General features: G+C 42.3%; 32 protein-coding genes. 14 read left to right on the top strand and 18 right to left on the bottom strand.

Annotation, left to right across the window (positions count from 1 at the left end; genetic code table 11):
• From H6G32_RS21585 to H6G32_RS21555, 7 genes are all read right to left on the bottom strand, one after another.
• The coding region (locus tag H6G32_RS21585; protein ID WP_190461981.1) for a MerR family transcriptional regulator at nt 1–181 on the bottom strand (181 nt) is incomplete at its 3' end.
• Between the two features lie 95 nt (nt 182–276).
• Entirely contained in the window at nt 277–678 is a 402-nt protein-coding gene (locus tag H6G32_RS21580; protein WP_190461979.1) for a response regulator transcription factor, read from the bottom strand.
• A gap of 152 nt (nt 679–830) precedes the next feature.
• Nucleotides 831–3,041 carry a polyphosphate kinase 1 gene (gene ppk1 / locus H6G32_RS21575; protein WP_190461977.1) on the bottom strand — a complete coding sequence of 737 codons (2,211 nt, stop codon included), beginning with the start codon at nt 3,039–3,041 and terminating at the stop codon, nt 831–833.
• A gap of 78 nt (nt 3,042–3,119) precedes the next feature.
• On the bottom strand, nt 3,120–5,957 hold the full coding sequence (locus tag H6G32_RS21570; protein WP_190461975.1) for a carboxypeptidase regulatory-like domain-containing protein: 2,838 nt from the start codon (nt 5,955–5,957) through the stop codon (nt 3,120–3,122).
• Nucleotides 5,958–6,206: 249 nt separating this feature from the next.
• On the bottom strand, nt 6,207–7,064 hold the full coding sequence (locus tag H6G32_RS21565) for a fimbrial biogenesis chaperone (RefSeq protein WP_190461985.1): 858 nt from the start codon (nt 7,062–7,064) through the stop codon (nt 6,207–6,209).
• A gap of 83 nt (nt 7,065–7,147) precedes the next feature.
• Nucleotides 7,148–7,822: a hypothetical protein gene (locus H6G32_RS21560; protein ID WP_242046677.1), complete on the bottom strand. Its 675-nt coding sequence runs from the start codon at nt 7,820–7,822 to the stop codon at nt 7,148–7,150.
• Nucleotides 7,823–8,097: 275 nt separating this feature from the next.
• Nucleotides 8,098–8,748 (bottom strand): hypothetical protein, encoded by a 651-nt coding sequence (locus H6G32_RS21555; protein ID WP_190461973.1) that lies wholly within the window; start codon nt 8,746–8,748, stop codon nt 8,098–8,100.
• A gap of 1,430 nt (nt 8,749–10,178) precedes the next feature.
• Between H6G32_RS21555 and H6G32_RS21550 the strand changes: the two genes are divergently transcribed.
• From H6G32_RS21550 to H6G32_RS21540, 3 genes are all read left to right on the top strand, one after another.
• Nucleotides 10,179–11,663 carry a sensor histidine kinase gene (locus tag H6G32_RS21550; RefSeq protein ID WP_190461971.1) on the top strand — a complete coding sequence of 495 codons (1,485 nt, stop codon included), beginning with the start codon at nt 10,179–10,181 and terminating at the stop codon, nt 11,661–11,663.
• Nucleotides 11,664–11,959: 296 nt separating this feature from the next.
• Nucleotides 11,960–12,811: a DUF2267 domain-containing protein gene (locus H6G32_RS21545; protein ID WP_190461969.1), complete on the top strand. Its 852-nt coding sequence runs from the start codon at nt 11,960–11,962 to the stop codon at nt 12,809–12,811.
• 675 nt (nt 12,812–13,486) lie between these two features.
• On the top strand, nt 13,487–14,281 hold the full coding sequence (locus H6G32_RS21540) for a hypothetical protein (RefSeq protein ID WP_190461967.1): 795 nt from the start codon (nt 13,487–13,489) through the stop codon (nt 14,279–14,281).
• A gap of 125 nt (nt 14,282–14,406) precedes the next feature.
• Here H6G32_RS21540 and H6G32_RS21535 read toward each other — a convergent pair whose 3' ends face one another.
• Complete coding sequence (locus H6G32_RS21535; RefSeq protein WP_190461965.1) at nt 14,407–15,507, bottom strand: tetratricopeptide repeat protein; 1,101 nt, start codon at nt 15,505–15,507, stop codon at nt 14,407–14,409.
• Between the two features lie 96 nt (nt 15,508–15,603).
• A complete protein-coding gene (locus tag H6G32_RS21530) occupies nt 15,604–16,233 on the bottom strand; it encodes a sigma-70 family RNA polymerase sigma factor (protein ID WP_190461962.1) in 630 nt (209 codons plus the stop codon).
• Between the two features lie 196 nt (nt 16,234–16,429).
• Between H6G32_RS21530 and H6G32_RS21525 the strand changes: the two genes are divergently transcribed.
• A complete protein-coding gene (locus H6G32_RS21525; RefSeq protein ID WP_190461960.1) occupies nt 16,430–17,026 on the top strand; it encodes a glyoxalase-like domain protein in 597 nt (198 codons plus the stop codon).
• 369 nt (nt 17,027–17,395) lie between these two features.
• Here the strand turns inward: H6G32_RS21525 and H6G32_RS21520 are convergent, their stop codons facing one another.
• The 4 genes from H6G32_RS21520 to H6G32_RS21505 form a co-directional block, all read right to left on the bottom strand.
• Entirely contained in the window at nt 17,396–20,614 is a 3,219-nt protein-coding gene (locus H6G32_RS21520) for a CHAT domain-containing protein (RefSeq protein WP_190461958.1), read from the bottom strand.
• Nucleotides 20,615–20,641: 27 nt separating this feature from the next.
• Entirely contained in the window at nt 20,642–21,106 is a 465-nt protein-coding gene (locus H6G32_RS21515) for a hypothetical protein (protein ID WP_190461956.1), read from the bottom strand.
• Between the two features lie 60 nt (nt 21,107–21,166).
• On the bottom strand, nt 21,167–21,862 hold the full coding sequence (locus H6G32_RS21510) for a hypothetical protein (protein ID WP_190461954.1): 696 nt from the start codon (nt 21,860–21,862) through the stop codon (nt 21,167–21,169).
• Nucleotides 21,863–22,125: 263 nt separating this feature from the next.
• Nucleotides 22,126–22,533, bottom strand: coding sequence for a hypothetical protein (locus H6G32_RS21505; protein ID WP_190461952.1), 408 nt, complete (start codon nt 22,531–22,533; stop codon nt 22,126–22,128).
• Between the two features lie 329 nt (nt 22,534–22,862).
• On the opposite strand from H6G32_RS21505, the gene H6G32_RS21500 reads away from it, so the two are divergent.
• Nucleotides 22,863–23,801 (top strand): AAA family ATPase, encoded by a 939-nt coding sequence (locus H6G32_RS21500; protein ID WP_190461950.1) that lies wholly within the window; start codon nt 22,863–22,865, stop codon nt 23,799–23,801.
• Between the two features lie 245 nt (nt 23,802–24,046).
• Here the strand turns inward: H6G32_RS21500 and H6G32_RS21495 are convergent, their stop codons facing one another.
• Nucleotides 24,047–25,009: a M48 family metallopeptidase gene (locus H6G32_RS21495; protein WP_190461948.1), complete on the bottom strand. Its 963-nt coding sequence runs from the start codon at nt 25,007–25,009 to the stop codon at nt 24,047–24,049.
• Between the two features lie 245 nt (nt 25,010–25,254).
• Between H6G32_RS21495 and H6G32_RS21490 the strand changes: the two genes are divergently transcribed.
• The 4 genes from H6G32_RS21490 (at nt 25,255) to H6G32_RS21475 (ending at nt 29,539) form a co-directional block, all read left to right on the top strand.
• On the top strand, nt 25,255–26,829 hold the full coding sequence (locus tag H6G32_RS21490; protein WP_190461946.1) for a helicase C-terminal domain-containing protein: 1,575 nt from the start codon (nt 25,255–25,257) through the stop codon (nt 26,827–26,829).
• Between the two features lie 72 nt (nt 26,830–26,901).
• A complete protein-coding gene (locus tag H6G32_RS21485; protein WP_190461945.1) occupies nt 26,902–27,117 on the top strand; it encodes a DUF2839 domain-containing protein in 216 nt (71 codons plus the stop codon).
• A 993-nt stretch (nt 27,118–28,110) separates the two neighbouring features.
• Nucleotides 28,111–28,455 (top strand): DUF1815 family protein, encoded by a 345-nt coding sequence (locus H6G32_RS21480; RefSeq protein ID WP_190461943.1) that lies wholly within the window; start codon nt 28,111–28,113, stop codon nt 28,453–28,455.
• A gap of 586 nt (nt 28,456–29,041) precedes the next feature.
• Complete coding sequence (locus tag H6G32_RS21475) at nt 29,042–29,539, top strand: acyl-CoA thioesterase (RefSeq protein ID WP_190461941.1); 498 nt, start codon at nt 29,042–29,044, stop codon at nt 29,537–29,539.
• A 42-nt stretch (nt 29,540–29,581) separates the two neighbouring features.
• On the opposite strand, the gene H6G32_RS26880 is transcribed toward H6G32_RS21475, so the two are convergent.
• Entirely contained in the window at nt 29,582–29,779 is a 198-nt protein-coding gene (locus H6G32_RS26880; RefSeq protein ID WP_242046676.1) for a hypothetical protein, read from the bottom strand.
• Nucleotides 29,780–30,105: 326 nt separating this feature from the next.
• Nucleotides 30,106–31,302 (bottom strand): 1-deoxy-D-xylulose-5-phosphate reductoisomerase, encoded by a 1,197-nt coding sequence (locus H6G32_RS21470; RefSeq protein WP_190461938.1) that lies wholly within the window; start codon nt 31,300–31,302, stop codon nt 30,106–30,108.
• A 292-nt stretch (nt 31,303–31,594) separates the two neighbouring features.
• Here H6G32_RS21470 and H6G32_RS21465 point away from each other — a divergent pair, with 292 nt between their 5' ends.
• The 3 genes from H6G32_RS21465 to H6G32_RS27320 all read left to right on the top strand — a co-directional run bounded on the left by H6G32_RS21465 (nt 31,595) and on the right by H6G32_RS27320 (nt 34,036).
• Nucleotides 31,595–32,899, top strand: a complete 1,305-nt coding sequence (locus H6G32_RS21465) for a mannosyltransferase family protein (protein WP_190461936.1) — start codon at nt 31,595–31,597, stop codon at nt 32,897–32,899.
• A gap of 326 nt (nt 32,900–33,225) precedes the next feature.
• Entirely contained in the window at nt 33,226–33,744 is a 519-nt protein-coding gene (locus H6G32_RS27325) for a hypothetical protein (RefSeq protein WP_309232621.1), read from the top strand.
• Nucleotides 33,745–33,748: 4 nt separating this feature from the next.
• Nucleotides 33,749–34,036 carry a hypothetical protein gene (locus H6G32_RS27320; RefSeq protein WP_309232619.1) on the top strand — a complete coding sequence of 96 codons (288 nt, stop codon included), beginning with the start codon at nt 33,749–33,751 and terminating at the stop codon, nt 34,034–34,036.
• A gap of 133 nt (nt 34,037–34,169) precedes the next feature.
• Here the strand turns inward: H6G32_RS27320 and H6G32_RS21455 are convergent, their stop codons facing one another.
• The gene (locus tag H6G32_RS21455; RefSeq protein ID WP_190461934.1) at nt 34,170–35,720 is read right to left on the bottom strand and encodes an ArnT family glycosyltransferase; all 1,551 of its coding nucleotides are present in this window, start codon (nt 35,718–35,720) and stop codon (nt 34,170–34,172) included.
• 708 nt (nt 35,721–36,428) lie between these two features.
• Here H6G32_RS21455 and H6G32_RS21450 point away from each other — a divergent pair.
• On the top strand, nt 36,429–37,361 hold the full coding sequence (locus H6G32_RS21450) for a polysaccharide deacetylase family protein (protein WP_190461932.1): 933 nt from the start codon (nt 36,429–36,431) through the stop codon (nt 37,359–37,361).
• A 187-nt stretch (nt 37,362–37,548) separates the two neighbouring features.
• Here the strand turns inward: H6G32_RS21450 and H6G32_RS21445 are convergent, their stop codons facing one another.
• Nucleotides 37,549–42,303, bottom strand: coding sequence for a glutamate synthase-related protein (locus H6G32_RS21445; RefSeq protein WP_190461930.1), 4,755 nt, complete (start codon nt 42,301–42,303; stop codon nt 37,549–37,551).
• A gap of 949 nt (nt 42,304–43,252) precedes the next feature.
• Here H6G32_RS21445 and H6G32_RS21440 point away from each other — a divergent pair.
• Nucleotides 43,253–45,244, top strand: a complete 1,992-nt coding sequence (locus tag H6G32_RS21440) for a phosphodiester glycosidase family protein (RefSeq protein ID WP_190461928.1) — start codon at nt 43,253–43,255, stop codon at nt 45,242–45,244.
• Nucleotides 45,245–45,396 lie beyond the last annotated feature (152 nt).

Here is a 45,396-nt window from a genome sequence, read left to right as displayed (position 1 = left end):
AGCAAACAGTTCTAATTGTTCTGGGGATACCTGCGGCTTTTTCGACTTCTTCGAGGATAAACCTTCTTTGACCTCCAGGTGTGCGGATTGCTTTGAGCTTTCCTTCATTTTCCCATCTTCGCAAACTGGATACGTGGACACCAAGGCGTTTAGCCGCTTCCTTGGGCGTGATATGTTGCATCAAAACTGACTTAACTTGACTATGGCTAGTCTAGCGCGTGTTAAGTTGATTTGAGCGAAATAAGCAAAAATATTTTAACTAATTACTTGTCTAGTTCATACCCCTGCACGCTGGCCTAACTGCCTGACTAAAGCAATGAGTTGGGTTGTAGGGGCATCTTTTTTGCAAACATCATCAAAGCTAGACATTGCTTTAGTCTCGTGAATGTATGTGTCTTCCACTGAGGAGTAAGCAAGAATTTGAGTATTAGGAGAGATAGCTTTAATATGACCAGACGCACTCCAACCGTCCATAACTGGCATTTGCAAATCTAGAATAATCACGTCAGGGTGGCAACATTTAACCATTTCTATAGCTTCTTGGCCATTACTGGCTAAACCTACAACTTGAATATTCTCTTGGCAAGAAAAAGCTAATTTTAGGGTTAAACGAGTCAGTTCGTGATCATCAACCACTAGAACGCGCAAGGTAGAAGACTCACAGGACAACATTAACATTCCAAAAAAAGAAAGAACTACATGCAGTAATCTCTATAGTTTATGGGAACAAGTGCCAGTAATTACTCTATCCGATGGTTGAATAATTCATATAGACAGATAAAAACTGGAAAATTTAGCAATAAATTAAAATTAAAAAAAAATCAGTTGCGCTAGTTTTCAATATAGGAAGAACTCTTTTTTGCGTCAATCAGATTTGAGGCTATGCCAATGGAGCGTAAGACCATAGACATGAGAGTTTTTTGTGAATTAGCTTCTGGACAATCATCACAGGGACGCCGTTGGATATAACTGCCATCAGGTTGTAAGTCCCAAGCTTGTCGGTTATCTGCCAACATAATTCCGAGAATTTCTTGCAAATCTTTAGCAATATCTTGGTCTCTGATTGGGGTAATTACTTCCACCCGCCGATCTAGATTGCGCCGCATCCAGTCAGCACTACCAATATAAATTTCCTCTTGGCCATTGTTATAGAAGTAAAAAATGCGGGAGTGTTCTAAAAAGCGACCGATAATGCTGATGATGCGAATATTTTCACTGATGTTTTTGAGTCCTGGACGCAAACAGCAAACACCCCGGACAATCAGGTCTATTTGCACGCCGGCGCGGGAAGCTTCGTATAAAGTGGCGATAATTTGCGGATCGACTAAGGCATTCATTTTGCCAACAATCCGCCCAGAGAAACCATTTTCTACATTTTTGATTTCGCGGTGAATTAGTGCCAGAAAGCGATCGCGCATATTCACGGGTGCAACCAACACCTCTCGGTAAGACTTTTGCCGAGAATAACCGGTCAAGAAATTAAACAAATCCGTCAAATCGGCACCCAATTCTTCACGACAACTAAACAGTCCCAAATCTGTGTAAAGTCGTGCCGTTTTCGGGTTATAGTTTCCAGTCCCAATATGCACATAGCGACGCATCCGGTCTTTTTCTCGCCGCACTACCATCACAATTTTGCTATGGGTTTTCAGTCCCACCAAACCATAGACAACATGAACGCCGACTCTTTCCAGACGCCTTGCCCAGTAAATATTATTCTCTTCATCAAACCGCGCCTTTAATTCCACCAGCACTGACACTTGCTTGCCATTTTCAGCAGCAGCAATTAAGGCATTAACTATCGGCGAGTCGCCAGAAGTCCGGTAAAGGGTCATCTTGATTGCCAGCACATTCGGGTCATGGGCAGCATGAGTAATAAAGCGTACCACTGTAGCCGAAAATGATTGATAAGGATGGTGTACTAGCAAATCCTTTTCGCGAATCACGGAAAAAAAGTCTTTTCCTTCCTCAAGGTCTAGCCCATCTGAATTAACACTTGGTTCTCTGAGACGTTGGAGGCGTAGAGGGACTACAGACTGTCGTGGCGGTTCTTTGAGATCCGGTAATGGCAATGCCATAAAGTACATTAAATCCCGCAGTCCCAAAAGACCATCTACTTCGTAAATATCGCTTTCGGTTAAGTCCAAATCTTGTAATAACCGACAACGCACTGCTTCCGGAGTCTGGGATTGAATTTCTATCCGTACCGGTGTCCCACCCATGCGCCGTTTGTGGAGTTCCTGTTCAATTGCCAATAACAGGTCATCTGCTTCATCTTCTTCTAGTTCCAAATCGGCATCACGGGTAATCCGGAACGGGTGATATTCCTGAATATTCATTCCGGGAAATAGGGATTCCAAATTATGGGCGATCGCCTGTTCTAAAGGTACCCCTGTCCAGTGGGCAAGTTGTCCGTTGTGCTGAATTCCCAACTCTGAGGGTAAGGGCAAAAATCGCGGTAAGACTTTGGGGACTTTGACTCTAGCAAAAAATTCTTCCTCAGTGTCTGGGTTTTTTACCACAACTGCCAGATTGAGGCTGAGACTAGAAATGTAGGGAAAAGGATGGCTGGGGTCAACAGCAAGGGGAGTCAATACTGGAAAAACTTGTTCTTCAAAGTAGTTATCCAGATAAGTCCGCTGTTTCTGATTCAAATCTATGTAATCCAGAATATGGATGCCGTGATTTGCTAGCAGGGGCCTAAGTACTTGCTCAAAATGTTGATGCTGTTTCGTTATTTGGGGATTGAGGGTAGACCGAATATCATCTAGCTGTTGTTGCGGTGTGCGACCATCGGGAGTTAATAGGCTAACTTTTGCTTCTACCTGTTGTTTTAAGCCTGCAACCCGCACCATGAAGAACTCATCTAAGTTGGAGCTAAAAATTGCCAAAAACTTGAGACGTTCAAGGAGGGGCGTTCGCGGGTCGCAGGCTTCGTGCAGCACCCTACTATTAAACTCTAACCAACTTAATTCACGGTTGAGATAGTATTGTGGATCATTCAAATTGATGGAAGGGTTGCTCTTCTTGGATTTCGGCATGATCACTTAAGGGCAAGCAAATATAGCCCATTCAACAGCAGGATATTAAATATCTTAAGTTAAATAGTGCGATCGCTTCTATTTGAGATCCAGAGCCGGTTCTTTAGTTTCCTTAACTGCTGGGGCAATAGGTAATTGCAGATTTTGTTCATAGACGAAATCCTGATCAATACTTACGTCTCGTTTGGGCAAATTATCGCTGCTAGTCACACCATCTTGGGGAGGAATCTGCAATATGTACTTGCCCACGGGAACTGCATCCAGACGATAAAGACCAAATTGGTCAGTCACAGATGTAGAGACTCGTTTACCCTCAGCATTGATCAGTTCTACTTCCATTTCTGCAATTGGTTGACCTGCGGCATCTGTAACTCGTCCGGCTACACCATATTCTACTCTGACGGGAAAATCTAACTTAGTGATAGCAGAGCTAGCCACCTCAGCGACTATAGTAGTTTTCTTCAGGGAAAGTTCCACCGGTAGCCGCTCTGGATCAAATTCCACTAGATAAATATCTTCTAGCAAATTGCCAACAAAGAAGTTGCCTTGAGCATCGGTTCTAGCTTCGCCAACAGGCTGACCTTGCTTATTAAAAACTCGAATAGTAGATTCACTTAAATCAAAGCTTTGATTTGCTCTTTCAACCACAACTCTTCCAGATATTGCACCCTTATCTTTGCCAATAGAAGTATATTCAGAAGGAGATATCCTGCCACCAGCAAAAGATAAATCTGATACCAGCGACACAGACAGGCGATCGTCACCAAAGCCGCTGTAAATAGTTCTATTTCTGGAGGGAATACCTTGATACTCAACTCTAGCAAATAGTCCAGGCAGCACCCGCATACTAGCTCCCACAACTGCACCCACTTCTCCATCCCTATATCCTAGTCCTAGCCGCCAACTCAAACCAGAGAGATTAGGGGCATTACGATTGAGTGTCGCAGTGTAACGAGTAGCTAAATCACCGCCGGATTCAGTCCCCAAAGATACTAAATACTCTCTGCTGAGATTATGGCTCAAATTTGTTGTGTATGTATCACCGAAACTGTTGAAAGACAGTCTAGTATTTAATGATGCTTGATAAAAAGCCGTGAAAAAATAAATCCCTTCAAAATCCGGTCTACCGCTTAAAGACAAACCAGAAAAAGGACTCAAAGAGAAAGTCGGTAAAATGTAATTACCTGACTTATTATCATCTTGACGACTGCGAGCAATCAATCCTAAACTAAAATTTTCACCAACCTTATATTTAGCTTCCAGACTATGGTTAAAACGCTCGCGAGATTGAGTACTATATAAATACCTTGCTGGATATAATTCAGAATTACCAGTAATTTGCAAGCGATCTAACTGGATATCTAAATCTGCTGTATAACCAAACCCACCACGAGAAGTACCCACACTTGTCGCTAAAATTGCCGGATTTGCTAAACGCCAAACAAACCCAGCTTGTGCTTGGGTTGTATCAGGTAGCATTTGCACGGCCCCTTCAAATGTTAAATTCTGGAACAGACCTTGGCGTATCTGATAAAATCCCAGAAGACTGCCTGGATTTGCACTAGTGGAATCTGTAAATAAAGTATCGTTGATATAGTTTCCACTTACTCCCAAACCTGCTAGCTGAACATTTCCGCCAGATGGGAGCAACAAATCAGAAGCATTCAGTCTTAAAGAACGAATTTCTCTTGGTGCACTTAAATTGTTCCGGTCAAAAATCAAAAGTTCAATATCATTACTTTGACCAGTAGGCACATTCACATCCAGAAATTGGTATTCTCCATTCAGTCCTACTTGTTGTTGAGCAACAACAATGCCAGCCAACCTTAACTGGACAAAACTTGTCGGAGGAACTACACCCCGAAATGTTTGTACCGCTTGAGAACGTCTGGGCAAAAGTTCACTTGCACTATAATTTGTTTTAAATTTATTGGTTGGCAGATTAGTAGAACCTATCTGTACACCAGTAAAATTCATACCTGACAGTAAGGGATGCAACCCGATTTGTTGCCGACCTATCTGATAGAGGAATTTACCTGAGCGTTTAAAGAAAAAGTATTCAGTAATATCTGGCTGGTTAACAAAATTGTTCTCTAGACGTACACGCCAAGAACCACCAGCTAAACGCCCATTTAAAAGAGTAGAACTACTCAAGTTTGTATTGCCAGAACTACCGTAAACGTTTAACTCTTGTCTGATATTTGATAAGCCACTGCTAGGAGGTCTAACTTCTGGCTGGAGATCAGCTGTCTGTCCCCTAGATTCCCCTCTACCTCTTCGCCAAGGCAAGTCCACAATCAAAGCTAAATCTGAAAGTTTTAATTCAATATTTGTAGCTAACTTTTCTCGCAGTAAAGTATCACTTATATATGTGATTCCGTTGATTTTTCTTAGTTCTATCGCCGTGAGACTAACCTCTCCAGCAGGTGTCTTGAGTCGCGTTTTATCGTCAGTAGTTTCAACAGTGAATCCACCAATTTGTGCAAAATCAAACAGCGGGAGTAATAAAGTGTTTCCCTCTTGTACCACATCTAAACTACCAACTTCTCGTTCGTTGATTATTACCCCAAGTAATAAATTTTTGCTTTCCGTTACGATATTTTCAGCAGCATCATTTTTTTCTATCGGGGGGGCTGAATTTTTTGTAGGCTCACTGGTAGTAGAAACTGGTAAAGGGTCTGGAGCTTTTATTTGGGAAAATTTGTTTTCACTCTTTTCTGCTTGACTAGCAAGATACAGTGAGCCATCTGTAGAAAATTCAGATGGTAAAGTTTCTGGTGGGGAAGGAATAGCTATTGTCTGTGAACTTGTCCTGGCTAGTTTTCTGATACTAGTATCCTGTGGATTTTCCTGAGAGATACTCTCTGAAGGCAGAACAGTTAAGGTTTGTGGAGGTATAACAGCTTGAAAGAACATACTGATGTATTATGTTTGCCATCAGCAGCTTAAGAACCTTCTTCGCTACTCAATGGTTATGGATAAAGACGAAAATTAGCTGATAATCATGTCTGCTCACTAAACCACCATTTCTTAGTAGCTCAAACCCAATGAGCAATTTATTAGACATGATATTACTTTGGGAGTAAAAGCTTTTGAAGTAGAAAAAGCTATTTGTTGTATAGGTATTTCTAGAGATACTAGAAGTATCCTTCAGTGTAGAGACTATTATTTTTTAATTGCTGGAACTGTGAAGGGAATGCCTTTTTTAATAACTACACCACCCAAAGTACCGTTGATATCCAAGACATAGTTACCCGGTGGTAAAGTTTTGGTGATTGGTAACTGGAGTTTACGCTGATTGTTAGGTAGTATTGGTAGGGAGGGTAATAATCCAGCATCTAATACAGCTTCTGGAAGTTTTGCCTCTGGCTTGCCTAAATTCGCCACTCGTTTTGTAGCTTGTACTCCTGGATATTTAGCAGCAAGCCAGATGGCATATTGACCAATTAATCGCACATAGGCATTTCCTTGACTAGAAATATCAAATATTGCCTTTAGAGAATTTGGTTTAGTGTCTACAGTAACAGAATTAAGTACGCCAACTCGCTTAATATCTCCCACATAGCCGTAGATAGCAACTCCTAGTCGTCCTGATACTTTCACCCCCTTGGATTGTTGATTGTCAGGATTAACTTCTTCGAGATAAAGTAAAGCCCGATGTTCACCTAGTCTTGGCTTGACTTTTGGACGAATAGAAAAGCGGATAGTTTGAGCGCTACGTGCTGGAATTGTAAATTTAGAGGGGGTAAAAATAATCCACTGTGATAAAGATTGCTCGGTGGGAGCAACTAATTGCAATTTATTATCTTCATTTAATACCCAATCGCTAACAGAAACCTTAAGAACAACCGATTTGGATGAAAGGTTCAAAACACGAATAGCTTGTGAGCGTGTTTTGTTGGCATTAATTTCCATTTCAAATCGGGAGGGTGTGACACCAATGTCCATGGCTGTAGCTGGAGTTGTTCCTAGTGCTACTATCCCAATTAAACTTAAGGCTATATTTTTAGATTTGGCAAACATCTGGATTAAATTTTTCACTTTATCACACATTAAAAACTGTTTGTTCATGACACCAATAACTTAAAATTAGGGTTATTTACCTGTTATTGGTTTACTGTTATTGTCACATCGCCAGAATATTTACCTGCTTGCTTGGCAGTAGATAAATCAAGTTTTAATCTTACGCCTCCCTGCACTACAGATGTCTTACTAATCTCATCTTCAGATATCTTGTTGATGGGCAATGGTTCTAGAACAACTTTTACTTTAGATTCAGAACATTTATCGGTGCAAAACGCATCATTTTCAAGTTTATAGGTTACATGGAGAGAATCTACTTGATCTGAAGGAACCCGCATTTGCCAGAGTGTCGGCAATTCACGGATGATGACAGTATTAAAGGGGGGAGGAGCTAATAAATCTCCTTCATTGGTAACAAACTCGCTATTGGCACCGGGTAAAACTTCTGAGGCTGATAAGGGAAGGTTAGTAAGTTGGTTGCATGGGGATAATTGATTAATCTCTATTGGCGCCGGATTGTCACATGAAGATTGTGCTAGAGTACGGGACGGTGTCCATACCAAAAGTGCTAGTCCTATACCCAAGCTGCTGATCAAGTAGCGTTGGCAGATCATGATGTTAGTCCGTGATATATCCCTGAGTTGCTGATATGAAAGTCCTGTATCTTTGGTATCTTCCACTTCATTAGCGTGGTAACCGGAAGAAACTTTATTCTCTGGCGATAGAAAATTTCGAGAAGTGGCTTTAGTAGCACTCAAATCAGGTCTTCCTGCCTATGGCAACCACTATAAAAAGGATGTAAATTAGAAAAATAACCCCCCATCTGAAAAATGCTTGGGGGGAGTTTACAGAGCTAAATAAGCTAAACAAAAGACATTAAAAGTTTGGGGAAAGAGAATCTGCTCTCTGTTGTTGATGTAGAAGTGCAGATTTCTTTTCCCAATGCTGGAGAGGTAAAAACTAAAGGCTATTAAATCCTAATTGGCAAAAATTTACCAGATTTGTGCCAATACTTAAATAGCCTTAGTCTTTACTAAAGAGAAGCCGCAATGATATCAATAGCTGCTCCAGTGTATGTACCTGCTCCTTGATTAGCACTCTGATTCAATTGCACATTCAGCTGAATATCACCAAAGGCAGGAGTGACTAAGCCAGGGGTAACAGCTTTAATTACACTACTAAAATTGTTCTGACCACCAAAACTTGCTTGCACTCCATTTAGGGTTGCTGCGTTTGTAACAGTAGTTCCAGCGGCATTAGTCAGAGAAAGATTTGTTTGGTTAGCGGTAGGTTGAACTGTGATACTGATACCATTTCCAGAAGCATCAGCAGTTGAGTTGTTAGACCACACTGCAAAGACGTTTGGGATTACCTTATTGAAGTTGAAGTTTTGTGAGCCTTGTTGAACAAATGGTGATGTGAGATTAACACCATTACTGCCATCTGCTACACCATCTCGGTCAGTTCTGGAGCCAGTGCTCTGAAAACCTGTGATTTCAAAAATAGAAATTGGCGCACTAATGGTGTCCACAGTTCTCAAATAGAGTACTTCAGGCACAGTTACTGTAACACCGATGGCACCAGATGTAGCTTCAAGTCCACCAGCATGAGCGGGTGCGGAAAGAACAAAAGTACCCAAAGCAGCGGTGCTAGCAACAGCAATAGCTAAAAATCTAGTCTTCATCTGGGAAAATTTCTCCGTATTTTTGTGCTTGTGTGAATTCGTTGCAACTGTGGTGAAATCTCTTTATCTGCATTAGACAAATAAAGAAGATATTGACTTAGCCTGAAAGTTATGAAATTGGAACTGAAGCTACAACCAGTTAAATTTGGTTGATTTTTCCGAAAATCTTTTTTAAGCAATTACCTCCTGTTTAAATCACGCACAACTCTGCTCCGTTAGTCCCGTTAATAGCTGTGAAGAACAGCTTCTTACCAACGACAGTAAGCTTGGCAGGGTTAGTATTGCCTGTGATATTTAATGTTGCTGACCTTGCTCGTACCTAAAGCTGTGCCGTCACTGCCCAACAACTCCCTATTGTTGCGTTGCTATCATCAGAAGCCGCAAAATATAGGGTGCTAATATCATTGACGGGACTATTGGTAATACTGTACTACCCCAAATATTTTTCGCTAATACTGTTTTTCTAGGAAGCTCCAACACCCACTACTGACTGCACATTATTAGTTAGCTACGGAACACCAGTTAAGTCTTGCTAATCAACTACAGATTTCTGCTACTTCTGGCAAATTCTTGGCATATATCCTGAAGATTCAACTCCCTCAGAAGCACAATTTTTGCTGTAGTTACTCAAAGTACTGATGTGTTTTTTCGTAGATGCAGAGTAGATGCCGAATGTTCTCAGCTTTCGGTTTTAGCATGAGCTAAAAGTGTGTTGTAAAACAGTACCAGGTGGCAACAAAATGATTCAAATTTGTCGCACTGTTGTCGCACTGTTGTTGCACTGTGATTTCAAGAGTTAACTTTTAAGACTTGATCTGATGGGTCTATTGCAAAATGCACTGCTGAGTCCTAAAAGTTGCTTGTTGGTTGAACCGTAAATTTAGTTAAAGTTTTGGGAACTTTCGTTTACGGGTTGACTAGTTAATAGCGATGCAAAGCAGCTCAAACTTTCTATGGCATTTCAGTAATTTCATTAGAGCGCGATGAGAGCTTTGACTAATCTAAGTAAGGCGTTATCTGCTCTTTCTGTATTTTTCTGTATATCTCCTTTCAATTTGACCGCAAATAGAATCTAACTCCTATGCAAAACGGATAACTACAGTAATAATACTGGACTTTTTAAAGCTAATCTTGAGCAAAAACCGTATTATTGCGTAAATTACGGTCAACAAACAAAAGATAATACTTACGTAAAAGTACTAGCACCTTTATAAATAAATCTAAAACTTTATATTATCTTTACTATTAAATGAGTATAGTGAGCAGCTACAACCAAGAACAATTAAGGTTTAGTGGCAAAATGCGATCGCCATCAGCTATCAGACCATCTGCTGTCGATAGGTCTGGAGGAGGAAATAATAGGTGATACAATGCCGGTTCCGGTATTGCTGAATTTGGCTATTTTTCCGGGTGATTTTTGGAGTTGAAAAATGTTTCAAGCTACTCGTCGGCGTCTTGCCCTCTGGTACACTGCTGTAACAGCTGTATTATTGCTACTGTTTGCCAGTGGAGTGTATTTGTACGTCCGCAGCACGCTGATTGAGCGGATTGACGATACGTTGAATCATGTAGTGGAGGTAGTGAGGCGATCGCTAGTGATTGAGCCGGTTAACTCTGAAGCTGATCAATTCCGCGTTAATGTAGAAGCCAGTTTTCGCGACAATGCCGACACTGTAGAAGATGACCACATTGACCTAGAGTGGTTTAGTTCCCAGGGTGAATTACTCTGGTCAACTCTCTCCGAACCCCTAAATATTCCCATTCATGCTAATCGCACTGGTGAAACTGTGCGTGTAATTAAGGAAGAAAGGGAGAAACGGAGATGGGGCGATTGTGTTTCCCTCAGGCTTGGCGATGTCGGCGATTGTGCTTCGCGCAAATTTCTCACTCCCGACTCAGCACTCCTATTGCGACAAGTCACACAACGGGTGGAACAAGGACGGCAAGTATTAGGATATTTGCGTGTTAGCCATCCTTGGTTTGAAGTTACCAAACCCAGTCGCCAGTTGATTTTTGACTTAGCACTGGGTACTGGGTTGATGGTGCTTTCTGTAGGTGCAAGTGGCTGGTTTCTTTCTGGTAAAGCAATGGAACCAGTAGGCGAATCTTACCAACGCCTCAAACAGTTTACCGCTGATGCTTCTCACGAACTGAGGAGTCCGATTACTTTAATTCAAACTAATGTGCAAGTCGCTCTTGCTGACTTGGAGTTAGCTGAGGTAGAAGAAAAGAGTGCTTTAAACTATCGACAACAGTTAAAAGTGGTGGAACGGCTAACCCAGCGCTTGGGTAAGTTAGTCAATGACTTGCTCTTTTTGGCACGACAGGATAGTGGTATTAGTAAAGAAGTTTTTTCACCTTGTCCCTTGGACGCTTTGCTGATGGAAGTTGTAGAAGAACAACAACTCTTAGCTGCTGAAAAAGAAATCACCCTTTCTCTAAATTTAGTTGATCCTCCCGGTGGGGAAATCAGCCCAGAATTACTTGACAATTGGTTTACACTTGTGGGCAACTGGGATCAATTAGTGCGATTATTCACAAATTTGATTGGTAATGCCTTGCAGTACACCCCATCTAGTGGCGGGGTAAACGTTGAGTTGGCGCGGCTTGAGGGCATAAATCGAGTTACTGGACTACGTTACACTAGCGCCCAGTTACAAATTAAGGTGAGTGATAGCGGGATGGGAATTCTTCCAGAGGCGCTACCAAGATTGTTTGATCGCTTTTATCGGGTAGATCCGGCGCGTACCCATCTGACTCGGAAGACAGCTACAGAAAATACTACTGGTTCAGGATTGGGATTAGCGATCGCTCAAGCTATAGTTGAACATCATCAAGGTCAGATTCAAGTTGAAAGCACTATTGGTAAAGGCACTATCTTCACCGTCATTTTGCCAATAACTCTTGAGTCTTAATTGTCTACTCACAAATTGTTTCCTGTGGTAGATGAAGCGTAATAACTTTACCGACAAAATTTTTATTATAGCAGTAGATCAGGCGATTAGGACATTCTTAAAAGCTCAAACTCAGTCATGACAAGGGTTTTACTATTGCCTTCTGCTATATATAAACCCTTGTAGTATTCGGCTATCAACCGAATTGCTGTCAGTTGAATATTTCTCCTCTTGAGACCTCCTGGAGTAGTTTGATAAACTGCAAGTTTTAACTTGGCTAAAATCATTGTTCACAAACAAAATTTTTGGAGGATTAGATGCCGATCACTATCAGAGAAGATGTAGCTTACATTTTACTCAAAAAGATTAACGACACTGGGCAGGGAATGCACGAAGTTAATTTTACTAAATCTGACTTCCCAGGTCGAGAAATAACAATCGCTGATTTTTTGGGACATTTAGATTACTTAAATCAACAGCATTATATTAATGCTGAGTTTACAGGTAATGCTTACGCGAACCAAGAAGATGTTCCCGATTTGATTAATCCGGAAGAATTCGACCTGAGAATTGCCAATACTTATGGCGCACCAGACGGGCCGTTACCCCACTTAATTACCTTTAAAAAGGCAGAACTGAGGGAAAAAGGACGGGAAATGTTAAAGAGGTTGGAGTCAAATCCGCCGCCAGCTTTAGAGAAAAGTCCATCAGTGGCGATCGCCAGGAAAGATATGCCCTTTTTGCAAAAAGTCAAGCTACAAGGTGGTTTAGAAGATATCTTCGACGCTAGAGACGTGACTGAAGTAGTGTTTCGGACTATGCGGGACATGATGACCAACGAAGCAGCCGATCACGTCGCTGCGGAATTGCACAAACCAGCCGACGGGATAACTGATGATAAAGCACTGCAAAACGAAATTGCAGACCTTTGGAAAGATACCAATCCCATAGTTGCATTTTTAAGCCGGGTTCGACCACCTTTAATTATCAAGTCGGATACTTTTCTCTTCCGCATCTCTCAAGAAGCAAGTTTGAAAACAAGTTTAGATATCGAAATGGTAGTCAAAGCTGTATTTTCGGCAACTAAAGATGAATTATCTAAACAACGAATTCAGGAGATTTCTCAGTTCTTGCCAGATAAAATTCGCCAATTATGGGAAGAAGCTTAATCGTCTTAGTGAATAATTTTAACTAGGATTTTTGAGTTATGAGTTATCACTTGCAAATAATTCATAACTCCTCCCACCCAAACAAAATTTATTTAAACCTAAAACCTCTATATACAAGGGTATACTGAGCATCCGCTTTGTTACCGAGAATTTATACTTAATTTTTCCTACTGGAGAATGATAGTTTTTTCTAGATTTGGATGATTTTCAAGCCTATAGTTAGATACAAAAACTAGAAATAGTAGTTAAATTATAACTATTACAGGACTTACGCAACTGGCATGGCTTTGTAGGGTGCGTCAGACTCGATAATTCAGTATCTGACGCACTCTACAAGCTTACATTGAGTCTGACATGCAGCTTTAGTCCTAGATTAATTTAAGACTTACGCACTGTACAAATTTACCCTCTTTTCAAGCTTTTTCGATGGGTCTATTTACGCATCCTACACGTAGTGTGCGTTCCCTAACGCACAATTTATAGGAGTTTCAATGAATAAAATCGATGAACATATTCACCATTGTTTGTCAATGCGTAATTTCTATAATTAACTAACAGCTTAGTACAGAAAAATAAGCTGAAAATGCCCATTTTTAGCAACTTCCGTCTGGAATCTAAATTTGCAGATTTAGACATTTTAAAGCCAAGAAACTCGAACTTTAACTAGGAGTAAAAATGAATAAAAATTCTCAAAATGTTCGCAAGTGCGCTCAGTTAGTAGGGAGTATTTGTGGGGGATTACTGATTACCTTGCCAGCTATTCCTCAAGCAGCAGTAGCGCAGCAGACTACTAGCAAACTTAACCCTTGTCCCAGAATTTTCTACGAAGAACCACATAACAATCGAGTTTTAGTTCCCCAGGGGTGTCCGCCTAATGCTCTGACTCAAAGACTGGTAGCACAAGGACTTATTCCCATTAGCCCCGTTCCTAGTGTTCCATCACCATACCAGACAGGGTTGGGTGTTGGCGGCGAAGCACCTTCAGCAGTTAACCCCAATCCTAGTATTTTGAATCAACCACCCTATAATCGCTCTCAGGGCAGTTTACAGCCTGAAGGATCTATGCTGCCGACGCCAAGAGAACCAGGTGTCAGACCAGCACCTACTCGCCCCCCAAGTTCTGCGACTCAACCACCAGCACAGCCACAAGCCCCGATTACAATGATCGCACTGGCAAATGGGAGAGTCAATATCAGGTTGGTGAATGACACAGGAGCAAATGTGACTTACCAAGTCATTGGTGATACGCCAGAGCGATCGCTCCCAAGTAAGTCAAATGTGATGCTGCGAGGCTTAACCACACCAACAACAGTGACATTCCACCGGCAAGACGGTGGGCTGCTGAGGGTGACTCCTCAACCATCTTCCAAATCTGGAATGTTGTTAGTGACATTGCAGCAAACAACTGACGTAAATCAAGACAGAAGCGCCATGAGGATTCAAAACAATGGTTCAGTCTTCTTGAATTAGTCAACCCCCTTTTAAATTGCTCCCAAGCATGACTCCAATCCAAACCATTAATTCAGAATTTGGGTAATTTAAAATTATTTAACTATTTTTGAATTTTGAATTTTGAATTGGAGCGAAGCGACTGACTATGGTTTATGGATGTGCTTTGCTATGTTACCGAGTCTATTTAGCAACTGCGCTTCCTGTTTGTTATCCTCCAATTGTCGTGCTAGTGTAATGGCCCTTTCGTAAAAGTTCTGAGCCGTTGGATAATTGCCTAGTTGCTCGTATAACTGACCATAGGAAGCAAAAGATTTCAATTCTTCCTGGGGATTTTGTAATTGTTGAGCAAGTGCTAAACGTTGTTCTAATAATTCGAGAACACGCTCATAGCGGCCTACAGCACTGTGGGCAGTAACTAACCCATCAATTGCCCGTAATTGGTTAGGGCGGTCAAAAATGTTTTTTGCTAGGCGCAGTGCTGCCCCATAAGTGCCAATGGTATCCTGATAATTTCTTAATGCTAGGTAGGCATCACCTAAATTGTTCAGGGTGTTGGCCTCACCGATAGCATTTCCAGTTTGACGGCGGAAATTTAAGGCGTTTTCAGAGAATTTAACAGCCTGATTGTAATCTCCCAACCTGGCAGCTACCAGACCCAAATTACTCAAAGACAGTCCTTGACCTTCAATGTTTTTGAAGTTTTGAGCAATTGCCAGCGCCTCTTGAATAGCTGCACCTGCGGCTTTGGCTTCCCCTTTTTGGAGCAAAATGCTGCCGACATTATTCAAGGCAAAAATCTGAGATTGATAATCTTGAGTATCCCGTGCGATCGCTAATCGTCGGCGCAAATTATCTTCTGCTGCTTTGAAATTACCTAGTTGGAGATAAGCCCTTGCCACCAGATCATACGCCAACCCCTGGGCCTTGAGATCACCAATTGAGTGATAAATCTCCAAAGCCTGTAAGCTAGATTGAAGTGTTTTTTCAGCAAATCCCGCGGCTTGTTGTTGTTCAGCACGTCTGAGCAAACCGTCTGCTTCATCTCTTAATTGTCCCCCAGCCGAACTATTTAAAGGACGGTGCAGTTGTTGTGTAATATCAGCAGCACTTGCCGCTATGGGACTCAGTAAAAAACTACACAGTAAAACAGAAAAACTGCAAAACTTGAATTTGTCAACCTGTGAGCACAGGCTGGGAGCTAAATCTAAAATAGTCTGCTCTGGCAAGAAATGCCGCTGTTTCATAACGCTTCCCCGTCAAGTTGCGGGTTTAAGTAGAAGGTCTAAAAAGAAGTTTAATTTTTTAAGGCAAGAATAGCTATATCCACATTTATACTTAAGTTACGACAAAGGGGAATCTTCACCTAAGTAAATAGCGCGAATATCCGCAGGTAATTTGTCTTCTAGCATACGATAGCCTTCTTGGAGAAAATTGGCTACTTCCACAGGGGCAAGCTTTTCTCCTTCAGCTTGCAGATAGGCAGCAATTCTCGTTTCGCTCCAGTGAAAAGTTTGCGCCATCAAGACCATTAAGCGCAAAACAGGTGGTAATTGGTCTAATGCCTGTTCGACATAGCACCAGAGGGGAGGCGATGTAGCTTGGAGAGAATAATGAATTGCTTCTGTTGGGGGTACTGGAATCTCATTAATGCAGAAGGCTGTCATGTTAATCAACCAGTTTTGCAGGGTTAAGGGTTCCTGTCCTGGTTGAGAGTTAGTTAAATTGAGTCCACCGAGTTCATAATAGATGTGTCGCCAGGTGAGAGCAAACAAATAATCTGCTTGGACAGGCGATCGCGCCGAATGCTGAATCAAGGTGTATACTATCGGACTATAGCGGCAAAAAATCACAATAAAGTATTTGCCAGTATCTGAATAACGCTGAAACAGACTCAGCAGTTCATGATCACTATGATGAAACAGCGACTTCACCAGTGGGTGATTAGCTTCCGGAAAATGAGGAATTTGCATAAAATCTTCAATTTTTAGTGTTCAAATATACTTGAAATTTGCCCTCTGGGAATTAATCACACAATATCTTGATGTTGCTTAGTTCCTAGTTGCGAGTCAGACTACTAGACTATTGATAAACTAGAAACAAGGACTTAATCTTAGTCTTTATCGACAATACTAAAAGCGGCTCCCTTATACAATCTTTGATTTGTTCATGGTTATAGCAGCAAGTTTGATACCGTTCCTGTTTAGTCCTTTTACTTTAGGCTCTTTTTTACCTTCCTTGCCCTTGGATAGCCTATTCTCTACCCAAGGCATCATGGTAATGTTGCTGGCAGCGTATGCCGGCGCTATGTGGCTGTTTCTCACCAGTGCCCCAAAAGTACATACTGTAATGGTGTCGGACTTGGAGATTGCCCGACAGTTGTATCAAGGGCTGCTAGATTTGCCAGCAGCAGAAGTACCCCTGCACTATTACTACAACTACGAACAAACCATTGGTGCAACGGGGATTGATCCTCTTTATATGTCCACCAGTCCCAGTTGGTCTAGTAAAACGATGAATAATGCCAACGAAGGGCTGTGGTATCAATTAAAGAAAAATACCCAACTGCACGTCATTACTGGTGCTAGTTTAGGCAAAAAAAATCAGCAACGCCACGTCTGCTTCGACCGCGACTGCCTAGAAATGATTTTAATGCGAGTAGAAACACGCGGTTTAAAATTTAAAATTCGCAACCAAAAGCCCCTGAATTTTTTGCTTAAAGACTATGAAGGGCGCGTCATCGAGTTAGCCGAAGTCGCCGCGTAACGGCGGTGTCTCCCCGCCCTTATTCCCTTATTCCCACATTGGTGATTGCTTATAGGGGTGTGTTAGGACTTTTCCTAGCGCACCCTAAATTATTTTTAGTTACTGTAGGGTGCGTTCCCTAACGCACGAATCATGATTTTTAATCACACAAACCATACCCCATATTCGCTATTTCCTGTCCGTTTAGTTACTGTAGGGTGCGTTCCCTAACGCACGAATCATGATTTTTAATCACACAAACCATACCCCATATTTGCTATTTCCTGTCAATACATAAGTCCTAATTTAATGTAGAGGCATTGCGTACAACGTCTCTACATTTGCAGAATAGAGGTTAGAGTATATTTCATTCAAACGACAACAGCTATATCATCCTAACCCGTGACAGATAAAAGCAGCCCAGTAGCGAGGATTTGCAAAGGGGAATTGCTGGGTAGAATTTTCAATTTCTTTAATTCGTCTGTTAAATTTGGCATAGAGATTATATTCACGCTCCCATTCTCCACACTCCCTAGAATCTGAAATATATTTTTTTCTATTTCCTATCAGTTCTTTTTCCCTTTCTTCTACCTGCTGGGATATTTCCTTTAAGTCTGCTTTTCTAAGTTCCCGTAGCTGAATTTGCCCTTGCTGTAACGCTTCAGGACGGCTTTTACCTAATTTTCGCTGCTGATAGTAAAAAATGGAAAACAACGCTGTTGCTAGGTCATTAACTAACCAGAGAGAACTGATTACACTTCTAGCACCGGCACATAAAAAGCCCGTAGAGAGAGTGAGAAGATCATCAGTTAACGCAGGAATACCTAAATTAGTTTCACAGCAAGAGAGAAACACTTCTATAAGCTGAGGTAAACGCCAACTAGGTGTCATCAATTGCCCCAAGGTAATACTGTCGCCTGGCGCTAATTTTAACTGTGATTCTAAAGGATTATCGAGTCGAGATTGGGCATGATGGCAAGAGTGAATTACTTGCACTTTTTGTACTAATTGCCGATAGTTTTTATAGGTAGCTTGACTACTACCAATTAATCTATTTTCTGGTGGAATATTGTACATTTGGGCGAGGGTTTCGCCTTCAAATCTAGCACAGGGAAGGTTATCTTCAGCATCTTCTACAGTTCCATATTGTAGGGACATTTCAGGAAATATCCCTACAGTGTCGCGTTGGTGACAAAAATCTAAAATTTGACAGCTTGGAGTATAACGAATCAGAAATTTATCCCCTAAATATTCCTGATATTCTCCAGTAGGTAAAGCAGCGAAGGGAATCTGATGTAGTAACAGGTGAGGAACTAAAATTAATTCTTCAATTCCTTCAAGATGTTGGGAAATTAGTGCAGATATTTGCAGACGTTCAGCTAGTTGGTGGAGAATACTTTCTATTTGACTTTCCCATTTTTTGAAATCGTCTTTATAAGGTATTAACCAATTCTGGCTAATCCATCCTTGCAACGTCTCTAACCCTTCCCCCGCGCAGGTATGGAGGTTAATTTGGTTTTTTAGGACTACAAAAATATGGGTGTCGTCGTTGGTGGTGTAGAAGCTGAGAATAGCTGTATTCGGCTGTTCGATTAGCTGCTGAATTTCTGATAAACTGAGGGGATTAACCTGAATTTCTCCAGCTAATACGGGATCTTCACGTCTAAGTTTTTCCCAAATTTGTTGTTTTTCGATTTCTAGGGAGGCTATTACTTCGTTGTATGCTTCCCAAGCAGCGCGTGTCTCACTACGGCTATTTTCAGATTGACGGCTTTGGCGTTCCTGGTCAATTTGCTGTTGCAATTCTTCATACTGCTGCAATAACTCTTGGACTTTTGGCGGAATGTCCTCACCTTGGGAGAGTTGGAAGCCTGCCATTAAGTCTACCAGACGTTGAGAACGCGATCGCTCCGCATATTCAACAGCTTTATCTATTTGTCCCGCATTGATGCAAGCTTGCACCATATTTTGGTAAACATCGATAGATTCTTCTAAAATTTCTTGACGGCGTGATTCTGAATTTACCCAACTACGGCTGGTTTCTACTGCTTCGACGGCTATAGTAAAACCCTCAATAGCTACTGACCAATTTTTTGCCCTTGCAGCAATCTCACCAAATTGGCGTCCTGATGTGAAGCACTCGGAGGGAAAGGCATTGGGTGTGAATACCTCTAAAGATAGCCGAAAACAAGCGATCGCTTTATCAATATGCCCTAAATTTGTGTAAGCAATAGCTACATTATTCTGGTTTTTAGCCCAATAGTAGGGAAAACTGTCACGAGTAAAAACTTGGGAAGCTGCTGTGTAAGCTTTTATTGCTTTATCCAAGTTTTCTACTTTATTACCAATAATTCTTTCGCTGTAAACAATTAATAAATTTTTTTGAGCCATTGCCCAGTCTAAAGGAAATATCTCTTGACTGAGCACTTGTAAAGCTGCTTCAAAAGCTTCTCTTGCTTTTTCCTGATGCTCTGCTAAATTACCGTATCGAAACTTTAAATATGCTATGCCCAAATTATTTTGAGTGATAGCCCATTCTCTAGAATATGGTTCCTTTGTATAAACTTGCAAAGCAGCCTGATAACTACCAATAGATATAATCAAATCATCGATAGAATTACCTATAATTCTGTCACGATAGGCATTAGCTAAATTCAGATTTGTCTTTGCCCAATCATAAGGATATACTTCATATTGATAAACCTGCAAAGCTGCTTTCAAACAGCCGATAGACATTTCTAAATTTTCTGCGTGATCACCTTTTATTATTTGAAGAAAAATAGCACCTAGAGTGTTTAAGCTATTAGCCCAAAGTGCGGGAAAAGCATCTTTTGTGTAAACATCTAAAGCGGATGAAAGATATACTAAAGCCGCATCTAAATTTTCAGATTTATCTCCCTTTACTCTGTTAAGATAAGTATCTCCTAAATTCATTTGAAGCTTTGCCCACTCTTTAGGAAATAATTCACGTGTGTGAATTCCCAAAGCAGCCTTAAAAAGATTAATTGCTCGTTCTAAATTTTCAGATTTATCTCCATCAATCCTGTAACAGTAAGCCCGCGCCAAATTATTTTTTAATGCCGCCCATAAGTGGGGATAATTTTCACGTTTGACGATTGTTAAAGCTACATTACAAGCTAATATTGCTCGTTCTAAATTTTCAGATTTATCTCCGCGTATTCTATCAACATACACAATACTAAGATTAGCTTGTACTTCTGCCCAAACAAAATTTATTCTATTATTTTTATATGTTTTTATAAACTCAGCCCCAATTTCATAGCCAATAACTGCTATTTCTGAATTAATTTCTTTATTGCCTAAAGGGAATTGGTGTATGATTTCACTGAACAAGCATATTCTTGAACATAATCCCAGTGCTTTATTAGGGCTAAATTGACATATTCGATTTGATAACCATACATTATACCAGTTGATAAAATCATCATTTATATAATCTAAGTTACCTGCTAAAAATCTGTAGGCTCGCTCTGGATGATTGATATTTTTATAACTTACTTGTAATGCTTCTTTGAGAAAAAAATAAAACTCAGTATTCTGATTATGTATAACTTCTTTTCTGGCTTTATTACGAAATCTTTTAGCCATATTAATTTACTCAATATTTAGTAACGCTTACCCCAAAATCTCTGTCAACTTCTCCAGCAAACTCTCAGCTAAATCCAAAAACTCAATTTCATCAATATCATTATCACCAGAATCGCGGTTACTTCCTGAACTCGCAACACCACCAACTAACAAATTTTTCATAGCAAAAATCCGGTCTGATTCTTTCAGTTCACTCAGACATAATTCCAAATCTTCAATAATTTCCGAAATCGATTTATCCTGTAGCAGCTTGCGTACCTTCACCGCTACCGAATCATCACTTTCCAGAAAATTGGTCATTAATTCTATATACCCAGGTTCATCATCATATCCCCAAGTTTCCAGCCAATCACCATCAACATCATCAAAATACAAATCTACACAGTCAAATCCATGAGTCATCCAGTCATTCTGCAACTGTCTCCCTTCTTCTAGATGTTGCAGAAACATTTCTAATCTCTCTTGTGGTTCAGTTGGTCTTTCTTTCACCATGACGATTAATTTTGGTTAAGACCTATTACTACAAAACTTATGAGTGCAAGTGAACTGCTACTATAAACTGAATTTTAAGTAAATACCTATTCTTAGATTATTACTGTTATCTAGTGATACAGTAACTATCTGATTTACAAAGTTACTTGCACCGGGATTATAACTTAAGAACAATCCCCTCTCTATACCCCAGTATACGAGTGTGTTTTCCCAAGTATCAGACTTTGATTGAGAATATTCATCGGAGAGGCTAGTGATTTGAACACACAGAGGCTTATTCTGCCTACCACTAACAATTATATCAGTTGCCATTGATAAATCTGTAATATAGCACTGCCAAAAAGTCCCTTCACGACGGATGATATCAGTAGCTATCGCTTTCAGAATATCAGTGTCAGCCTGATTAAACTCCCCAGCCATCAGCTTTTGTTTCCACTTAAAAAAAATTGGGTCGTCTTCCTTTAGCCATTGGGGAAATAGGTAGCTATACCAATAGCGCTCAGTTGGTGTCATTCGCTCATAATACTTTTGCTGCTCCTCTTCAGAAGCTAGACTTTTGATATCGAGCCAAGTTCGAGAGTCCCTAGTTATCTGTTGTAGAAAAAAGAGTACAAATTTGTTAGCAGTTAGTGAACCAGGCTTTACGTCTTTAACCCAGCGGTATATCTGGTTTAGCCTTTTTTCTAAACTGGGGTCTATTGCTGATGCTTCCTTGATGAGTGACTTTAGTCTGTCTTTAATATTCTTTGCTTGCAAAAAAAAGCACCTGACAAATTTAGTTAATTTCAGGTATTTTACGATTATTTAATAGCTTTTTCAAGGGAAATACTGTGTTGATTACAGTAAATTTTATCTTTAGACTAAAACAGCAGGATTATTTCATCCTTGATAAATCCTAAAATAATGTTTATATATTTAGTTAGTCCGCGCAGGCGGACTTTGTTTGTGTAGCCAAGCCACTGCGTTGGGCGGCTCCGCCGACTTGAAGCATGTGGCGCGCGACTTCCAGTCGTCAGGGCTTAATGTGCCACAAATCGAGATGAAACTGCTTTCAATTTCAAGTTAGTAAATTGGATGATTGATTTTATCAAATCTCGCTGTTCTGGTTGTAAGTCTAGTACTTCCAAAGCTTGATAATAATTCTTCCCCTCCTTCAGATTATGGGCAAATTGACCACGTTGTGATGAGGTTAAAACAGCTTGAATTTCTTTGTCTCTTCTGTGACGTACAGCCTGGAGTTGTTGGCGATGTTGAGGAGTGAAATTAAGCTCAGAAGATGAAGCAAAATTGTTGGCAGATTTGGCAATAATTATCCCAGCGTTAGCATAGTTTTGAACTGGTGCAGCCAAAGCAATTCCTGGTAACAAGAGAACAAAAGCCAAAATACTCAATAACACAGAGAAGCACTTTGTCAAGTTAATTTTCATTTTTAATAAATCCCTAAATTTAGATGCAAGGCTGAGATATAGTCAAGCAATTCTCTATCTCAGAAGGTGCTAACCCAGCTAAAAAGTATTATTTAGGCTGAGATAATCCCAAAAAGTAAATTATGCACTGTTTTCTGCCTCATAAGACAAAAAAACATCACTTTGCTGGCAAAGATGGGTTGGGAGTGAGAACAAGATGATTGGGTTGTCTCTATAGTTACCTTAAGTTATTGATAATAAAGAAAAATATATAACTCCTATTAGAATTACAATCTTTTATATTTTCCGACTCACAGCTATCATCAAAATCATTAGCTGAGGTGATAGTCATGAATACCCAAGAATTGGAAACAGTTGCTATTGAAAGTGTGTCAGAAGATGCCGTAATTGATTTAGAGGCGGCTTTTCAGGAATCCCATGTACAGGAAATTTTAGATCAGTTAGACCAAGAGTTAGTCGGCTTAAAGTCAGTCAAAAACAAGATTAAAGAAATGGCTGCCTTGTTGCTGGTTGACCGCATCCGCAAAAGTCTTGGTTTGACTGCGGGGCCCCCTAGCTTGCACATGACATTTTTAGGCAACCCAGGCATGGGTAAAACTACGGTGGCGATGCGGATGGCAGAAATTCTCTATCGTCTAGAATATATCCGCAAAGAACACGTTATGTTAGTGACGCGAGATGATTTAGTTGGGCAAGGTATCGGTCAAACTGCACCCAAAACTAGGGAAGTGTTAAATAATGCGATGGGTGGTGTGTTGTTGGTTGATGAGGCTTATACTTTATTTCGCCCAGATCATCCTGGAGATTTTGGTCTAGAGGCGATAGAAATTTTAATGCAGGTGATGGAAAACCAGCGTGATGATTTAGTTGTAATTCTCGCTGGTTACAAAGACCAGATGGAGAGATTTTTTCACAGTAACCCTGGCATGAATTCCCGCATCGGGTTACACATTGAATTTAACGATTATTCGGTCGATAATTTGATGATTATCGCCCAAGCGATATTAAAGTCGCAGCATTATAGCTTTAGCCCCAATGCGGAAAAAGCTTTCGGTGAGTATCTAATTAGACGGAAAACCATGCCCCATTTTGCTAATGCTCGCAGTGTCCGCAATGCTATAGATAGGGCGCGATTGCGTCAGGCTAATCGATTATTGGGCAGTGGTAAGCGTTTAACAAAGCAAGATTTAATTACTATTGAGGCTGAAGATATCCTCGCTAGTCGAGTTTTCCAAGAAGGTGTTCCCGATTGCGAAACAGAAAGTTGAAAGAACCTCACCCTGGTTTTGCTATCGCTTTACCTTTCCCTCTCCTTGCGAAGGAGAGGGATGTCCGTCAGGACAGGGTGAGGTTTTTCAAGACTTTTGGGTAATCGTATAACTTGTGTGTGCACGGTAGCCTTACCAAGCAGAGGGATGTTTGTTAGGACTTTTTGAGGTTTTGGGGGGGCTTTGGGTAATCGGATAACTTGTGTGGACAGGGTAACGTTCTTTACGGGGAGGTGTTAAGGGATTTACTCTGATTTTTTCATTCTGTTAATTTCTTGTTGTAATTCTTCAACTTGACGGCGCAAATTTTCTGCTTCACTTGCGGCAGTTTCAACCGATACATTGACTGAGCCGGAAGCGGACGATCGCGGATAGTTCCCTTGGCGAATTTGCTGATATTCTGCTGATACTGCCCATTCCCGCAGATAATGCAAGCGTTCCACAGGGAAAGGATGACTGAGCATCATGCCTTGAGCGCCGTTGTACATCAAAAATTTATATACTTGATTCAGTCCATCTTCATCTAATGCCTGATAATTTTCTGATTGGCGGATAAATTCTTGTAAACTACATTCGTTGGCATATTTGATACTACCGCCAGAGAGTTTCATCATTGTTAACATCACTGGGTTTAAGTCATCCATCACCAGTAATGCGGCGCGGTCGGCGGTTAACTCGGCTTTTCGTCGCCATTCAAAAAAGGCATATATCAGGGCTTGACTCACAAAATTGCCGATGCCAAAGGTCAATTCACCTAGGGCGGAAGCAGCACCCATCGCCCACATTGCCATTTGAATTAAAATAGTATGACCACATTTAATATGCCCCAGTTCATGGGCTAACACAGCCCGAATCTCGGCTTCGTTTAGTAAGTCTAGTAACCCTGTATTGATGACTATGTAAGGATTCTCTTGTCCCAGGGCATAGCTATTTACTTGGGCATCTTGTGAGACAAACAAGGCAGGCTCTGGGTAAATGTCCAAATCCCGCACACATTCCCGAAATATTTGGTAAATAGTGGAGTATTGGCGCGGCCCGACTTGGATGCTGTTGCCCATTAAATAGACTAACTGAGGGCGTTCGTAGACAAATTCCACAAATTTACGGGCGATTAAATCAAATCCTGGTAAGTTTCGTAAAGCTTGCTCGGCTTGGCGATCCAGTGGATGCCTGAAGGCTTCGCTGGAAATTCCTGTGTAAGTTGGCATAATTTAGGGTAGTTGGTCAGTGGTCATTGAATGCAAGGCTTTTGGATTTATTCCCTAGTGGAAACTAGAGGCCAATCTCCAAAAAATCTAAAATCGGCTTTTCTTCAATCTAAAATTGGTATGGTTAGCAGTTAGCGATCAGTGGTCAGCAGAAAGACAACTGGCAACTAACAACTAACAACAGACAACATAATAGAAATGGGGCTATTGGAACTAAAAATCACTTTGTATGGGATTAAAAGCGTGTGATTGAGGCAGAAGTTCATTTGTCGTTACATAACTTCCTGCGATCGCAGGCGGGGTTCCCTTCCTGGCCCCATCATTTGACGATGGCCCGGTTGGTAGCACGCGCCTTGCGCCTGGGACGTAGCGCCTTAATTCAAGTAGGGGCGGTTTGTGGCTATCAAGGTCGGTATCGCACTAGTTTTGTAGCATCAGCGTTAATGTGGCATGGCCCTGTAACTATTGTGGCCCCAGAAGCGGTTGGGCAGCGTTTGCTGCGAGTGGAAATTCCCCGGCTACAGCAGTGGTTGCCAGCCAACAAACCCATCAGAACAGGTGAGGTTTGGCCTGGTTCTGATTTCCGAGGCTTACTGTTGACCTCTCCGGAAGCTTGGTTAAAAGGACTACTAGCTGATAACGATAGTTTTCCCCAAGGCATTCCTACAATTATTGATGGGGTCGATGATTTGGAAGATTGGGTGCGTGATCAGCTTACCCAAGATATTCAACCCTATGATTGGGAGCAACTCATGCTAGCTTGTCCCCATCAAGCTGAGGTAATTCGCGAAGCACGGGTGCAACTGACACGGGAATTGTTTCAGCATCCGGCGAATCCCTATGAGTGTTATCTGATTTCCCAACCAGAAACCGAGATTTTAAATCGGCTGTATTGGGATTTAGATCAAACTTGCCTCCCGGATTCCTGGAAGCACTTGTGGCACCAATTCCACAACACCAATGAAAAGTCTTCTCTCCATAGCCCCATTCCTACCTCCCCTCCCCTCTTTTGGGCAACTATTGACCGTCGTCAAGGTTTATTTTCTTTGCACTACGCTCCAATAGAATTAGGGAAAATCCTCTCGTCTATTTGGCAGCGCCAACCAGTAGTGTTAATTGGCAGCGCTTTAGAATCGGAAACTGAGGCTCCTCTGTTCCGTCAGCGTCTGGGTGTGGAGGATGTCACTTGCCTGCGGTTCTCTGCTGATAGCCAAGGGGAAGCTATTCAACTTTATTTGCCCCATAAGTTACCCCTACCCAACACGCCAGAATTTCAAGCAGCATTTATTCACAAAGTCCGCACACTGCTGTGTTTGAGTGCTACTTCATCAGGATTGACGGTGGTATTAGTGGGGGATGTACCACTTAAGTCTCAAGTAGGGGCAATTCTAGCGTCGGAGTTTGGTTCGCGGGTGCAGGTAGAAAAAACTTGTTTGGATGAAAATGGTATTTTAATCAGCGGTTGGGAATATTGGCGAGAGCATCAAACAGTCTTGCCTGCGCCCCAGCTGTTAATCATTGCGACGTTGCCTTTGCCATCTCTAGAAAATCCCTTGGTGGCTGGTAGGGTAGCTCACTATAAGCGATCGCATCAAGATTGGTTCCGTTTATACTTATTGCCAGCTGCTTTAAATGAATTACAACGTGCGATCGCACCCGTGCGCGAAAGTCAAGGTATCGTTGCTTTGCTCGATAGTCGTGTGGTTAACCGTAGCTACGGCGCTCAAGTTCTCGCAGCCCTTAGTCCTCTAGCACGCATTAATTATCTCGATCCAAATCTATTTTCTCAGACTAATGAAGAAGATTCGACTAATGACTAATGACTAATGACTGTAGCCATGATGTCTGTCAATATAAAATGAGAGCCTAAGTTAAATTTTGAATTGCTGATTATGGGTGAAGCAAAGCGTCGTAAAACCACACTTGGAGAAGAATACGGTCAAGATACCCGGATCTTATCCTGGGTTCCCATCACCAAAACTCAAGCTGAACAATTTGTCAACTGGACTACTCGCGGTGCCTGGTTCGGCATTGGCATTATGGTTGTAGGATGGATAACCATCCGGTTTATTGGCCCAGCTTTCGGTTGGTGGCAAGTAGTCGCGTAAATTGTAAATCTTTATCTCCATCTAAAGATTGCGCGACTGATCAACTGTAATCTATCCTCCATCCTCAAGTGGATTTTTCTTCTTGAGGAAACTCACAAAGGCGTTAGTCATCCAAATATATCAAGGAATTTTAGCCTAGACAACGCTTACACCCCCAGAGAGCGACGAGAAGCAGCTATGCATCCGCACTTTATTGTTTTTCGATCAGATGAAAATTTTTCTGCTCATATTGCAACTTGTTCAGGATAATCCCAAAGAAAGCTTTTGTCGCTTAACAAAACTTGTTCTGGGTAATCCTGGAAAACTCCAAAAATGCTGCCAATTAGGCAACAACACGCTTCTGAGTTTAGTTATTCTCAGTATTAAGTCTCTGGCTTTTGGTTTTTACATTTGCCCTGATCCATTAAGTACATATACTGTATAAGCAGTCACTATATATTTAATTATCAGTTCTCATCTAAATCTCAAATCTCAAAGGAGCAAGTTCATCTGCCAAACTCCACATATCTTGGAGAATTGGGCCCTCATGTACTCTACCTATTGTTGGGCAATACCGAATCTATGTTAGATATGCAAAATTTAACTAAGGTGGCAGGACTTACTAAAACGGCGTAAAGTCGCGTTAGTGTCTCTCAATAGGATGAGTTTGGCTGCACATTGCCTATAAAAGTTTAGTATGTAGCTTTTCTTTATTTGACTAGTGCTAAATTTGAGTTACGCTAAAATCTGATCACCGCCAGCAAAAATCTACCCTGACAGAAATGTCTAAAGACAATGTTAAGTTTAGTAATTCTGTCTGATAATTTGAATTTTCAAACTGAATAGTTTGATACGGCAAATAAAACTGTTACCTATTACCCTAAGCAAGGTAGTTAATTAACGAAACCAAGATTTTCTGGCAATTGTAATAAATAGTTTACAATACCAGTGAATGAGAAAATCTAAAGAAAATATAAAAGAGACTAAAATGACTGTGGTGTCTGGAGGAAAAAAGTGTTTCTGCGACTAGCACATCAACATCGACAATTCGTCCAAGACTTGGTGATGAACCTGCAAGCCTTGGCGGTTGTATTAGAGCGGCGTGGTTATCCTGCTTCCTGTTATACCTGTGGCGACCAAATGAATAGTGCTTCTTTTATGGTTAGCTTGGGAGACAATCACCTGATTCGGTTCTTAGTATCCGATTACGGAATTACTTGGACTGAGATGCGGGATGACCGCGAATTAATGAAGTTAGAGGGAGCGGAGGCAATTAATCAGTTAGAGGAACTGGCTAATCTTGTCAAGCAATCTATGCAACCCTCTACAGGTAATAAAACCCTTGCCAAGAAGTACTAAGGTTGCAAAGGTTGATAGCTAAGAAAGTTAGTCCTAAATTACCGAAATGCGCTTCTTGACTTTGCTGTCACGTATTTTTCAGCCTCTGCCAAACACTGATGATCAGGAGTAAAACCCACTACCCATCAAAATCAAGAATGTCCAATAGTAAAGTGGCTGTGGTGATAGTCACCAGTCATCAGATGGATTGGCGCTTTTTTTAGCTGGTCTTGCCTGGGCTACTATGGTCAGACCTTCCCATAGGGTGAACTCGGCGATCGCTACTGCCAAATAAAATCATGAATTTTCTGGCTGACTCGTCATCATCTAAGGGAAAATCTTATTGATGCAAACTATTTCTAGGAATAATTTGGCACAGACAACCCCCTAAAGCTAATAAGCTGTTGGGCTTTTAATTTGAACATCAAGGGCGGGCAGGATGCCCACCCCACAAGAGTTAGATTGAATGATGGTATGCACATTATAGGATTGTCAGCTTAAATGATCAGATTTGAGTGCTTGGGAAAAGTAAAAATTTTACAACTCACCTAGATTTTGTGGTATTCCAGATATAGAAAATTCATAGCTGCCGCTAAGAAAATTTAAAATGTCTGAAGAAAAACCAAGCCAACCAAAACTACCATCAACCAGCGCCATAGACAGTCAGTCAAATTGTTTATTTGAGAACTGGTTTGAATATCCCATCAGAGTACAACCTCACCACACCGACTATGCAGGAATTGTTTGGCATGGTTCCTATTTAGCTTGGATGGAAGAAGCACGGGTAGAATGCTTGCGATCAATAGGTATTGAATTTGCTGATTTAGTAGCCTTAGGCTGTGATTTACCAGTTGTAGAATTGTCAGTGCGCTATCACCGTTCAATTCAATTAGGTATGGCAGTGGTGGTAAGAACGCGCATGACTGAGGCGACTGGTGTCCGCATTAATTGGCACTATAGGATTGTCTCAAATGATGGACAACAATTATATGTTACTGCCGAGGTGACCTTAGTGGCAGTAGATCGTGAACAAGGCAAGATTATGCGCCAGTTACCTGCGAGTGTTAAGAATGCGTTGGCAAAGGTTTCAGCATCAATCAGCTAATAGCTGGAGGTGAAAATTTTGCCACTTGACGCTTTAGCCCTCTCAGTTGCTCACAAGTGTCTTTGACACAGTCTGAGCAAACTGAGTAATTTGATGCAAAATATCTTGCGGCGTAATTCCAAAACCAACATTTAACAATATCAGAATAGCAGCAACAGTCAATGCATTGCTTAGGGTCGTTTTCAGCACTTTCCACAATATTGTGAAAACGATCCAAGCTACAATCAAGGTAATAATCATATTTCAATTCCTTGAAAAGCGCTCTTATTGAAGAGATTTTTTTTCAAACAGGGTAAATTTTGATTTCCGTAACGATTACCGCTGCAAAAGCTCTGCACCCAAATTTTATTTACTACTATTGTTGAGATGTTTTAGTAGAGATTTTTTTGGGAATCATCACTGCCTCAGTATACCCTAAAGTGTGACGATAAATTCTGTCTCAGAGAACTTTTTTCGGAAATTCCTGAAAATATTTTTATTCCTTCGTAGATATATAGATAAATTATGAATTGCCAGGGAAGACAGTGCTGAGGGTGGTTAGCAGTGTCTTCCTGTGATTCAGATGTTTAATGCAGAGAAATAAGCCGAGAGGGAGTTGCTAACTTTTCAGTTGCCGCTAAAACTTCTCCTCTTGCCCAGTTATCTGCTGCCAAAATGTCATCTAAAGAGGGATTGGTGCGGTTATCATTTTGATGGCGATCGCATACCCATTCGATAGACCGAGGAATATCTAAAAATTGAATTTTCTCTTCTAAAAATAAGGCCACAGCTTGTTCATTAGCGGCATTCAACACAGCTGGCATCGAACCACCAGCCCTACCCACAGCATAAGCCAACTGCATACAAGGATATTTTTGATGATCTGGTTCGCGGAAGGTTAAATTTCCAGCTTTCACCAAATCTAGTCGTTCCCAGTTAGTGTAGATGCGATCAGGCCAAGATAAAGCATAGAGTAGGGGTAAGCGCATATCTGGCCAACCGAGTTGGGCTAAAACTGAGGTATCTTGCAACTCTATCAGCGAGTGAATAATGCTTTGGGGATGAATCACAATATCGATATTGTCATAATCTAACCCAAACAGGTAGTGAGCCTCAATCACTTCCAATCCCTTATTCATCAAAGTTGCAGAGTCTACGGTGATTTTTCGCCCCATTGACCAATTAGGATGCTTGATGGCATCGGCAACTGTCACTTCTGCTAACTTTGCTACATCCCAATCCCGGAAAGCGCCACCAGAGGCAGTGAGCAAAATCCGCCGCAAACCTCTTTTGGGAACACCTTGGAGACATTGAAATATAGCAGAATGTTCGGAATCGGCAGGTAATAGTTTTACGCCATGCTTGGCAACTAGGGGGAGAACTACAGGGGCCCCAGCGATGAGGGTTTCTTTGTTTGCTAAGGCAATATCTTTACCCGCTTCAATCGCGGCGATTGTGGGTAGCAACCCTGCACAACCAACGATACCTGTAACTACTGTTTCTGACTCACCGTAGCGGGCGACTTCTATGACTCCAGCAACCCCAGCCAGTAAAATTGGTTGGGGGTCGAGGTCTTTAATGGCTTCTCTGAGTGCCGGTAATTTCTCTTCGGCAGAAATCGCGGCTATTTGCGGGCGAAACTGCCGAATCTGAGCGGCTAACATCTCCACATTGCGCCCAGCTGCCAATCCAACAATCCGAAATTGGTCTGGATACTGAGTGACAATATCTAAGGTCTGAGTACCGATTGAGCCAGTGGAACCAACAAGAGTAATAGCTTTCACAATTTCTTAAGGATTTACAGATAATTCCAACTATAAATTGCTTGGGACTCATTCATCACAGCAATTACCACAATCGCTACGGCTTCATAGGCAGTAGATAGCTATTATCTAACTCCTATTGCTAGTAGTAGCCTGTATAGTTACCTCCAATGAAGTGACTAGTTAAGTAGGTATTTACCTATTGTGGGATATTTGCCATAAAATTGGATTTACGGAATATTACTGAGAAAATCTAGGGTTGCCTCCACAATTAAGAGGATATACAAAGGAGTAGCGGGAAACACTCAAGCCTATGGCTAAAAATAAGATAGTTATAACAGAATTTTTATGGAAAAGTGATTTCCTCTTTCCCGCTGTAATGTGGCTTTTCAGCCGAATAATCATCTGGTCTACCATGTTGCTGATTGCACCAAAGCTGCCATCACCCGTGCCGGGAATTGCGCCGCATTTTGGCTGGAGTATTTTTGATGCCTGGGATAGTGTACATTATCGGGCGATCGCTACGAACGGTTATGAATTCATCAATGATGGTAAACAACATAATCTGGCCTTTTTTCCCCTGTTTCCTTTATGCATCTGGGTTTTGATGACCCTAGGGTTGTCATTTGAAGTAGCAGGCACACTGGTAAATAACCTGGCATTTTTGGCGGCCCTTTACTGTTTATATCTTTGGCTGAAGGAGCATTATGACACCAGTACAGCGAAGTGGGCGACTGCTGTAGTCTCTTGGTGTCCAATGTCGATGTTTACAGGGGTGATTTACACAGAGGGGCTGTATTTATTTTTGAGTACGGCAGCATTGCGGGCATTTGATCGCCAACAATATGGTTGGACTACACTGTGGGGAGCAATGGCAACGGCCACACGTCCCACAGGAATGGCACTAATTCCAGCATTTGCGATCGCCGCATGGATTGAACGCAGACCCCCCATTGCCTATATTGCGGGTTTAGCAACTGCCATCGGACTAATACTCTTCAGTTTCTATTGTGCGATTCATTTTCACAACCCTTTAGCTTTTATCGCCGCACAGCGGGGATGGCGTCCCTCCCTAGGATTTGATTGGCAGGGTTGGTTAAATATGCTGATGCAAATTCCCTTTGGTTTTAATTGGTATTATGGTTGGGTTCACAGCCCAAATGGTGGGATTAAAGACCTCACCCATCCCCTATTGTTTAGCATAATTGTGTGCAGTGCTTATGCTTTATGGCACTTCCGTAAACATTTGCTTTCTGTGAAACTAGTCTATGGCTTTTACGTTTTAAACTTATTTTTGTTAATCCTGGCAAATGAACAGTTGATCAATAACTTGCTCAACGTCTTCATGCTGTTGGGTGGTGGTTATATTTTATGGTGTTTACGCAGGCAACTAACACCAGTTACTGTTATCTATGGCTTTTGCGGTATCGGGTTGCTGCTAGCATCTGGCGGTACCATATCTTTGAGTCGTCTCGCTTACGGTATTGTGCCCCTGAGTGTAGCTATAGGCGTGTTGCTATCTCGTTATCCGCGTCAGGGATATTTAGCCTTGGGCTTGTTTGTGACATTACTTGTCAAACTAGCTGTAGGATTTGCCCAAGAACTTTGGGTTGGATAAACGACAGAACAATTTTCTTATAAAAGCTCCTATTTTTTAGTTAATATCATTGACTAAAACAAGAATTGTCAGAGAAATTTTCTTACCTCTCTCTTTATTCTCTTTCCCTTGGCTTTCTTGGCACGGCAGTTGCTACAAGGTGGGGAGCCTCCGCAATGCACTGCCTCGCCTTGGCGGTTAGTTAAGACAATAATTTTTAATGCCTACGGCAGGCTACGCCAACAGGAATCAAATAGGATTGCTATATAACCTTGTAATTAAATAGCTTGATAGATTAAAGCGATGATAATTGTTGGCGTGCCAGTCACTTAGAGTACATTATTAAGATGAATCAAGCTAAAAATATAATTAGCAATAATTTATTATTTGTTCTAGCAATATGGTGCTTCAGTCGAATGGTTATCGGCATTTCTATGTTGTTAATTGCGCCTTTACTCGCCACACCATCTACTGGTGTTGCCGCAACTGTTAGTTGGGATGTATTCTACGCTTTCGATAGTGATTTCTACGAAAAAATAGCAACTCATGGTTATGAGTATTCAGTTATCAAAAAACAATATTCTGTTGCCTTTTTTCCCTTATTTCCCCTGTTTATCAGGGGACTAATGAGCCTTGGCTTACCTTTTAAACTGGCAGGGATATTAGTAAATAATTTGACATTTTTTGGAGCGCTAATTGTATTGTTTTCTTGGATACATGAGCGTTATGGCAAGAACGCGGCACGTTGGACAATCGCTGTCTTGGCTTGGTTCCCAATGTCTTTATTCGGCACAGTTATTTACTTCTGTCAAAGTAGAGTATGGTTTTTATGCGTTAATTTTATTTTTGTGGCTACTAGGGGGTGATCCTTTGATTAACACAGTCACAGTTTTGGGTGGTGGTTATTTGTTATGGCACTTACGCGCTCACCTTACCCCCATCACCGTAATTTATGGCTTCTGCTCTTTGGGATTAATTTTTGCTTCTGGAGGAACTTGGTCACTGAACCGGATCACTTACGGTGTTGTTTCATTCAGCGTAGCCTTGGGTATACTGTTATCTCATTATCCTCGTTGGGGATATGCAGCTATGGTTTTCTTTGCCCTGTTACTAGCAAGCTTTTCTGTGCGATTTGCCCAAAATCTTTGGGTAGCATAGCGGCTTAATCAAAGGAAAAAAATAGTTAATTGAGTAGGTGGGTGTAAATATTTGTCCTTGGGATTAAGCACAAGGCAACAGGGTTTTCGACTAATTCAGATTTATTTACACACTTATATGTATTTATGTTTTTCTATTTAATTGATGGTGAAATTAGGGTAAAACCTTCAGCTATGCCTAGAGCTTTACTATTAGGTAAATTTATTTTTTGTAAAGTGGCATGATCTAACAACAAATAAGATTTGTTTGCCCACATTTGTTGTAAAACTTCAGTAGTTGCAGAAATAACTTGGCAATCGCAGTAAAAATCTAAACTAGGACGGCTATAACCAAAAGAGGTATAAATTTTGGTTCTAGGTGAGATATTTGCCTGAATTAAGGCGGCAACTGGTTTGACGGGGAAGGCTTCATTTAACTCCCAAATCCAGGACTGAGAACTCATCAAAAGTGCTAAAACTAAATACATTCCAGAGAATAAAACGGGAATAAATTGGCGATCGCCCTTTTTAACCAACCATGCGGCAATACCCATACTGATTGCCAAAACAATACTCAGAGCAATTAAGACAGGCTGAGATTCAGAAATGACAAAGTAAACACAACCGCCTAAACTAGCGATCGCGATCGCTGCCAAAAATACCACCCAAGTTCGCCCCCTAAAATGTCGTTGCTGCCAAACTTCACTCAGTTTTGCCCCCATTGCCAAAGCTAAAAATGGATACACAGGCATTACATACCACGGCAGCTTCGTTTTCATCAAAGAGATAGTCCCTAAGTAAACAATCATGCCGATAAGAACTAGACAACCCCAGGTAGTATGGCGTTTTTTCCAAGCTAGATAAAACCCTCCCGGCAAAAATAACAGCCAGGGAAAAGCATATTTGAGTAACTCAATTAAATAGTACCAAGGAGGCCCACTATGACCTTCAACAGATTGCACAAGACGGTTAAAGGTTTGGACTTGAAAATTGACTTGTAAAAAATTCCCCCCATAATGTTGCCATTGGGCTATATACCAAGCAAGGGGTAAAGCATTGCCAAAAAACATTCCTGCCCATAAATAGGAACTTTTCAACAAAGCTAATTGTCCATCTGCCAGGAGAAATAAAAATGCGATCGCCCCCAGCAACAAAACTATCATCCCCTTAGTGAGAGTAATTAGCCCTAGACAAATGCCCACACCCAAAGCCCACCTTTGGTGATGACGTGCTTTTACAAGACAAAATAACAACATCAAAAAAAAAGTAACACTTACGCCATCTAGCATCGCCAATCTTCCATGTCGCACCACAGGCAACATTGTCAAGTAAACTAAAGCAGCAAATAAAGCTGGTAAAGTTTCGGTAAAAACTAAACGCCCCACCAAGAAAAGCAAAGGCACACCCAAGGCGGTTAATACAGCGCTAGGTAAGCGTGTTGTCCACTCATTAACCCCTCCAAGGGAGTAAGAAAGAGCAATCAGCAAGTGTATCAGGGGTGGCTTATTATGATATGCTTCACCGGACAAGGTAGGGTAAAGCCAAGCCATTTCCGCGACTGGCGATCGCCAAATATCACGGGCAACCAGGGCTACAGTACCTTCATCCCAGTCTCGCAGGGGGGAATTTCCCAAAAAGATCAGCCACAGAACCAGAGATCCTACAAGCAAGCTCAATAGCCATTCTTTTTCTTTGAATGGACGCATATGTGAACTACCCCAAACAATGAGTTAATTGTTTCCTTTGACACTCCGGGTTAAAACCACGGATATTCGGTAAAGAGTATCCAGTTTAACGACTAAATGCCCCTGGGAAATGAGAAACTATATTGAGTTGATTTTCGTCTATCTATTTTTAGAGAAGACAAAAGAGAGTATCAGCTAGTTAAAAATTTAACTTTTTCTTAAAAAGGAAACAATGGGTGTCAGCAGTAAAATAAAAACTATTAGCAATACACCTAACAATTCATTAGCTGCTTTTTGGCTAAATACTCTGCCCCTGCCGAGCAGTTATCCATGATGATCAAATAATTCACTAGCTCACCTTGTTGACAAAGGCACAAAACCAGTAGGCAACTACGGAGTATAGAAACAACGGTTGAGCAGATAATCTGCTTCTATAAGAGAATTGTTAAATTTTCTGAGGTGCGCTGAATTAACCTTGATTGCTATTGATTACAGATAGCAGTAAGTAGTAAAAAATATTATATGAACAGTGGCTATCCCTAGCCAGGCAATCTAAAAATTTGAGTAAGTCTGTATAATTTATCTGCTTGATTTCGGAATTTTTGTAAATCTAGATTTCAATTTGCCGAATCATCAATATCCAACTGGGTATCTAATATCTAGAAGAAATGTGTTATAACCTACCGTCAGAACCGTAAATGATGGTTCGACCCTTGAAGGAGCTATGCAGTGGAAAAAAATAAGTCGTTTTTTTGGCCCCAGGGAATATTAATTATATTAGTTGTCTTAACTGGTAGTTTGAGTTTGGGACTGATGATGCTTTTAAAGCCAAACGTCTCTGATGCTCAAAGTAACCAGAATGTAAATGTGAAGGATATAGCTGCCAATGCAGGAACTCAGCAGCGTATTGAGGAATTGAAGGCAGCGATGCTCACAAGTTGGCAGCTAGAAGCCCAAGCCAAGGGCATTGCCTACGATGTGCCAAAACGCTTTCAAGGGGCAACGATTACGACGGCAAAACTCTCTCCAGATCAGAAAATAATTGCTCTCACCTTTGATGATGGCCCTTGGCCTGGCACAACCACCCAAGTGCTAGATATTCTCAAAAAAAATAATATCAAAGGGACATTTTTTGTCGTTGGGCAGAACGTGAAAAATTATCCAGACCTGGTGAAGCGGGTGGTAACAGATGGTCACACCATTGCCAACCATACTTGGCATCACTGGTATCATTACATGAATCCACAAACAGCTGCCTATGAAATTGACAACACCACTAACTTGATTTATAAAATCACTGGCGTAAAAACAAGTCTGTTTCGTCCACCCGGAGGAATGATGCACAATGGAGTAGCTGCTTACGCTAGAAACAGCAAGTATGCCATCATTATGTGGTCATCTGACTCCGTAGACTACTCACGTCCTAGTGTATCAAAGTTGATCAATAACGTCTTCAGAGAAGCAAAACCTGGTGGTATTGTGCTGATGCATGATGGTGGCGGTAATCGTTCCCAAACTGTCCAGGCTTTACCAGAAATCATTAGCAGGTTTCGGAAGCAGGGTTATAAGTTTGTCACTATCCCAGAACTTTTAGACATGCAAGATAAAGAGCAAAAGTTAATCGCCTCCAGCAGCACCAGGGTAAACGCCAAAAAGAAGTAATTGGTAATCAACGTAAGTTGCTAGTTATTTAGTTAGGGCTGTAATGGCTAATAGGTAATGGGTAATAGTGTTTTTTCTCTACCCCAATTACCTATTACCTATTTCAGGGACTACAGCCGCCTAACTAGCAACTTGGGTTAATTAGTCATTAGTCACTGTTAACTGACTAATGACTAATGACTAATGACTAATAACTAATCAACTGTTTTTTCTCAGTCCCAGCTTCAGGATTTGCTTCTGGACTTTCAGCTTCAGAAGGTGGAACTAACTGCCAGAACTTGGGCAAAAATTCTTGCCAGTTTTGCAGAATGATCTTCGCCTTTGGTGAACCAGTGCGATCGCTATGAGTTTTAATTAATTCATAGAGTTGTTTCGCCCCTGCTTCTGTAATCACCCGTTGGGTTTTGACAATTGCCCGATTGACTAACTCAGGTAATAAACCATCTTCATCCAAGAAGTAGGCTAGTCCACCAGTCATCCCAGCGCCTACGTTGCGTCCTACTTTGCCGAGGACGACAATTACCCCACCAGTCATGTATTCGCAGCAATGATCTCCAGCGCCTTCAATCACGGCTATGCCTTTAGAGTTACGCACAGCAAAGCGTTCTCCGGCTAAACCGTTGGCAAATAACACGCCACCAGTAGCACCATAGAGGCAGGTATTGCCAACTATCACATTTTGTGCAGGGTCGTAGGTGGTATTTGCTGGGGGCTTAATGATGATTTCACCACCGTGCATCCCCTTACCTACGTAGTCATTAGCTTCGCCTACTAGGGTCAGGGTCAGTCCAGGGAGGTTGAAAGCGCCAAAACTTTGCCCTGCACTGCCGTGGAAGTTGAGGTTTATTTGCCCCTCAAAGCCGCTGTCACCGTACTGCTTGGCTATCGCCCCTGCTAATCTGGCGCCGACTGTTCTATCGGTGTTGACTATGGGGAAGGTCTTGCTAACAGTAGACTGGTTGCGAATTGCTGCTTGAATTTCCCCATCGGCCAGTATTTGGTCATCCAAAACTGGGCCGTTGCTGTGGACTTCCTCATGCACCAACCAGCTACGGTTTGCTTGAGAATTTGGTAGCTGAATTAAGCAATCGAGGTTGAGTGATTGGGTCTTGGTGAGGTGTACATCTTGGCGCACTGTTAATAAATCAGCCCGGCCAATCACTTGGGATAGGGAACGGTAGCCAAGTCTCGCTAACAGACTTCGCACTTCTTCAGCAATGAAGTAGAAGAAGTTGACAACATGTTCTGGCATTCCTGTAAACCGTTTCCGCAGTTCTTCCTTCTGGGAAGCGACACCCACGGGGCAGTTATTTGTGTGGCAAATCCGCGCCATAACACAGCCTTCGGCAATCATGGCGATGGAGCCAAAACCGAATTCTTCACCGCCCATCAAGGCAGCGATCAATACGTCCCAGCCACTTTTTAGACCGCCATCTACACGCAAAATCACGCGATCGCGCAGGCTATTTTCCATCAACACGCGATGGACTTCGCTTAAACCGAGTTCCCACGGAGAACCGGCGTGTTTAATAGAACTGAGCGGTGATGCTCCCGTACCGCCATCATGACCGGAAATCTGGATGATATCGGCGTTAGCTTTAGCTACACCAGCGGCAATTGTACCGATACCTATTTCTGCAACTAGCTTTACTGACACCTGTGCTTTGGGGCTAATTTGATGCAGGTCAAAAATCAACTGCGCCAGGTCTTCAATGGAATAGATATCATGGTGCGGTGGCGGTGAAATCAGTGTGACACCAGGCTTAGAGCGCCTTAACATCGCAATGTAAGGGCTAACCTTGGGACCTGGTAGTTGTCCGCCTTCCCCAGGTTTTGCACCTTGGGCGATTTTGATTTCAATTTGTTTGGCGCTGGCTAAATACCCAGGTGTCACACCAAAGCGTCCTGAAGCGACTTGCTTAATAGCACTAGAAGCGGTGTCACCATTCCGCAACCCTTTTAAGTGGGGTAGGGTGGGTGAGTGACCAGAATCGTCAACATCATTCAGGACTTTGTAGCGCACTGGATCTTCCCCACCTTCCCCAGAGTTCGATTTACCGCCAATGCGGTTCATGGCGATCGCTAAAGTTTCATGTGCTTCCCTTGACAACGCCCCTAAAGACATACCGCCAGTGCAGAAGCGCTTGAAAATATCACTGATTGACTCTACTTCTTCTAAAGGAATTGAGGTGCGATCGCCCCTAAAGTCCAGCAAATCACGCAACGCCGTTACAGGTCTGCCTTTCAGGTGCTGTTTGTAAACTTGGTAGTGGTCGTACTGCTTACCATCAACAGCCTTATGCAGCGCCTTTGCCAGTTCTGGGCTGTTGCTATGGTACTCACCGCCGGGACGATATTGCACAAAACCCAAGTTTTCTAACTTCTTGGTTGTCAGTTCCGGGAAAGCCTTGCTGTGGAAAGACAGCACTTCTTGAGCCAGTTCGCTAACACTCAAACCACCGATGCGGGAAGTTGTACCCTGGAATCCCAGTGCTAACAAATCTCCACCAATGCCAATAGCTTCAAAAATTTGGGCGGCTTGATAGCTGGAGAGCCGAGAAATTCCCATCTTCGAGAGAATTTTCAGTAATCCTGAATCTACCGCTTGGCGATAATTTTCTATAGCTTGCTCTAGGGTAATAGCCGTAATTTTCCCCCGCGCCATAAACTGTTGCGTCTTCCCATCAGACCACCAATCGCGCACCGTGTCTAAAGCCATATAAGGACAAATTGCACCAGCCCCGTAGCCCAGAAGACAAGCAAAGTGATGAGTACTCCAGCACTGAGCCGTGTTCACAATCAAAGATGTTTTCATCCGCAACCCTTCGCGGATCAGGTGATGGTGGACAGCACCCACCGCTAACAGAGGGGGAATGTAGGTGTATTCAGTGCTGATTCCCTGATTACCTCGCTCAACAAGTGGGGTTGGGGGGATCTGATCGCTCAAAATCAAAATTTTCGCCCCAGCCCGCACCGATTCCGCCGCTTGCTCTTGTAAAGATGCAACTGCGGCAAATAATCCTTCTGGCCCAGCAGCAATTTCAAATAAAGTTGACAACTCAGCACTCGCCAATCCTGACAGCGTAATTGCTGACAACTCCGCCTCAGTTAGGACTGGAGACTCTAACTTCAGTCTCCGGGCAGATTCAGGCTTTGGTTCTAATAAGTTACCCCGCTCACCCAGTTCGACTTTCAAAGACATCACTAGCTTTTCCCGTAGGGGGTCAATGGCTGGATTTGTCACCTGAGCAAAGCGCTGTTTGAAATAGTCATACAGTAGGTGAGGCTTTTCTGACAACACGGCTAAAGGAATATCATCCCCCATACAGAAAGTGGCCTCTGACCCTGTACTGGCCATAGGCTGAATCACCATTTCCACATCTTCTGTGGTGTAGCCAAAGGCAATTTGCTGCTGGAGTAAAGCTTGTCTATCGATTTTTTCAGTCGTCAGTCCGTTGCCATTAGTTTGGTTGTAGTTACCATTACCATTGCCATTGCCATTACCATTGACAACTGACTTTACGGGCGCGGTTTGCCCACCTTTAACCAATTGTTTGAGTTCTTGGCGATGCTGTCGCAACCATTCCCCATAGGGATGCTTCTTGGCGATGCGCTGCTTAATTTCCCAGTTTTTCAGAACTTCATTGGTTGCTAAATCCACAGCAATCATTTGTCCTGGCCCGAGTCTACCTTTCTCCAGAATGTCGGCTTCTGGGAAATCCACTACCCCTGCTTCGGAAGCGACAACGATGTAATCATCTTTGGTGATCACATAGCGAGCTGGTCTTAAGCCATTGCGATCTAGGGTAGCCCCAACTTTTTGCCCATCACTAAATACTAAAAGTGCTGGCCCGTCCCAAGCTTCTTGCAGACCGCTGTAATATTCGTAAAAATCAACAATTTCTGGATAATTAGCCAAAGAAGGTTGATTTTGGTAAGCCTCTGGCACCATAATCATTAGCGCTTCTAGGGGGCTGCGTCCAGAACGCACCAGTAACTCTAGCACGTTATCTAGGGTGGCTGAGTCACTATTGTCAATGTGAACCAATGGCTTGAGTTCGTTAATGCGATCGCCCCATACTGGATGATTCAAGCTAGATTCTCTTGCCATCATCCAGTTAATATTACCCAACAGGGTATTGATTTCCCCATTGTGACCTAAGAGCCGCATTGGCTGGGCTAGAGGCCACTTGGGCATAGTGTTGGTACTAAAGCGGCGGTGATAAACGGCAAAACCGCTCTTGTAAGCTGGATTTTTTAAATCCCTGTAAAACTCTCCCAATACAGCAGAACGCACCATCCCTTTGTAGACAATTGTGCGACTCGATAAGGAGCAGACATAAAATTCCTCAGAAATGTTTTTGGCAGCTTTGATAATTCGGCTGCGGGTAATATAGAGTTCCCGTTCCAGTTCATCGCCGCTTTTATCAGCAGAAGTCAGAAAAACTTGTTCTATCTGGGGTTGATTTTCCCTTGCTTGTACCCCCAGCAAATCCGGCTGCACTGGGACTACTCGCCAACCCAGTACAGTTAATTTTTCCTCAGCAGCTAATTGCTCAACTATTGCTTTAGCTTTTTGGGCTGCTTGGGGATCTTGTGGCAAAAATATCATCCCCACAGCCAAGCTATTTGTGGAATAAAAATCAATCCCCCCTAGGGCAGACTCTTGTTGGAACAACCCCCAAGGAATCGCTGTTAATATTCCTGCACCATCACCAGAGTCTTGGTCAGCGCTACAACCCCCTCTGTGTTCTAAGCAGGTCAAAGCTACTAAGGCTTTGTTGACAATTTCGTGGCTAGCATGATTTTGGCGATGGGCAATAAAACCTACACCACAGGCATCTCGTTCCTCCACTAACCACTTTTGTCCTAGGTAGGTATCTCTGGCATGAATATCCGATAATGTGATGTTCTGACCCTGATTCATTGGTTTATTCTTCATACCCTGTTCCTGAAAATGTTGAGTTACGGATTTTGCCGCTACTGCTGAAAAAAATCTCTAAATTTTAGCGATGGAGAAAAACAAAATCACCAAAATTTAGGGAAAAAAAATTTTAACTTCGGGTTTACATTTTGTATCACCAGTGTTAAAATAATCGCGCTTATTCTTATGTGTTGATGCACTGTTAGAAATATTACCTTTATCCGGACAGTCTAATTGCCCGGACAGCTTTTTATTTATATCGTCAAGCTAAGTATTTGCTCAATTCTCTTTTTCCAGATAAGGGCTAGTTTTCAAGTAGAACCTACCTTGGCTTACCTGAAACAAAACTTAAACTGAACAGGTGACTGCTTTGAATACCGCAATTATCCTGTTGCAGCAACAAAATCAGCGTAGTACACCAGATGCCCATTTGACAATTCCTACCTAAAATATCTCTGTTGTCGTCTATATTTTTGCTGCTTACCGATTGCCACCTGTCTGACTAGCTAGACCTCAGCAGCCATTGATGAGCAGGGAATATCTTCATCCAACTTTGATAAAGTCAGACTATTGCTATTATAGTCTGCTAGGAAATGGTGTCATTTATAACGCTTAGTTCTATGGCTCTTAGGGGGTTTCATTAAACTTATCCTTTCATTGGCGGTTCCTGATCCAAAATCTACTCGTTAGATGCGTAAAATCGGTGCTTTTTGGCGACATCACCCACCAAGATATTCGGTGAAAACGAGATTATATAAGCCGCCAACTAGCGTTGGAACCGCCAATTTTGGACAGGTTTTTCCCAAGGTAAAATTGCTGCCTGGTTTCTACAAGAGATAACAATCCAATATATACAATATCACATTTAGTTAAAAGCAAGGTGATGATTTTTTAAGAGTTTCAAATAATTGGTTAGGCTGCACCTAGGGTGATAATTTGCAAAAGTATTTCATAAATGATCGTAAAAATGCCAAATTGTTGCCGACGAGGATACCTCAGTAAGTTTGCCCTGATTAGCAATAGCAGATTTTTTCAGGTGACTGTGTTGCCAATTGTGGCGATCGCACTTTGCTTAACTGCTACCCACCCTACTAGCGCTCAACAGTCCCCAACAAACGCCAAACCAAGACCCGGCGCCACTTCCCAGTCACCTGCACCTTCTGGTAATCAAATTTCTCTCAATGGTCGCACCTTGCCAGGGGCTTGGTTGCGGCCCTCAGGAACTGCTGGTAAGGTAACAACTTATCTCAGTGATGGGGTGCTTAGGCAATTGATGGGGGTAGATTTCTTAAATAGCAGCAATCCTGCCAAACAACCAGTGCAGTGGTTTTCGTCAGTTACAGCACCCCTTGCGCTCAACACCAAGCTGCTAGGAGGATATCGCTATCTAGATATTACTAATTTGGCCCAAACAGCAGGATGGCAGCTGCAAGCTAATGGCAATACCTTGGTGATTTCCACCAAGCAAGGGAAAGTCACAGATGTGCTTGAGGGAAAACAACCTGCTGTAGGAAACGCTACGCGAACAGGTAATCGGGTTGTTGTCAATTTAGATCGCCCAACTCCTTGGCAAGTTACCCCAGGTTTACCGATTAGCAAGCCCCCCGACCCCAATATATCGACACCCAAACCCGCCGCACCACCCAATAGAGAGTGGAAAATTACTCTGGATGGCATAGCAGATCCTACCTTGATTCAACGCTATACTCCCCAGCTACCTGAGCCATCACCAACAGCACTGCCAGACCAGCTCAAACAATTACCACCAACATTACCAATCTCTGAACCACTAATTCAACAAGTGGAGGTAGTGAATAACCAAACTATTATCCGTCTGAGCGTTCCCTTTGGTCAGTCTTTGCAAATTAGCTCTGTCGCTAATCCCAATCGCCTGATGATCGATATTCGACCCGATGCTTTGGTGGAGCGAAATATTACCTGGGCACCGGGATTGCGTTGGCGTCAGCGGTTAGTCGATTTAGACGCAGAACGCTTTCCAGTCACCTGGTTAGAAATTAACCCCCGTGAAGGCGGGCTAAAACTAAAACCCCTGTGGGCGAACCCCGAAACTCTGGCGGGAACTGCCCCTCTGATCCAAACTGCACAGCGTTACTTAGCGGCAGGGGCGATTAATGGTGGTTATTTTAACCGCAATAACAAATTTCCCTTGGGGGCAATTCGTCGGGCTAGTCAATGGGTGTCGGGGCCAATTCTCAACCGGGGTGCGATCGCCTGGAATCACTCAGGTCAATTTTACTTTGGTCGCCTCACCTTGACAGAAAATTTGATGAGCGCCAATCACCAGCCCTTACCAATTCTCTTTCTTAACAGTGGCTACGTCCAGAGCGGCATTGCCCGTTACACTCCTGTTTGGGGAGCTACATACACCCCCCTAACTGATAACGAAACCCTCCTAGTTGTCCAGAAAGACAAAATTACCAATCAGCTATCCGGCGGTAAAGCTGGTGAAACTGCCGTTCCCATTCCCCAAGATGGCTATCTTCTAACTTTACGCGGCAACACTGCCACTACCTCATCACAGTTACCTATTGGCACAGCAGTCAGTATCGCCAGCGCCACTACTCCCGCTGATTTTAGCCGTTACCCCTACGTTGTGGGAGCAGGGCCACTGTTAGTCCAAAATCGTCAAATTGTCTTGGATGCCAAAGCCGAAAAATTCAGCGATGCCTTTATTGCCGAAAAAGCAGTTCGCAGCGGCATTTGTACCACTTCCACAGGCACCCTGATCATTGCTGCCGTCCATAATCGTGCAGGCGGTTATGGCCCTACCTTGGCAGAACACGCCAAATTGATGCAGGCTATGGGCTGTGTGAATGCTCTAAATTTAGACGGCGGTAGTTCTACCAGTCTTTACTTGGGAGGACAATTACTCGACCGTTCTCCTAGTACTGCGGCTCGTGTTCACAACGGTATTGGTATTTTCTTGGAACCACGGTAATTGATCATTGATCATTGGTCATTGATCATTGATCATTGGTGAGCCAGTGCGCAGAACCGTCTTGTTTCCACGCCACGTGCTTTAAGCCGGGGAACCCGTCCAACGCAGTGGCTCCCCATGAGCAACTGGCGAACCCGAAGGGTTATTGGTCA

The organism is Cylindrospermum sp. FACHB-282 (genome assembly GCF_014697195.1).
GTDB lineage: Bacteria > Cyanobacteriota > Cyanobacteriia > Cyanobacteriales > Nostocaceae > Cylindrospermum.
This window is presented reverse-complemented; position numbering and strand designations above follow the sequence as displayed.

Bases quoted from the DNA above. Each gene is read 5' to 3' on its own strand.
- H6G32_RS21580 (WP_190461979.1), bottom strand. From the start codon at position 678: ATGTTAATGTTGTCCTGTGAGTCTTCTACCTTGCGCGTTCTAGTGGTT.
- ppk1 (WP_190461977.1), bottom strand. From the start codon at position 3,041: ATGCCGAAATCCAAGAAGAGCAACCCTTCCATCAATTTGAATGATCCA.
- H6G32_RS21570 (WP_190461975.1), bottom strand. From the start codon at position 5,957: ATGTTCTTTCAAGCTGTTATACCTCCACAAACCTTAACTGTTCTGCCT.
- H6G32_RS21565 (WP_190461985.1), bottom strand. From the start codon at position 7,064: ATGTTTGCCAAATCTAAAAATATAGCCTTAAGTTTAATTGGGATAGTA.
- H6G32_RS21555 (WP_190461973.1), bottom strand. From the start codon at position 8,748: ATGAAGACTAGATTTTTAGCTATTGCTGTTGCTAGCACCGCTGCTTTG.
- H6G32_RS21550 (WP_190461971.1), top strand. From the start codon at position 10,179: ATGTTTCAAGCTACTCGTCGGCGTCTTGCCCTCTGGTACACTGCTGTA.
- H6G32_RS21545 (WP_190461969.1), top strand. From the start codon at position 11,960: ATGCCGATCACTATCAGAGAAGATGTAGCTTACATTTTACTCAAAAAG.
- H6G32_RS21540 (WP_190461967.1), top strand. From the start codon at position 13,487: ATGAATAAAAATTCTCAAAATGTTCGCAAGTGCGCTCAGTTAGTAGGG.
- H6G32_RS21535 (WP_190461965.1), bottom strand. From the start codon at position 15,507: ATGAAACAGCGGCATTTCTTGCCAGAGCAGACTATTTTAGATTTAGCT.
- H6G32_RS21530 (WP_190461962.1), bottom strand. From the start codon at position 16,233: ATGCAAATTCCTCATTTTCCGGAAGCTAATCACCCACTGGTGAAGTCG.
- H6G32_RS21525 (WP_190461960.1), top strand. From the start codon at position 16,430: ATGGTTATAGCAGCAAGTTTGATACCGTTCCTGTTTAGTCCTTTTACT.
- H6G32_RS21520 (WP_190461958.1), bottom strand. From the start codon at position 20,614: ATGGCTAAAAGATTTCGTAATAAAGCCAGAAAAGAAGTTATACATAAT.
- H6G32_RS21515 (WP_190461956.1), bottom strand. From the start codon at position 21,106: ATGGTGAAAGAAAGACCAACTGAACCACAAGAGAGATTAGAAATGTTT.
- H6G32_RS21505 (WP_190461952.1), bottom strand. From the start codon at position 22,533: ATGAAAATTAACTTGACAAAGTGCTTCTCTGTGTTATTGAGTATTTTG.
- H6G32_RS21500 (WP_190461950.1), top strand. From the start codon at position 22,863: ATGAATACCCAAGAATTGGAAACAGTTGCTATTGAAAGTGTGTCAGAA.
- H6G32_RS21495 (WP_190461948.1), bottom strand. From the start codon at position 25,009: ATGCCAACTTACACAGGAATTTCCAGCGAAGCCTTCAGGCATCCACTG.
- H6G32_RS21485 (WP_190461945.1), top strand. From the start codon at position 26,902: ATGGGTGAAGCAAAGCGTCGTAAAACCACACTTGGAGAAGAATACGGT.
- H6G32_RS21475 (WP_190461941.1), top strand. From the start codon at position 29,042: ATGTCTGAAGAAAAACCAAGCCAACCAAAACTACCATCAACCAGCGCC.
- H6G32_RS26880 (WP_242046676.1), bottom strand. From the start codon at position 29,779: ATGATTATTACCTTGATTGTAGCTTGGATCGTTTTCACAATATTGTGG.
- H6G32_RS21465 (WP_190461936.1), top strand. From the start codon at position 31,595: ATGGCTAAAAATAAGATAGTTATAACAGAATTTTTATGGAAAAGTGAT.
- H6G32_RS27325 (WP_309232621.1), top strand. From the start codon at position 33,226: ATGAATCAAGCTAAAAATATAATTAGCAATAATTTATTATTTGTTCTA.
- H6G32_RS21455 (WP_190461934.1), bottom strand. From the start codon at position 35,720: ATGCGTCCATTCAAAGAAAAAGAATGGCTATTGAGCTTGCTTGTAGGA.
- H6G32_RS21445 (WP_190461930.1), bottom strand. From the start codon at position 42,303: ATGAAGAATAAACCAATGAATCAGGGTCAGAACATCACATTATCGGAT.
- H6G32_RS21440 (WP_190461928.1), top strand. From the start codon at position 43,253: ATGCCAAATTGTTGCCGACGAGGATACCTCAGTAAGTTTGCCCTGATT.